This is a genomic window from Mesorhizobium sp. L48C026A00 (assembly GCF_000502375.1).
Classification (GTDB): Bacteria; Pseudomonadota; Alphaproteobacteria; order Rhizobiales; family Rhizobiaceae; genus Mesorhizobium; species Mesorhizobium muleiense.
On sequence record NZ_AYWU01000016.1, the window covers coordinates 1 to 57,403 of the forward strand.

General features: G+C 60.9%; 47 protein-coding genes, 11 pseudogenes and 1 riboswitch (1 of these 59 cut by a window edge). Of the genes and pseudogenes, 17 read left to right on the top strand and 41 right to left on the bottom strand.

The window, feature by feature from the left end:
* The first annotated feature begins 79 nt into the window (after positions 1-79).
* The 5 genes and pseudogenes from X738_RS89725 to X738_RS65630 form a co-directional block, all read left to right on the top strand.
* Positions 80-373, top strand: coding sequence for a transposase (locus X738_RS89725; protein WP_441295552.1), 294 nt, complete (start codon positions 80-82; stop codon positions 371-373).
* A gap of 94 nt (positions 374-467) precedes the next feature.
* Positions 468-824: an IS66 family insertion sequence element accessory protein TnpB gene (gene tnpB, locus X738_RS65620; protein ID WP_023800865.1), complete on the top strand. Its 357-nt coding sequence runs from the start codon at positions 468-470 to the stop codon at positions 822-824.
* A 69-nt stretch (positions 825-893) separates the two neighbouring features.
* Positions 894-1,349 (top strand): annotated as a pseudogene (locus X738_RS89730) (IS66 family transposase zinc-finger binding domain-containing protein); the annotation flags it as partial.
* A gap of 102 nt (positions 1,350-1,451) precedes the next feature.
* Positions 1,452-2,591 (top strand): annotated as a pseudogene (gene tnpC, locus X738_RS87240) (IS66 family transposase); the annotation flags it as partial.
* A pseudogene (locus X738_RS65630) lies at positions 2,515-3,030 on the top strand (IS66 family transposase); the annotation flags it as partial. The pseudogenes tnpC and X738_RS65630, both read left to right, overlap by 77 nt.
* Before the next feature lie 39 nt (positions 3,031-3,069).
* On the opposite strand, the gene X738_RS65635 reads toward X738_RS65630, so the two are convergent.
* From X738_RS65635 to glyA, 3 genes are all read right to left on the bottom strand, one after another.
* Positions 3,070-3,777 (bottom strand): adenosine kinase, encoded by a 708-nt coding sequence (locus X738_RS65635; protein ID WP_023800868.1) that lies wholly within the window; start codon positions 3,775-3,777, stop codon positions 3,070-3,072.
* Positions 3,778-3,886: 109 nt separating this feature from the next.
* On the bottom strand, positions 3,887-5,062 hold the full coding sequence (metK, locus tag X738_RS65640) for a methionine adenosyltransferase (RefSeq protein WP_023800869.1): 1,176 nt from the start codon (positions 5,060-5,062) through the stop codon (positions 3,887-3,889).
* A 54-nt stretch (positions 5,063-5,116) separates the two neighbouring features.
* Positions 5,117-6,454 (bottom strand): serine hydroxymethyltransferase, encoded by a 1,338-nt coding sequence (gene glyA / locus X738_RS65645; RefSeq protein WP_023800870.1) that lies wholly within the window; start codon positions 6,452-6,454, stop codon positions 5,117-5,119.
* Positions 6,455-6,857: 403 nt separating this feature from the next.
* On the opposite strand from glyA, the gene X738_RS84940 reads away from it, so the two are divergent.
* Together X738_RS84940 and X738_RS87245 are read left to right on the top strand one after the other, a co-directional pair.
* On the top strand, positions 6,858-7,100 hold the full coding sequence (locus X738_RS84940) for a hypothetical protein (RefSeq protein WP_156942621.1): 243 nt from the start codon (positions 6,858-6,860) through the stop codon (positions 7,098-7,100).
* 879 nt (positions 7,101-7,979) lie between these two features.
* A pseudogene (locus tag X738_RS87245) lies at positions 7,980-8,164 on the top strand (MarR family transcriptional regulator); the annotation flags it as partial.
* A gap of 15 nt (positions 8,165-8,179) precedes the next feature.
* Here X738_RS87245 and tdh read toward each other — a convergent pair.
* From tdh to X738_RS65670, 5 genes and pseudogenes are all read right to left on the bottom strand, one after another.
* Positions 8,180-9,081: pseudogene (gene tdh / locus X738_RS65650) on the bottom strand (L-threonine 3-dehydrogenase).
* Positions 9,082-9,133: 52 nt separating this feature from the next.
* A complete protein-coding gene (locus tag X738_RS65655) occupies positions 9,134-9,334 on the bottom strand; it encodes a hypothetical protein (protein WP_023800874.1) in 201 nt (66 codons plus the stop codon).
* A 167-nt stretch (positions 9,335-9,501) separates the two neighbouring features.
* Positions 9,502-9,852 carry a porin gene (locus X738_RS65660; RefSeq protein ID WP_441295553.1) on the bottom strand — a complete coding sequence of 117 codons (351 nt, stop codon included), beginning with the start codon at positions 9,850-9,852 and terminating at the stop codon, positions 9,502-9,504.
* Between the two features lie 657 nt (positions 9,853-10,509).
* A complete protein-coding gene (locus X738_RS65665; RefSeq protein ID WP_023800876.1) occupies positions 10,510-10,995 on the bottom strand; it encodes a hypothetical protein in 486 nt (161 codons plus the stop codon).
* A gap of 644 nt (positions 10,996-11,639) precedes the next feature.
* A complete protein-coding gene (locus tag X738_RS65670) occupies positions 11,640-13,013 on the bottom strand; it encodes an IS1182 family transposase (protein WP_023800878.1) in 1,374 nt (457 codons plus the stop codon).
* A gap of 277 nt (positions 13,014-13,290) precedes the next feature.
* Here X738_RS65670 and X738_RS65675 point away from each other — a divergent pair.
* Both X738_RS65675 and X738_RS65680 read left to right on the top strand, forming a co-directional pair.
* Positions 13,291-14,195: pseudogene (locus X738_RS65675) on the top strand (tyrosine-type recombinase/integrase).
* Between the two features lie 10 nt (positions 14,196-14,205).
* Positions 14,206-15,401 (top strand): annotated as a pseudogene (locus X738_RS65680) (IS91 family transposase).
* Positions 15,402-15,856: 455 nt separating this feature from the next.
* On the opposite strand, the gene X738_RS65685 reads toward X738_RS65680, so the two are convergent.
* Genes X738_RS65685 through X738_RS65695 form a run of 3 tightly spaced genes read right to left on the bottom strand, consistent with a single transcriptional unit; the run spans position 15,857 to position 19,845 of the window.
* Positions 15,857-16,576, bottom strand: a complete 720-nt coding sequence (locus X738_RS65685; protein WP_023800882.1) for a hypothetical protein — start codon at positions 16,574-16,576, stop codon at positions 15,857-15,859.
* Positions 16,573-19,584 (bottom strand): HsdM family class I SAM-dependent methyltransferase, encoded by a 3,012-nt coding sequence (locus X738_RS65690; RefSeq protein ID WP_023800883.1) that lies wholly within the window; start codon positions 19,582-19,584, stop codon positions 16,573-16,575. Before X738_RS65690 ends, X738_RS65685 begins: the two co-directional genes overlap by 4 nt.
* 21 nt (positions 19,585-19,605) lie before the next feature.
* Positions 19,606-19,845 (bottom strand): XRE family transcriptional regulator, encoded by a 240-nt coding sequence (locus X738_RS65695; RefSeq protein WP_245277733.1) that lies wholly within the window; start codon positions 19,843-19,845, stop codon positions 19,606-19,608.
* Positions 19,846-20,234: 389 nt separating this feature from the next.
* Here X738_RS65695 and X738_RS84945 point away from each other — a divergent pair, with 389 nt between their 5' ends.
* Both X738_RS84945 and X738_RS65705 read left to right on the top strand, forming a co-directional pair.
* Entirely contained in the window at positions 20,235-20,456 is a 222-nt protein-coding gene (locus X738_RS84945; protein ID WP_023800885.1) for a hypothetical protein, read from the top strand.
* A 776-nt stretch (positions 20,457-21,232) separates the two neighbouring features.
* The gene (locus X738_RS65705; RefSeq protein ID WP_023800886.1) at positions 21,233-21,769 is read left to right on the top strand and encodes a hypothetical protein; all 537 of its coding nucleotides are present in this window, start codon (positions 21,233-21,235) and stop codon (positions 21,767-21,769) included.
* Between the two features lie 219 nt (positions 21,770-21,988).
* Here X738_RS65705 and X738_RS65710 read toward each other — a convergent pair whose 3' ends face one another.
* The 6 genes from X738_RS65710 to X738_RS65730 form a co-directional block, all read right to left on the bottom strand.
* Positions 21,989-22,786: a GNAT family N-acetyltransferase gene (locus tag X738_RS65710; RefSeq protein WP_023800887.1), complete on the bottom strand. Its 798-nt coding sequence runs from the start codon at positions 22,784-22,786 to the stop codon at positions 21,989-21,991.
* Between the two features lie 623 nt (positions 22,787-23,409).
* A complete protein-coding gene (locus X738_RS0142400; RefSeq protein WP_198032850.1) occupies positions 23,410-25,542 on the bottom strand; it encodes a peroxidase family protein in 2,133 nt (710 codons plus the stop codon).
* A gap of 18 nt (positions 25,543-25,560) precedes the next feature.
* Entirely contained in the window at positions 25,561-26,976 is a 1,416-nt protein-coding gene (locus tag X738_RS88440; RefSeq protein WP_023800889.1) for a hypothetical protein, read from the bottom strand.
* Positions 26,973-27,161, bottom strand: coding sequence for a hypothetical protein (locus tag X738_RS65720; protein WP_031255585.1), 189 nt, complete (start codon positions 27,159-27,161; stop codon positions 26,973-26,975). The genes X738_RS88440 and X738_RS65720 overlap by 4 nt, the downstream gene beginning before the upstream one ends.
* Complete coding sequence (locus X738_RS65725) at positions 27,158-28,207, bottom strand: hypothetical protein (protein WP_156942622.1); 1,050 nt, start codon at positions 28,205-28,207, stop codon at positions 27,158-27,160. Before X738_RS65725 ends, X738_RS65720 begins: the two co-directional genes overlap by 4 nt.
* Positions 28,208-28,338: 131 nt before the next feature.
* The gene (locus X738_RS65730; RefSeq protein WP_156942623.1) at positions 28,339-29,322 is read right to left on the bottom strand and encodes a hypothetical protein; all 984 of its coding nucleotides are present in this window, start codon (positions 29,320-29,322) and stop codon (positions 28,339-28,341) included.
* A 764-nt stretch (positions 29,323-30,086) separates the two neighbouring features.
* Between X738_RS65730 and X738_RS65735 the strand changes: the two are divergent.
* Positions 30,087-31,123: pseudogene (locus X738_RS65735) on the top strand (IS110 family transposase).
* A gap of 319 nt (positions 31,124-31,442) precedes the next feature.
* Positions 31,443-31,760 (top strand): hypothetical protein, encoded by a 318-nt coding sequence (locus tag X738_RS65740; RefSeq protein WP_023800894.1) that lies wholly within the window; start codon positions 31,443-31,445, stop codon positions 31,758-31,760.
* 729 nt (positions 31,761-32,489) lie between these two features.
* On the opposite strand, the gene X738_RS65745 is transcribed toward X738_RS65740, so the two are convergent.
* Positions 32,490-34,034 (bottom strand): Fic family protein, encoded by a 1,545-nt coding sequence (locus tag X738_RS65745; protein WP_245277734.1) that lies wholly within the window; start codon positions 34,032-34,034, stop codon positions 32,490-32,492.
* 114 nt (positions 34,035-34,148) lie between these two features.
* Here X738_RS65745 and X738_RS84950 point away from each other — a divergent pair, with 114 nt between their 5' ends.
* On the top strand, positions 34,149-34,322 hold the full coding sequence (locus X738_RS84950; RefSeq protein ID WP_023800896.1) for a hypothetical protein: 174 nt from the start codon (positions 34,149-34,151) through the stop codon (positions 34,320-34,322).
* A gap of 85 nt (positions 34,323-34,407) precedes the next feature.
* Here X738_RS84950 and X738_RS86175 read toward each other — a convergent pair whose 3' ends face one another.
* Complete coding sequence (locus X738_RS86175; RefSeq protein WP_198032851.1) at positions 34,408-35,103, bottom strand: hypothetical protein; 696 nt, start codon at positions 35,101-35,103, stop codon at positions 34,408-34,410.
* Between the two features lie 7 nt (positions 35,104-35,110).
* Between X738_RS86175 and X738_RS86180 the strand changes: the two genes are divergently transcribed.
* Positions 35,111-35,515: a hypothetical protein gene (locus X738_RS86180; protein ID WP_023800899.1), complete on the top strand. Its 405-nt coding sequence runs from the start codon at positions 35,111-35,113 to the stop codon at positions 35,513-35,515.
* Positions 35,516-35,568: 53 nt separating this feature from the next.
* Here X738_RS86180 and X738_RS65755 read toward each other — a convergent pair whose 3' ends face one another.
* The 7 genes and pseudogenes from X738_RS65755 to X738_RS65785 form a co-directional block, all read right to left on the bottom strand.
* Complete coding sequence (locus X738_RS65755) at positions 35,569-36,330, bottom strand: hydroxymethylpyrimidine/phosphomethylpyrimidine kinase (RefSeq protein ID WP_023800900.1); 762 nt, start codon at positions 36,328-36,330, stop codon at positions 35,569-35,571.
* Entirely contained in the window at positions 36,321-36,926 is a 606-nt protein-coding gene (locus X738_RS65760) for a thiamine phosphate synthase (protein ID WP_023800901.1), read from the bottom strand. Before X738_RS65760 ends, X738_RS65755 begins: the two co-directional genes overlap by 10 nt.
* Positions 36,923-37,696, bottom strand: coding sequence for a thiazole synthase (locus X738_RS65765; protein WP_023800902.1), 774 nt, complete (start codon positions 37,694-37,696; stop codon positions 36,923-36,925). Before X738_RS65765 ends, X738_RS65760 begins: the two co-directional genes overlap by 4 nt.
* Positions 37,697-37,699: 3 nt before the next feature.
* Entirely contained in the window at positions 37,700-37,897 is a 198-nt protein-coding gene (thiS, locus tag X738_RS65770; RefSeq protein WP_023800903.1) for a sulfur carrier protein ThiS, read from the bottom strand.
* A gap of 2 nt (positions 37,898-37,899) precedes the next feature.
* Entirely contained in the window at positions 37,900-38,874 is a 975-nt protein-coding gene (gene thiO / locus X738_RS65775; protein WP_023800904.1) for a glycine oxidase ThiO, read from the bottom strand.
* A gap of 3 nt (positions 38,875-38,877) precedes the next feature.
* A pseudogene (gene thiC / locus X738_RS65780) lies at positions 38,878-40,721 on the bottom strand (phosphomethylpyrimidine synthase ThiC).
* Positions 40,722-40,900: 179 nt separating this feature from the next.
* A riboswitch (TPP riboswitch) is annotated at positions 40,901-41,017 on the bottom strand.
* A gap of 528 nt (positions 41,018-41,545) precedes the next feature.
* Positions 41,546-42,791 (bottom strand): annotated as a pseudogene (locus X738_RS65785) (porin).
* Between the two features lie 1,114 nt (positions 42,792-43,905).
* On the opposite strand from X738_RS65785, the gene hemN reads away from it, so the two are divergent.
* Positions 43,906-45,231 (top strand): oxygen-independent coproporphyrinogen III oxidase, encoded by a 1,326-nt coding sequence (gene hemN, locus X738_RS65795; RefSeq protein WP_023800911.1) that lies wholly within the window; start codon positions 43,906-43,908, stop codon positions 45,229-45,231.
* Positions 45,232-45,708: 477 nt separating this feature from the next.
* On the opposite strand, the gene X738_RS65800 is transcribed toward hemN, so the two are convergent.
* The 4 genes and pseudogenes from X738_RS65800 to X738_RS89120 all read right to left on the bottom strand — a co-directional run.
* The gene (locus X738_RS65800) at positions 45,709-46,032 is read right to left on the bottom strand and encodes a type II toxin-antitoxin system PemK/MazF family toxin (RefSeq protein WP_023800912.1); all 324 of its coding nucleotides are present in this window, start codon (positions 46,030-46,032) and stop codon (positions 45,709-45,711) included.
* Positions 46,029-46,253: an antitoxin MazE family protein gene (locus tag X738_RS65805; protein WP_023800913.1), complete on the bottom strand. Its 225-nt coding sequence runs from the start codon at positions 46,251-46,253 to the stop codon at positions 46,029-46,031. Before X738_RS65805 ends, X738_RS65800 begins: the two co-directional genes overlap by 4 nt.
* 161 nt (positions 46,254-46,414) lie before the next feature.
* Complete coding sequence (locus X738_RS86190; RefSeq protein WP_023800914.1) at positions 46,415-46,636, bottom strand: amino acid--tRNA ligase-related protein; 222 nt, start codon at positions 46,634-46,636, stop codon at positions 46,415-46,417.
* 28 nt (positions 46,637-46,664) lie between these two features.
* Positions 46,665-46,802, bottom strand: a pseudogene (locus X738_RS89120) (amino acid--tRNA ligase-related protein); the annotation flags it as partial.
* A 198-nt stretch (positions 46,803-47,000) separates the two neighbouring features.
* On the opposite strand from X738_RS89120, the gene X738_RS81000 reads away from it, so the two are divergent.
* Positions 47,001-47,192, top strand: a complete 192-nt coding sequence (locus X738_RS81000; protein WP_023800916.1) for a hypothetical protein — start codon at positions 47,001-47,003, stop codon at positions 47,190-47,192.
* A gap of 13 nt (positions 47,193-47,205) precedes the next feature.
* Here X738_RS81000 and X738_RS65815 read toward each other — a convergent pair whose 3' ends face one another.
* The 11 genes from X738_RS65815 to X738_RS65865 form a co-directional block, all read right to left on the bottom strand.
* Entirely contained in the window at positions 47,206-47,484 is a 279-nt protein-coding gene (locus X738_RS65815) for an HU family DNA-binding protein (RefSeq protein ID WP_023800917.1), read from the bottom strand.
* A gap of 110 nt (positions 47,485-47,594) precedes the next feature.
* Positions 47,595-48,038, bottom strand: a complete 444-nt coding sequence (panD, locus tag X738_RS65820) for an aspartate 1-decarboxylase (protein WP_023800918.1) — start codon at positions 48,036-48,038, stop codon at positions 47,595-47,597.
* 58 nt (positions 48,039-48,096) lie between these two features.
* Positions 48,097-49,080 (bottom strand): beta-ketoacyl-ACP synthase III, encoded by a 984-nt coding sequence (locus X738_RS65825; protein WP_023800919.1) that lies wholly within the window; start codon positions 49,078-49,080, stop codon positions 48,097-48,099.
* Positions 49,077-50,342, bottom strand: coding sequence for an adenosylmethionine--8-amino-7-oxononanoate transaminase (locus X738_RS65830; RefSeq protein ID WP_023800920.1), 1,266 nt, complete (start codon positions 50,340-50,342; stop codon positions 49,077-49,079). Before X738_RS65830 ends, X738_RS65825 begins: the two co-directional genes overlap by 4 nt.
* On the bottom strand, positions 50,342-50,977 hold the full coding sequence (bioD, locus tag X738_RS65835; RefSeq protein ID WP_031255596.1) for a dethiobiotin synthase: 636 nt from the start codon (positions 50,975-50,977) through the stop codon (positions 50,342-50,344). The genes X738_RS65830 and bioD overlap by 1 nt, the downstream gene beginning before the upstream one ends.
* Positions 50,978-50,988: 11 nt before the next feature.
* Positions 50,989-52,128 (bottom strand): 8-amino-7-oxononanoate synthase, encoded by a 1,140-nt coding sequence (locus tag X738_RS65840; RefSeq protein WP_023800922.1) that lies wholly within the window; start codon positions 52,126-52,128, stop codon positions 50,989-50,991.
* Positions 52,125-53,123 carry a biotin synthase BioB gene (gene bioB, locus X738_RS65845; protein WP_051407876.1) on the bottom strand — a complete coding sequence of 333 codons (999 nt, stop codon included), beginning with the start codon at positions 53,121-53,123 and terminating at the stop codon, positions 52,125-52,127. The genes X738_RS65840 and bioB overlap by 4 nt, the downstream gene beginning before the upstream one ends.
* A 98-nt stretch (positions 53,124-53,221) precedes the next feature.
* Positions 53,222-54,076, bottom strand: a complete 855-nt coding sequence (gene nadC, locus X738_RS65850) for a carboxylating nicotinate-nucleotide diphosphorylase (RefSeq protein ID WP_023800924.1) — start codon at positions 54,074-54,076, stop codon at positions 53,222-53,224.
* The gene (locus X738_RS65855; protein WP_023800925.1) at positions 54,076-55,617 is read right to left on the bottom strand and encodes an L-aspartate oxidase; all 1,542 of its coding nucleotides are present in this window, start codon (positions 55,615-55,617) and stop codon (positions 54,076-54,078) included. Before X738_RS65855 ends, nadC begins: the two co-directional genes overlap by 1 nt.
* Entirely contained in the window at positions 55,614-56,588 is a 975-nt protein-coding gene (nadA, locus tag X738_RS65860) for a quinolinate synthase NadA (protein WP_023800926.1), read from the bottom strand. The genes X738_RS65855 and nadA overlap by 4 nt, the downstream gene beginning before the upstream one ends.
* A gap of 66 nt (positions 56,589-56,654) precedes the next feature.
* Positions 56,655-57,403 carry the 3' portion of an NUDIX hydrolase gene (locus tag X738_RS65865; RefSeq protein WP_023800927.1) on the bottom strand. It continues 220 nt past the right edge of the window, so 749 of the gene's 969 nt are visible here — the last part of the coding sequence; its start codon lies off the right edge, out of view; it ends in the stop codon at positions 56,655-56,657.

The following is a 57,403-nucleotide window of genomic DNA, read 5'->3' on the forward strand; positions in this document are numbered from 1 at the left end:
CACGACGCTCTTCCGATCTGAGGTGTTCACGGGCTCCGGTCGGCGGCGCGAATGGCTGCCGGAGGAGAAGGCGCGGATCGTGGCGGAAAGCTACGAAGCCGGCGCGACCGTGAGCGCGGTGGCGCGGCGATACGCTTTGTCCCCGCAGCAGCTGTTCGCCTGGCGTCGGGCCGCTCGTCAGCCGTTGGCGGAAGCGCCGGCACCGGAATCGTTGTTTGTTCCGGCGGTGATTGCAGCGCCGAGGCCTGAACCGGCGGCAAGGCGGCGGCGGAAGCAGAAAGCCGCCCGAGACGGTGTGATCGAGCTGGAGATAGACGGCGTCGCTATGCGGGTCGGCCGTGGCGCCGACACCAGGACGGTGGCNACGGTGTGATCGAGCTGGAGATAGACGGCGTCGCTATGCGGGTCGGCCGTGGCGCCGACACCAGGACGGTGGCCGCTGTAATCCGAGCGCTGAAGGCGACGACGTGATCGGGCCGACGGGTGCGGTCAAGGTCATGGTGGCGACGAAGCCGGTGGACTTCCGCAAGGGTGCGGAGGGCCTCGCGGCGCTTGTGCGCGAGACGATGGGCGCCGATCCGTTCAGCGGCGCGGTCTATGTCTTCCGGGCGAAGCGGACGGATCGGATCAAGCTGATCTTCTGGGATGGCACCGGCGTCTGCCTTTACGCCAAACGTCTGGAGGACGGCGAGTTCCGCTGGCCGAAAGTGCATGACGGCATGATGCGGCTGACGGCCGCGCAGTTGTCGGCGCTGCTCGAAGGTCTCGACTGGCGGCGGGTCCACGAGGCGCGCAGGACCCGCGTTCCGGTTCAGGCGGGCTGACCCGCGACGAAGTGAATCAGCCTGGATTCCGCTGTCGCGGGATGTCGGCGAATATGGTCTGATCCGGTCATGGCGATGGCGGCTGACCAGCTTCCCGACGATCCGGACGCGCTGAAGGCGATGGTCCTGGCGCGCGACGTCGAGAACGCCCGCCTGATCCAGATCATCAAGGAATTGCAGCGTCACCGCTTCGGCCGAAGAGCTGAGACGCTTCCCGAGGATCAGTTGCTGCTGGGGCTCGAAGAGGCCGAGCAGATCGAGGCCGCCGACGAGGAAGAGAATGAACAAGCATCTCCCGCAGAGCGTCTGGAGCGCGCCAGGAAGCGCCGGACGAACCGCGGCGCGTTGCCACCCCATCTGCCGCGGGTGGAAATGGTCGTCGACATCGAGGACCATGCCTGTCCGGGCTGCCGCAATGGCTTGCATCGGATCGGTGAGGACGTGAGCGAGCGGCTCGACATCGTTCCGGCGCAGCTGCGTGTGATCGTCGTGCGCCGGCCCAAATATGCCTGCCGCGCCTGCGAGGATGTGGTCGTTCAGGCTCCGGCGCCCGCCCGGCTGATCGAGAGCGGTTTGCCAACCGAGGCGACGGTCGCTCAGGTGCTGGTGTCCAAATATGCTGACCNCGTCGTGCGCCGGCCCAAATATGCCTGCCGCGCCTGCGAGGATGTGGTCGTTCAGGCTCCGGCGCCCGCCCGGCTGATCGAGGGTGGTCTTCCGACCGAGGCAACGGTCGCCCAGGTGCTGGTCTCCAAATACGCCGATCACTTGCCGCTCTATCGTCAGGCGCAGATCTATGCCCGGCAAGGCATCAATCTTGATCGCTCCACGCTCGCCGACTGGGTCGGCCGCGCCGCCTGGCATCTGCGTCCTGTGCATGAGCGGCTGGTTGGCAAGCTGAAGGCTTCGCCGAAGCTCTTTGCTGACGAAACCACCGCGCCGGTGCTCGATCCGGGCCGCGGCAAGACGAAGACCGGCCAACTCTGGGCCTATGCCCGCGATAACCGACCATGGAATGGGAGCGACCCGCCGGGCGTCGCCTATATCTATGCGCCGGACCGAAAGGCCGAGCGTCCGATCGCTCATCTCGCAGGCTTCACCGGAATCTTGCAGGTCGACGGCTATGGCGGCTATCGCGTGCTGGCCGACAAGAGCGGCGTGACGCTCGCCTTCTGCTGGGCGCATGTGCGCCGACGCTTCTATGAACTGGCGGCAGCCGGTCCCGCGCCGATCGCCAGTGGGGCGCTGAGACGGATCGCCGAGCTCTATAAGATCGAGGACGGCATCCGCGGCCAATCGGCCGAGGAGCGCCGTGCGATGCGTCAGGAAAATAGCCGCGCTATCATCGCCGATCTCGAACCCTGGCTGCGCCAAAAGCTCGGCTTGATCAGCCAGAAAACCAAGCTCGCCGAGGCGATCCGCTACACGCTCTCGCGTTGGGAAGGCCTCTCGCGCTTCCTTGACGATGGCCGCATTGAGATCGACAGCAACGTGGTCGAGCGCTCAATCCGTCCGATTGCGCTCAACCGCAAGAACGCGCTCTTTGCAGGCTCCGACGGTGGCGCCCAGCACTGGGCCGTCATCGCGTCGCTGATCGAAACCTGCAAACTCAACGGCGTCGAGCCCCTCGGCTATCTCGCCGATGTCCTCACCAGGATCGTCAATGGCCANGGCGGCAGCCGGTCCCGCGCCGATTGCCAGCGAGGCGCTGAGACGGATCGCCGAGCTCTACAAGATCGAAGACGTCATCCGCGGCCGGTCGGCTGACGAACGCCGCGCGATGCGTCAGGAAAATAGCCGCGCTATCATTGCCGATCTCGAACCTTGGCTGCGCGAAAAGCTCGGCCTGATTAGCCAGAAGACCAAGCTCGCCGAGGCAATCCGCTACACGCTCTCGCGCTGGGAAGGCCTGACCCGCTTCCTCGACGACGGCCGCATCGAGATCGACTCCAATACAGTCGAGCGCTCCATTCGTCCGATCGCGCTCAATCGGAAGAACGCCCTCTTTGCAGGCTCCGATGGCGGCGCCGAACACTGGGCAGTCGTCGCCTCGCTGATCGAAACCTGCAAACTCAACGGCGTCGAGCCCCTCGGCTATCTCGCCGATGTCCTCACCAGGATCGTCAATGGCCACCCGAACAGCCAGATCGACGACCTGCTGCCCTGGGCCTACATCCCGGCTCCCGAACTCAGGGCCGTGGCCTGAGANCCCGAACAGCCAGATCGACGACCTGCTGCCCTGGGCCTACATCCCGGCTCCCGAACTCAGGGCCGTGGCCTGAGAACAGCGCTTACTGATCTCGTGGCCGTTGGCAAAGACGATGTCGACCATGCCCGAGCGCATCAGGTCCAAAAACTCGTCGCGGTAGCGGTCGACGCAGAACGAATCCGACAGCGTCATCGACACGTCGCGGCCGGCGGTATGCGCGAGCTTCGCCGTCTGCCGGATCGCTTCCTTGGCGCGCGGCGGGTCCCACAGATAACCCTCGAAATAGGTGACCGCCGCACCCGAAGCCTTGTCGGCCTCGACGTCCTCCGGCCCGAGCTCGACACAGGCGCCGAGATAGGTGTTCATCGAGCGCTCGCCGTCGGGTGTGACGAAGATCATCGAGCGCGCCGTCGGCGGTTCGCCGTTGAGCGGCCTGGTGTCGAAGGCGACGCCCTGGGCATGGATGTCATGCGCATAGATTTCGCCGAGTGCGTCGTTGGAGACCTTGCCGAAGAAGGCGGCGCGGCCGCCGAAGGAGGCGACGCCCGCCGCCGTGTTGCCGGCGCTGCCGCCGGAGGCTTCGATGGCCGGGCCCATGCGGCTGTAGAGCAGTTCGGCGCGCCTCGTGTCGATCAGGTTCATCGCGCCCTTGATGATGCCGTTGGTCTCCAGGAACGCCTCGTCGCACTGGGCGATGATGTCGACGATGGCATTCCCGACACAAAGCACGTCATAGTCCGGCATCAATGATGTCTCCGCCAAAAGCCCACCCGGCTTTCTGGCATGCCGGCCGCGGGCGGGTCTGGCCAGTGGGAATGGGCTTTGCGCTTGCCAATCCGTTCGGCGCCAGCCCTCATGGGGCGGCAAGTCCTGCCTCGCGACGCAATTCGTCGGCCCTGTCTGTCTTCTCCCAGGTGAAATCAGGCTCTTCACGGCCGAAATGGCCATAGGTCGCGGTGTTGCGGTATATAGGGCGTAAGAGATCAAGCATCTTGATAATGCCCTTCGGTCTGAGATCGAACAACTCAAGAATGAGGCGCTCGATCCTTCTTTCCTCAACCCTCGCTGTCCCGAACGTGTTGACCATGACAGAAACGGGACTGGCCACGCCGATTGCGTAAGCAAGCTGCACCTCGCAGACGTCCGCAAGTCCGCTAGCGACGATATTCTTTGCGACATACCGGGCCGCATAGGCAGCTGAGCGGTCAACCTTGGACGGGTCCTTGCCCGAAAAGGCGCCGCCGCCGTGACGACCCATCCCACCATAGGAATCGACGATGATCTTTCGTCCAGTGAGACCGCAGTCGCCGCGCGGCCCGCCGACTACGAACCTCCCCGTCGGGTTGACCAGAATTCTGATGCCTTCCGTCTCCAGGTGGGTCGGCAGGACAGGCTTTATGATTTCCTCAATGACGCCCTCGCGGACCGTCTCTTGCGAGACCTGCTCGTCATGTTGGGTCGATACGACGATGGTATCAAGGGCGACCGGGCGCAACCCCTCATAGCGCACTGAGACTTGGGATTTCATGTCAGGACGCAACCAGCCAAGCTGTCGTGCTTTCCGGAGATCTGCCTGTCGTTTCGTCAAGCGATGCGCGAGCTGGATCGGCAAAGGCATCAGGGTATCGGTTTCGCGGCATGCGTAGCCGAACATGAGGCCCTGATCTCCCGCTCCCTGCTGGAGGTCCTGCCCTCGTCCCTCGTCAACGCCCTGGCTAATGTCGGGCGATTGCTCGGTGAGTGCATGAACGACGGAGCAACGCCGGCCGTCAAAGCCGACGGCCTCATCGTCGTATCCAATATCGAGAATCGTATCGCGCGCAACTTGGCTATAATCCACCCGCGCATCGCTGGTAATCTCGCCAGCCAGAACGACTATCCCTGATTTTACCAACGCTTCACAGGCGACGCGCGCCTTGGGATCGGTGCCGAGGATGGCATCGAGGATGGCATCCGAGATGTTGTCGGCCAACTTATCCGGGTGTCCCGCGCCAACCGATTCGGAAGAGAACACGAACTGCCTAGCCATGAAATGCCTCGTTTCGGGTGTTGGAGTTGTATGGGGCATTTTGCTTAGCCCACCTTACCTGTTGGTGATGCCCGGGACCTCGAACGCAGCGCACAAATCGGCAACGTCTCTTCGCACGCAGGCATGGAGATCTTCGTCATCAGGCCGCCGGAGCACGCAGTCAATGAAGCCAGCAATTTGCACCATTTCCACATCGCGCATGCCCATTGACGTCACTGCTGGCGACCCCAGGCGAATTCCGCTTGTGACCGCCGGATCCCGCGGGTCGCCAGGCACCATATTAAAGTTTGTGATGATGCCTGCTTTTGCTAGCCGCTCGGCATAGGCCTTGCCCGATAGTGGTCGATCACGCAGATCAAGGATCAGCATGTGATTGTCCGTCCCCCCGGTAACCAGGTCATAACCTCGCTCGATCAGTGCCTGTGCAAGAGCCTTGGCATTCTTGACGGTCTGTTGGCCGTAGCTTCGGAAGGACGGGTTCGCGGCTTCGTGCAAGGCAACTGCTAGCGCAGCGATGGCATTCATGTGGGGCCCGCCTTGCAGGTGAGGAAAGACCGCCCGGTCTATTCGTCTGGCGAGATTGTATTTGCTCTTTGTATGATACAGGGCCTGATAGCGATCTTCGTTCCTTGACAAAATGAAACCACCGCGGGGACCGCGGATCGATTTGTGGGAGGTGCTGCTGACCACGTCGCAATGGCGCACGGGATTCGGGTGCGCTCCCGCGGCAATCAGGCCGCTGATGTGCGCAATGTCGGCTACGAGATAGGAGTTCGCTTCCAGGGCGATTTCTGCCATTGCCGCGTAATCAAAGACACGCGGGTAAGCAGTTCCGCCGACCCAAATGAGCCGCGGCCGTTCCCGCTTGGCTGTCTCGCGCAAGCGGTCATAGTCAATTTGCTGCGTCTTTTCGTGCAGCCCATAAGGGACGCGTTGATAGTCAGTTCCGGAAAAGTTGATGGCCCAACCATGAGTCAGATGGCCCCCTTCCGGAAGGGGCAAGCCCATGACCTTGTCACCGGGGCTCAAAAGCGCGCGGTAGACGGCCTGATTGGCCGGTGAGCCGGAATAAGGCTGGACGTTGGCATGCTCGCTGCCAAATAGTGTTTTCAAGCGCTCAATGGCTAGATTCTCAAGCTCATCAACGATCTCATTTCCAGCGTAGTAGCGCGCACCGGGGTACCCCTCGGCGTACTTGTTCGTGAAAATCGAACCGGTCGCTTCCAGCACGGCCGAGGAGGCAAAGTTCTCAGAGGCAATGAGTTTGAGGGTCGTCCGCTCCTGCCGCTCCTGTCTTAGAAGCAGCTCGTGAACGCGGCAATCAACCGCGGCCAAGCGAGACCGTCCGTAAGTGTCGGGCGCCGCGATGGCGCCGCCGGCGGAGTTGTCCATGGTGGTTTCGCGCTCCAATTGGATTGATCTATTTCACGGTCAAGCATGCGGTCCCCTTGGGCCGCGTGTCTCGTACCGCTTCGAGCCGCTGCAGGTCCCGTTTATGATAGCCCTCGCCTTGGGGCAGGAGATCGACCAATAATTGAACCAGCCCACCGTCGTTGCCTCCTGCTTTGAGATGGTACGAGCGCCACGGGGGTTGTTCGTTGCAGCAAAGAAAGTCGGCTCTGGCGAGCAGCCGGACGTGTCGCACCACCCGCTCGCGACGCACGCCCAGAATCTCCGCTAGCTCGCAGACAGTTAGGTCCGCATGCGCGCAAAGGCCCAGGATTCGAAGGCGATCAAAATGCGCCACCGTGCGTAGGCGACTGACCAGTGTCATCATTGGTCAGGATCAAGCCACATGGAAAACCTGGGCACTCGTCCTACTGAATTTGTCATTTCGCGTTCTCCACAGATGTTGCAGCTTTCGAACCAAATTATATGGCTGGTGCCCACCGACATGACAATCACGGTGGCCGTGAAGATACTGTTGAGCCGAAAATGCTGTGTTCGAACAACCAAGATGGGCGCTCTTCTTGCCATTGCCTTAGCCGAAATTGCTCGCAGTTCGGCGGGTCGGAGAAAAGCGGCGCCACGTTTTTGACCCCACTGATCTCAGACGTTGCAATAAGCCTACCATTCACAGCGAACTGGAGTTGCTAAGAGTCTATGAATTTGCTTGAAGGATCTGTTGCAACGTTTGCCCAACCCGCTCTTGCTCCCGGCACACATCGCCATGCCTTCGCCGTCCAAAAGACGGGCCACGAAGCGTAGCCGTTCCTCCATCAGCGACACTCTCTCCACGGCATCAACAGCTCCGGCCAAAAAGCGGCGACCGCGATGAGCTGGCTATTCAACGGTTGCCAGTTGGAGCGAACGGGTTCGGCAGTCGAATGCGCGTAGCACATTGTTCCCTTTATGAGATCGAACGCCGTGCAGCTGGGGATCTGATGCAAAGCTGAACTCGCCTGGCTACAATTTCGACCCTTACAACTGACTTCATGCGCAAAGGAAGCACGTCCGCGATTGGCTTGGTGGCGAGCAAACAAATGACGAAAAAAGAGTAGTGCAAACGTGCATTTTGGAAAATAGCCTGGATCACGGCCGATGCCAAAGGCAGCTAGTTCGATACAAAATCCGCTTTGACATTCTCCGAAACGCTTATGCCCGGCTGTCCAGCCGCAACCGAATACGCGGCATCGATAGCGAAAGTTTGCGCGCTAGCCATCAGTTCAGTATCAGGACCGACGACCGTAAACCAGCGCTGGCGGTGCGATCCCGCCGTGCGGGGCACGGAAACATTCGTCCGCAGAGTGGCAATATTTCCAGTATCCGCCTCGACGATCAATCGCTCGTGCAGTCGCCGCAGCAGCGCGTCGCGCGTTCATGCTCCGCCTGCGAACATGATAAAGACGATGGCGCATTCGCGTTTCCGGAGCAGTCGAATTTCCGAGAAGGTCGCATGCTTCTCCGTCTCGGCTGACTCACGCGAAAACCGGATGAAAAAGACCCCGCATCGAGCACCTGACGCTGACTGGAGCGGGCCTTGCCGCCTATCGCGAGATGGTGCCGCTGCCAAAGGCGTTCGAGCGGGAATTGCTGGCAAAACTCAGCGCTGGTGAGCGCACCGCGATCACAAATGGATTGAGTGCGCTCAAGGAGGCCCTGGGCAGGATTAGGCGCTTACCAGTCCATCACCACCTTGCCCGAATTGCCGCTGCGCATCGCGTCGAACCCGGTCTGGAAGTCGTCGATGCCAATGCGGCGGGTGATCAGGCCGCTGACGTCGAGCGGGCCCTGCACCAGCGCGATCATCTTGTACCAGGTCTCGAACATCTCGCGGCCGTAAATGCCCTTGAGATGCAGCATCTTGAAGATGACCTTGTTCCAGTCGATCTCGAAGCCGGTCGGCGCGATGCCCAAAATGGCGATCTTGCCGCCATTGTTCATGGNCCCGACATTTCGAGGCCGACGTCAAAACCTTCGGTCATGCCGAGCGCCGGCATGATATCGCGCAGCTTTTCCTTCGACGCGTCGACCACATGCTGGACGCCGAGCTTTTTCGCCAGCGCAAGCCGCACCGGGTTGATGTCGGTGATGACCACCTTTCGCGCGCCGACGCACTGCGCCACCAGCGCACCCATGATGCCGATCGGCCCGGCGCCGGTGACCAGCACGTCCTCGCCGACCAGATCAAAGGACAGTGCGGTGTGGACCGCATTGCCCAGGGGATCGAAGATTGCGGCGATCTCGTCGGGCACATCGTCGGGGATCGGCACGACGTTGTGCTGCGGTATCACCAGATATTCACCGAAGGCGCCTGGCCGGTTGACGCCGACGCCGAGTGTGTTGCGGCACAGATGCCCCCTGCCCGCCCGGCAGTTGCGGCAGTGGCCGCAGACGATGTGGCCTTCGCCNTGCGCCCACTGGTCCCAATTGTAGATGTGGACGTCGGTACCGCAGATCGCGGTCTTCTTGATCTTGATCAGAACGTCGTTCGGGCCGATTTCCGGCACCGGCACTTCTTCCATCCAGATGCCCGGCTCGGCCTTGGCCTTGACCAGCGCCTTCATCATGTTCGACATTCTTTTGTCCCTTGAAACTCTTGATCCGGAATCGCTTTTCGGTTCCGGCCGTTCAGGAAATCACACCGAGTTCACGCCCGACTGCGCCGAACGCCTCGACCGCACGGTCGATGTCGGCGCTGGAATGGGCGGCCGACATTTGCGTGCGGATGCGCGCCTGGCCCTTCGGTCCTCGATCAGCCTCGCTTATGCTCTGGAGCTTGTTCTCTCGCGCCCGAATTTCCGCGGGGATGGCTGAACGGAGGCGATCCATTTGCGGATTTTCGAGTGCATCGGGCCGCACCCCACAAACGCTCAACAAGTTGAACACGTCCTGACCCGACTGGGACTTCAAGTTCGGACCTGAACCTGGCCGGGTGCTTCTGGATGGCAGGGTCCGTCAAGCGGCGGAGGCCATGAGGGAAATGAAAGAGCTACAGATCAAAACACATAATCGAGCGATGAATATCGCCTGAACATTCCGAACAGCAACAGTTCGTTGGTGACATTGGTGTTGACACGAACCTTGGCGGCCACCGATTCGTAGTTGCAATCATAAGCGGCAACGCCGGTGATCGCGCCCCAGCCATGTGTGTAATTCCAGCCGCCGACTACGTCGGAGCGTAGCTGTCGATTGTGCCGACCACGCCCGAGCCTTCTTCGAGCGAAACCACGGCCGAAAAGCCGTTCCCGGCGTCGAAGTANGTCGATTGTGCCGACCACGCCCGAGCCTTCTTCGAGCGAAACCACGGCCGAAAAGCCGTTCCCGGCGTCGAAGTAGTACTGAACCACATTGGTATCGAAAGCGCCGTACGGAATCGGCGTCTGGTTGAACGGCAATCAGTGCCGCAGTTGAGCCGAGGAGGAGGCTACTAATGTTCATTGTTGATCTCCGTTCAAAGAGTAAAAGTAATGGACGCCAGTGAATGAATTCTTACTAAGGAAATAGTCGATAACGATGCGCATTGAGTCGAATTTGAGCAGTTTTGATGCGCTCGTCGTGCCAGATTATTCAAGAGAAATTGAGTATGATTTGGTATTATTGTTACAAATATGCAATCGTTATAACAAATATAATTATCGGCGAAATGACGCCACTCAACATTTCTGTGCAAATCATCACCGTCATCTCCGCTAGTTGTGGACGGGCCGTCACAAAGGCTTCTACTGCATATGACGTGCCATTCTGACGACCCAGCTGCGGCTTGAAGCTCAAGTGTGCCGGCGGACCTTGGTTCGCGCTTCCTTTTTTGCCTTGCGGATCAACCCAAGCACGAACGGCAAACGTTTCGGCTACGGTTCGTCTGTTCGCTTCGCGACAGTTTCGTTCAATGGCGACAGCTTTGTTTGCTGTGAGCCCCGACGTTGAGACATCANCGTCTGTTCGCTTCGCGACAGTTTCGTTCAATGGCGACAGCTTTGTTTGCTGTGAGCCCCGACGTTGAGACATCATGCGGCGGCACCGCTCGGTGCGACGCCGTCATTTTGGCGAGCGCGATGGTCGATAATCACGCGCTGAACGCGCAGCCTTCCCGACAGTTGCGCTCGCAGTTCCAAGTTGCTGCGCGACGCGGAGCAACCATGGTTCACCGTCGGCTTCGCGATGCCGTTTCCGCACGGAGTTCGGCGGCCGTTCGAGTCGATAATGCCAAGTTCATACGAATGACCCTGATCGCCGAGCACGCGATGCGAACGCCGGCGCTGCATTGTGAGCAGGCAGACATCCTGCACGGCCCCGAGGAAGAGATTCTCCCGCTGCTCATGAAGGTTGATACGCAGCACTTCAGCCCGAACGAGAATTTCCTGCCGCAACCCTGAAAAGTAGGGGCCTGCAACGAAGCTGGTGGGCACCACGAACACCAGCCCGCCACCCGGTTTCAGCCAGTCGAGGCTTCTCAGCAGAAATAAGGAGTACAGGTTTGTGTGCCCTCCCATGTTTGCCAGTCCGGCGTTGCGAAGCAGCGCCTATCCGCTTCGGCGCCCACCTTTCCGTAAGGCGGATTGCCGATTGCCAGATCGTACAGCTGCGGCGCGGAGGCCAAGAGCGCATCTTCGCAACGTACTGCAGCCGGCCGACCGGTGCGAACATACGGAATTCATGCGCCAGCATGTCATTCAGCAGTGCCTGCGACAGAGCCGAAAGACCTGCATCGATCTCGATGCCTCTGATGTCGCGGAGCGTCGCTTTGCAGGCCTCGCTTAACGGCACTCCTCTTTCAAGTTTTTGTCTGACCAGATGCCGGTCACCGGGGGTCAGAAATGACCCGCCGCCGCACGCAGCGTCCAGAACAGTCGGGTGCATTCTGGATTTCAGAAACCCTTCACTCGCCTCAATGGCCGCTCTGGCCAGAGCAGGCGGCGTGAAATAGGCCGACTATTCGCGGCGGCGATCATCGCCGATCAACACCGCATTGGTGCTTGAAATCAGGTAGTGCCTCTCATCTAGTGATGAAAATCTGACGCTTGGTACCCGAAAGGGAATACCGCTTTGGGTGGATAGTGTTGAAGAAGTCGGCGATGAAGCCGTGGATCCACTCGCACCGAAGCGTCTTGATTAAGGTCGACGCGACCTCCTCGCCCTAAGTGGCTCGGATGGGTGTCCCGAGGGTGCAGATCTTGGCCAATTTCCTGAGGTTCTGGGCGATGGCTGCAAGGTGGAACTCATCGCGGGCACCACAGGGGCCGCGCAATCGCAATCGATCGAGCTTCAGGATGCGCTTGAGGTGCGCGAACAGCATCTCCACCTTCTTCCGCTGATAGCGTGAGATCTGGTAGGCGTCGGTCTTGGCGATGTCGCGGGCCATGTCGCGCGCGCCCTCATAGATCGAGCGCAGCACCTTGCGCGCCGGCTCCTTCGGGCAACAGCGGGGCTTCAGGGCACAGGCGTCGCAATCCAGCTTGCTGGCGCGATAGCGCATCATGCCGTTCTCGTCGACGAGAGGGTGCGGCACCCGATAGGTCTTCTGGCGTTGCCTGAGCGTCTTGCCGCCAGGACAGATGTATGTATCGGCCTTATGGTCGTAGGTGAAGTCATCGCGCGAGAAGGTGCCATCCTTGCGCCTGGACTTGTCGAAGACCGGGATATGCGGCTCGATCCCACGCTCATGCACCAACCAGTTCAGCATTTCGGCCGAGCCGTAGCCGGTGTCGGCAATCAGCCGCTCCGGCCAGAGGCCGAGCTCGTCGTGCGCCCGCTCGATCATGGTCTTGGCGGCCGTCACCTCGGCCTGGCGCACCGCGGTCGAGGGCTCCACGTCCACGATGATGGCGTGCTCCACGTCGATCAAATAGTTCGTGCAATAGGCATAGACGGCTGGGCCACCCCAAGCGGCAGTCCAGCGCGCGGCGGGATCAACAGGGGAGACGAACTTGGGCTCCACCGGCGTGGCGGCCCCGAAGGCGGCATCATCCAAGGTGGCGAGGTATTCGGCCACGGCCCGCTTGGTCTCAGGCTTGAGCTCCTCGGCCGTCTCGACCCCGCGCTGACGCTGCGCGTCGGCGACGATCATGCTGGCATCGACCGCAAAGCCTTCGCCGCCGACGAGGCCTTCTGCCATGCAGCGTCGGACGACGGTTTCGAACAGTTCGCGCAGCAGATCGGCATCGCGGAAGCGTCCGTGGCGGGTCTTGGAGAAGGTTGAGTGGTCCGGCACATCACCCTCGAGGCCAAGCCGGCAGAACCACCGATAGGCCAGGTTCAGATGTACCTCCTCGCACAGCCGGCGCTCCGAGCGGATGCCGAAGCAATAGCCGACGATCAGCATGCGGATCAGCAGCTCAGGGTCGATCGAGGGACGGCCGATCGGGCTGTAGAAGGGCGCCAGATGCTGGCGGATGGCGGACAGATCAACGAAGCGGTCGATCGCTCTGAGCAGGTGGTCCGCCGGCACATGCCGCTGCAGGCTGAAGCCATAGAACAGCTCCTCCTGCATCACACTTTGCTCGCCCATCATCGACTCAATCTCCTCTTACAACGAAGATTGAATCAGTGCTTCAGGACCGCTGCAACCCGGACTTTTTCAACACTATCGGTGGAAACCCGACGTTCGGCACCCGCTCGGCGTATGTCCGGTTCGCGCCCAGTGAACGAACCCGCTCGCGGGAGGGGCGCGGGGTTTGAGGCGTAAGCTTCGTTGGCAGCGTCGGTGAGGCTTTAATCGATCAGGGGTGACGGACGGCCCTCGGCCTCCGAGCATGAAGTGTCAACCTTCAGCTTGAGAGGAGCATCCGATGACCGTCCCTACGCATCCATCCGGCAGCGCACTTCGCGAGCGCATGATCGAAGACATGTCCATGCGCGGCTTCACCGAGGATACGCGCCGAGACTATATCCGTTGCGTGAAGGCGTTTGCAGCCTTCATCGGGCGCTCGCCTGATACCGCGACGGCTGAGGATCTGCGGCGTTTCCAATTACACCAGACCGAGAGCGGCATGCGGCCGCCGGGGATCAACAGCTCGGTCTCGGCGCTGCGCTTCTTCTTCACCGTGACGCTCGACCGGCTCGATCTCTCGCGCCGTCTCACCGTCATCCGCCAGCCACGCAAGCTGCCGCTGGTGCTGAGCGTCGAGGAGGTGGCGCGGCTGCTCGAAGCCGCACCGGGACCGAAGTACAAGGCGGCGCTTGGCACGGGCTACGGGGCGGGGTTGCGGGTGTCGGAGATCGTGGCGCTCAAGGTGAGCGACATCGATTCGACGCGCATGCTGATCCGCGTCGAGCAGGGCAAGGGGCGCAAGGACCGCCACGCCATGCTATCGCCGCAACTGCTCGGCTTCTGCGCGCCTGGTGGCGCGAGGGCAAACGTCGCGGCGTGATGCTGCCGCGGGGCTGGCTGTTCCCGGGCCGCAACCCGATCACGCCACTTTCCACGCGGCAGATGAACCGCGCCGTTCGTGCGGCGGCGGAGGCCGCCGAGATCAAGAAGCGGGTAACGCCGCACATCCTGAGGCATTCCTTCGCCACACATCTCCTGGAGCAGGACGTCGACATTCGCGTCATCCAGGTCCTGCTAGGCCATGCCCGGCTCAATACGACCGCGCTCTATGCCCATGTCGCCACCAAGACGATCCACACCGTGATGAGTCCGCTCGACCGGATCAGCCTGCTCACAGAGGGCGAGATACGACCGGACAGATGACGCGGCGGCGGTGCGCCGCCCGTCCCTGGAGCTCGCCGACATCTTCCATCGCCATGGTGCCGCCTGGCGCGCGGCCCAGGCCGGCCACTTGAGCCTCGGCCAGCTGAAGGTGATGTCGGCGATCGAGACCTGCCGCACCGCGGCGCTTGGCGGTCACGTCGAGGCGTGCGAGGACTGCGGCCACAGTCGCATTGCGTATAACAGCTGCAGGAATAGACACTGTCCAAGGTGCCAGGGCGCGGCGGCAAGGGAATGGCTCGCCGCACGCGAGGCCGATCTCTTGCCGGTCGGCTACTTCCACGTCGTCTTCACGCTGCCGGCCGAGATCGCCGACATCGCCTATCCCAACAAGGCGGTGATCTACGACCTGTTGTTCCGCGCCGCCTCGGAAGCGATGCTCACCATCGCGGCCGATCCAAAACATCTCGGCGCCCGCATCGGCATCACCGCCGTGCTGCATAGCTGGGGCTCGGCGATGACCCATCATCCGCATGTCCACATGATCGTGCCCGGCGGCGGCATCGCGCTCGATGGTGAGCGTTGGGTGTCCTGCCGGCCCGGCTTCCTCCTGCCCGTGTGCGTGCTCTCAAAACTGTTCCGGCGGCTCTTGCTGGCCAAGCTTACTGATGCCCATGCCGCCGGCCGGCTGAGATTCTTCGGCGATAATGCCGGCCTCGGCGACAAGCGCGCCTTTGCTGCCTTCCTGGCACCGCTCAAGAAGAAGAACTGGTTCGTCTACGCCAAGCCGCCCTTCGCCGGACCCGAGGCCGTGCTGGCCTACCTGTCGCGCTATACCCACCGCGTCGCCATCTCCAACAGCCGGTTGATCGCGCTCGACGAGGCGGGCGTCACATTCCGCGTCAAGGACTACCGCCGCAATGGCAGCGAGCGCTACCGGACCATGACGCTGGAAGCGGGCGAGTTCATCCGCCGATTCCTGCTCCACGTGCTGCCCAAAGGCTTCCATCGCATCCGCCACTATGGGCTGCTCGCCAGTGCGCACGCCAAGGCCAACATCGCGCGCGCTCGCGAACTTCTCGCCGCGCCGCAGCCCAAGGCCGAATGCAACGGAACGGGCGCCGATGCCGCACGCCATCGGACTGGCGGCCGCGATGTCCATGCTGCGGCGGCAGGATGATCGTCATCGAGACCTTCGAAGGCGGCGGCGACCGCGCCCGCGCGCCGCCTTGGACGAGGGCGTCATGACCACAAACCGCTCTTCATCGCTCTGCATACCCGCCGAGGACTCTGGTCGTCGGCGGCCCGAGGCGATCGTGCGTCTCCGGCCGATCGCATGTCCCGCACCATCTGCAGCGCCGAAACCGCCCGCTCTTCAAGGGCCGCATCGCAATGCGCACAGCCATCGCCAGCCCGTCGAGCTACGCCTGCCCACCCACCAAGCCCATCGGTGCGATCACAACGGACCAAGCCGAACCGTCAAATCCCCATAGCCTCAAAACCGAGATCTCCACCCCGCGGGTTCCTTCCCTGGAGGCTTCCGAACGCCGGCCTCGAGCCACGCCATCTCAGTAGACGGCCGGCATCCGAAACCCATCACAATTCCGGCCGTTCAGGTACCACCAGTCCAATTTCGAAAGCTGCCATTCGTTCAGCTGCGGGGTGCCTCCCGCTTGCCGACATAGTGCGTCGGAGGTCGCGGTCTAGGCCGTCGGGGCGGATGCGTCGACCCAGAGGTGCCAGAGCGCAATTGAACCCGGATCGTTCGCGGGCGGAGCCATATGCGTATAGAGAAAGGAGCGGCCGTGCCTGGACCGAGCGGCATCGCAGCCACCAGTAGAAAGAACGATCGGCGCATCCTGGACCGCATAGTTCGTCGCTTGAGCAGTTTGCGCAAGATAGGGTTCAAGACGGCTCGCGATCGTGGTGCCGTCGCGGACATAGGCGATCATGAAAGCCTCGCGGCCGCCCCAGCCATATTCCCCGTCAAGGAAGCGTCTGAGGCCTTGGCTGCAATAGAGATTCTCGCCTTTCGTGGCGTCGATGATCTTGGCCTCGGCGATCAGCGGGAATCGAAGCGCACGCGCCGAAAGAAGGATGGAAAGGTCAGGGCGCTTTTCCAGATGCACGCCATTGAAACTCAAGCTCTCCTTGCCGCGCACGACGGCAGCGACGAGCTGGCGCCAGACCTGGTCCTCCTCGATCATCCGGTTGAGCCGTGCCTCGAGCAGCGCAGTAACCTCTGCTTCGCCCCCGGTCGCCACTATCGTGGGACTGGTTGCGCGGATGTCCTCGAATGCCTGAGCCACGCCATCCGCTATGATGTGCAGATAGATATCGTCGATCGCCGCCAAGGGTAGGTCGAGACCACGGGTCAATTCCGCGATCTGGTCCGGGCGAGGCAATGGCTCCGGGAAACTCATCCGCGGTTGCGCCCCTTCAGGAAATCGAGCCGGGACCAGATGATGTGCTGGGCCAGCAGGTGCGCCTGGGTTTTGCTCCAGTAACGGCTCTGGGCCAGGCGGCCGATGAGGAGCGCGCCGCTGTCATCCTCGATGATCATCTCAGTTGCCGCGGTGGCATCGGCAATGGCAAGGAGCGCCTCCCAATCCTGTTCGATGCGATTGTCGGGCGTACCGGCTCCCACCTGGAGCAGAAGACCTATCCACGGTGAGGTCGGACGGCTTGCGACTATGCGCACGGTGAGCGGCATGTTGAAGCGCTTCGCCCAAGGCGCAAGTTCGTCCTGGAGGAGCGAACAGAAATTCTCGGTGACCTTCGCTTGTGGCGGGGCCTGGGCTGCGATTTTGGTGTCGGCGAACGGCAGGTTGTAGGTGAGCGTATCCGAAATTATCTGCAGGTCGCCCGGACCCAGGCCGTATAAGTCTGCGATCCAGCGATCGACATCGTGCCAGGACGTGTTGGAAAGCTGGAGCCCATCGAAGAGCTGGAGGATTTCATCCCAGCGGTCGCGAGGCAGCTTGCGAAAGTCGGGCAGAGGAATGCGGTCGAGCGCGGCTTTCTCGATGACCTCCCGTTCAAATCCGAACTCGCCGCTGGTAATAAGTGCGAGCCACAGTGCGAACTTGCTGCCGAAAAAGAGGGTGAGGTAGCGCACCAGAACGTCGGCATGCGCGAACCCGTTCGGGCAGTATCCGTAGAAGCTCTCATTATAGACGACGGGCTGGGCAGCAACGCCGACGCGAATCCGGCCACGGTCTGCAGGCGGCGATTTGTGGACAATTGCGACTGGTGCATCGAAGAGGCGGGCATCACGTAGGCGATGAACGCGCTCGTACTGGAATTTTTGAAGATTTTGGGTATCGACCACAGCTTCGTTCAAAGACTCGACGGTAACATCGGGCAGTCCACGTAGATGCCGGGCGTCCTTACCGGGTTGTCCATCACCGTGCTTTCTGGTGCTGCTGCTCGCCCGGAGTTGCTGATAACCCTGCCCTGAGCCAACCATGCGACCGCGATCTGATACGCCGATCGCGTCCCGCCAGAACGTTTCCAAAGTGGGGAAGCCCTTCGCTCTAATGCGCTCGATCAGGCCAAGGTCGGCTTTCGTTCCACGGAACAGGATTTTGAGGATGTCGGGCGTCTCAACCATCTGCTGCGTCCCGATGATCTCGGCCGTATGTGCATCGATGCGCATGGTGCCCGAGGCATTCAGCGCTGTTTCCAGCCGCGGGCTGATCAACCGGAAACCCGCGCCCGTTTCGGGTACGCGGTTGGTTGCGATCAGGAGACAGAAGGGCGCTGCGATTTCCGGCCAAACCTTGGTCTGGCGCAACTCGACTCCGTTGATCACCGAGGTCACGTCGAGCGCTTGGAAGAGCATTCGGCGCGCGTCAACCATGCCGTCGCCCTGCTGGAAGAGCAGACGAGCATGCAGAGCGAACGCAATCTGGCCGCCGGGCTTGGCCCATTCCATCGCCCGCCAGACGAACGGGAGATCGAGTCCCTCGTTCGGCAGCGGGGGCGCGATCTTGGCACTGGACCGTTCGCTGGCGATGCGTGCGACGGTGGACAGGACCAAGGACCAGTCCGCGAGCTTGGTCCCCGTCGACCAGGGCGGGTTGCCGACAACCATGTCGTAGCGGCTCCGATGTTCCTCGCCGACCAAGGGTCCGAGGCTGCCAAGTGCCGAACCGCGCTCACCGTTCTCCGGGCCGACACGGTGTAGCACCTTGCCGCGAAGATCGTCGAAGCGGAGCTTGTCTACTGGTTGGGGCTGCGGATCGAGTTCTATAGAGATCAGATAGAGCGCCAGCGCCGCGAAGCGGAGCGCCTCCTCATTCACGTCGAAGCCAGTGATCTGATCGTAGAGGATCTCGCGCAGGCGCTGCGTATCCGGCCGCTTGCCGTCGGCTCGCCAGCGGGCGGCGACCAGTTCGCGAAATGCAGTGAGGAGGAAGATGCCGGCACCGGCCGCGGGATCGAGGATGCGCGCTGCGGCGCTGGCGCTATCGCGTTCTAAAGCGCGAAACGATGCGCGCACGAGCAGATCGGCAATCGGCCGGGGAGTATAGAACCCGCCTTCCTGCCTCTGCTTCGCCGGCGCATGACTACGCAGATAAAGCTCGTAGGCTTGGCTCAGCACGCCGACGGGTATGTGGGCGAAATCGAGCCGATCCCAGCGCTCGGCCCACCCGAGGAAGAGCTGGCCGCCCTCCGCGCGCATCATAATGTTGCCGAGTACGTGATAGGCGTCCGGCGGAAGGTCATCGAAGATGTCGTCAGTCAGGGGCAGCAGATCGCCGTTGAAGGTGTCATCGAGCCAAGCGCACGTCGCGCGCGCATTGTCAGGATTATCGAATAGAGCGGCGGCAGCCTCAGGGGCTGCCAGATTGGACGGCAGGAGGTCGCGATCGCCCAAGAAACGGGCGAAGAGCGCGCGGCCCACGAGCGAGATCGCATCGCCATGATCGAGCTTTAGACCGATCAAGCGATCGATGGCGTCGGTCAGGAGATTGAGAACCACGTTGGAGATCCAGCCCTGTCGCGTGCGCGCGGCGCGCGGACGACGGTTGGCCAGATGCGGGAACAGGTCTTTGATCGTCTCGCTCGATCCGTCGATGGCGACGCGCGCCTGCGCGGGCGTCTTGCGGTCGAGCGCAATGGTGTAGACGTCCAGGCGGCCAGGAGCAACGATCCCGAGATACGGCGCATCCCCGCGCATCGCCAACAGGCGCCGGAGCCGGTGGATTGGTGCATTCCCGTCGATCTGATCGGCGTCGACCAGGAACACGAGCGGCGCGTCCTGCCATTCATAGACGGCGCCGACGACTCCCAGGATCGAGCCGCTGTCGCGTCGCGCGTTGGTCAGCGTGGCATAGGGCAGCAGTTCGGGTCCATCTGCGTCGAGCGTATGCAGCGCCTGCCGATCAGCGCCGAAGGGTTCGAGTCGCGCCTGCCAATCAGTCACGAGCGTGTTCCCTCCGCCCGCTCACGACTGCAAATCCAGGCTGGCCTGCCGGTCGCCGCCGAAATGGCCGCGACGGGTCGCGCCGCGCGGCTTCTTGGTCGGTGCGACCTTAGCAATTGCGTTTCGATAGTCGAGCCCGCGGTCCGCCATTTCAGCCACTAGCACGGCGACGAGCGCGATGTGCTGCGGCAGTTCGCCCCGGCCGGCATAGTTGGTCACCGAATTGGGGTTCATACCAATCAACTCGGCAAAACTGCGCACACTGAGTCCAGCACGCTCAAGCTCGGCGAGGAATTCAGCGTAAGGCACCGCACCGTTTCTTCCTAACACAGTGTTTGATGTGTTATAACACACAAAACGATGTGAGCAACAAAACATGCATAATCTCCCGGCACGCGCCCCCAAGCGAGGTAGAGTAGAATGGAAGTGGCGGTTGGCCGGGTGTCCGCTTTTTCCGATCAAGATCCGAAGCCGGCCGGCAGCTAACGGCCCGGCACTAGAATGGCCGCAAGCGGCGACGCGTGGTGGAAAGCGGAAGTGCCGCTTTAGTCAAAACTGCCCCGAAAGCATCAAGGATTGGTTCGGCGGGCGAAATGTTAATATGTGATTTGCCAAGGGTCGCTCTCGGAAGATCTTTCCTCGCCGATCCAATGGAAGCTGTTGGCAGTGATCTCAGTGAAACGCCATCGAGTTTTCAGGCCATGAGAGTCATCGCCGATCTGGACATCGGCCCGCCCGATCTGGCGCGAGTAATCCTGGCTGAGCGGGTCAGCCCAGATGATGTGCCAACCACCGATCCCAGGATCGAAGATGCGAAAAGTCGTGCCATAGTGGACGGCGCGGGCCGCTTGGGCCTGATCCAGATATCCTGAATCGCGCGACCTTCGAGCACCCAGCCGAAATCGATTTCTCCAGTCGATTTCTGGATTGTGCCGTCGTCGAGATGATGGACGGTGTCCATTTCCCAGCTTCCGATTAGCCACCCATATAGGTCCATGTCTTTAGCCCGGTCGGCTGGCGGAGCTTCGGATCCGAGAGCAGCGAGAAACGGACATATCGTCATAGTCAAAAGGCCTTTCATTCTTCGGCAGCCGTGGGAAGGGAATAGCACAGTCTTCCTGACAGCCGCCCGTCAGGAGACGCTCGGTCTTCCTCGCCGTCAGGCCGGGTTCAAGAAATCTCGCCCGGCATGATCGTTGTGCCGATCTTCGAGCCGCGACATGGTGCGGCACTGTTCGATCGGAACAAACGTCCGGTATGAGGTCGGGCAGTGGAAAGTCCGCATTCTGATAAATTTGACTTCAGACCACGCCGTCATTCCGTGTGAGAGCTGCAGCGAAAAAGCTTATGAGCCTGCACATACACGGGCTCGGGAAATGGGAGCGGCGGCTCGCACTGCTCACATCAACAGACGCTCCCGAGAGTGGGTAGCGTTCCGCTTCAAGGAGCCGGACCACGCCGAAGCGATAGCGCGGGAGTTTGGTGGCGAAACCTGTGACGTCCGTGAGCGCGGTAAGGCTGAGATAGGTGGAGAAAAGATCACGCGCTTACGGCTAATTTTTCCTAATTCGAAAAATTAGCTACTAACACTGCAAATTAGAAAAAGTAAGATATCTTCCGGGCATCGAAACCGCCTGGAGGGAAGTACATGACATCCGAGAGCTACGTTGAGTTTGCAGGCCTCACCGCTGATGCCGTGAGACTGATTGAGGGGCTTCGGAAGAGCCCCGACGATACCAAGTCACAGATACTGGTGCGGGCGCTTACCCCCCTTCAGAAGCAGACAGCAAAGCCCGCTGCTCCCGCAGCTAAATTCATCGACTACAAGGAAGGGATCCACCTGCCGGTGGGCGAAAAGCTGTATTTGTTCCTGTCTCGCCCCGCGAAGTATGCCGGTAAGCCCGACGGGGAAGCCGTAATCCGTGAGGACGGCTTCTATATGGACGGCAAGCGGATCGAGCCGTCACACGGTCGGCCGTTCCAGCCCGCCATGGAAATTGTGCAGACCAAAAAGAAGCACTTCAGCAAGACGAACGGGGGAACGGTGTCGCTGAGCGCCATCCGGAAGTGGCATGTGTTCCGTGATGGAAAGTTCGTGATGCTCGATGAGCTGAAAAACCCCGAGCTGAAGCGCACCCGTGGCAAGAAGCTAAACTCCCTCACTCTGGAAGAGCTGGGGCTATAGGTGCGAATGACGGCATAGGTCAGTTCACGCCGAGGCACGAATGATGTGAAGGTCCGCTTAAGAAAATCCCAGCCTCGAAGCTATTTTGTCCGGCTCCGGCCCCCAAACTGGAACACTTATTTCGCAGCTGCACGTGCCGCGCGCTTCAGCGTCGCCTTCGTCTTCGATGTGCACGCCCTCGGAGCGCAGCGCTGGCTACCTCCACAGATATATCGAGTCCTAATCGAGCGAGGACTGCGGTGTGATGCGGTCGATGAAGTACGTATAGCCGGCATCTAGCCGGATACCGTTGGCCTTGCTCGTCTCGTACTTGACCTTGTCGAAGTGAATCGTCTCGCCGCCTAGCTCGATGCTGACGAAGTAGTCTCCGTGCTGACTGTGGGTAGGCTCGAAGCAGAATGCCCGCTCCGGCAGCTGGACGCTCCCGTCTGGCAGACGTTCGCCCATACCTGAAAACCGAGAGAAAGGCTTCGGATTTTCCCTGTACCGCTCGTGCTCCGAATAGAACTGGATGGAGAAGGAGACCCGCCCGCCGTCGGAAAGACTGTAGACCTTGTGGAGGATTCGGTAGGCGGAATTTCCGCCGCCGCTGCCTCGACGGTCGGGCACGACGGTGAAACCCATGCGCTTCCAGAAGGGCTCCGCGGTCCATGGCGCGATCTCGATTTCGAGGACCGAGCGCCCTTCGTTATGGGCGACGTCGACCATGAAGTCCGCCAGGAGGCGCCCGTAGCCTTCCCTCCGGAGGTCGGGCCTGATCTCCAAGATGTCCGTACCGTCGAGGAACCCGACGGCCTGACCGTCCACCATGAGGATATCGACACGGGCGTTGCCCTCGCTCCAAGTCCGCTTGACCGAGTCCCAATTGCAGCGGAAGCCGCGGGGCGGCTCGTCACCGACGTATCCTCCGGCTTCCCAAGCCTCGATAGCAGTCTTGTAGATAGATTCCTCTACGTCGAGCCACGCCTCGACCTCAGCCATCTTCGCTTCAGTCGCGGGCACGATTTCATATGCCATTGGGACCCCTGTAGCATCCTGTTCGTTTCGTGAGATGTTGATCCCACCTATGCCGTGTCTCTAGCACCTTGGCTTGAATCCGTATCCGATGCGCCTTCGCACCGATAGCTTCCCGAACGAGCATCCGCTTTCGGATATTTGCTGAGAAGCGGATCGACGGCTTCCGGCCAACCACTACCATCAACCAGGCGTCGTCTCATTCGTTTCCGTGTCGGCCAATGGTGGCCGAAGGAGAAGTACAATGGAATTGTCACAATATGATCCTGCCGCGCGGGCGCGGAGAGCTTGGAATGCTGGTAAGAATGTGGGGGCTAAGCGTGCTCTGAAGCCTCGACAGATCTGGGAGGTACGATTTTTCCTGGATCGGAAAGGCCGCTTACGGGATCGAGCATTGTTCGATCTTGCGGTCGATAGCAAGCTTCGCGGGTGCGACCTCGTTGCAGCATCAACGTCGAAGGCGTCTGGCGGTCGGCGCCTGTCCGTGGCAGGCTCGGCCTGCCGATCGAACGCCAGAGTTTTCGGGCGGGCCAGAGTCTTTGGGACTATGAGAGAGACGTTTTCCAGCTGGGCTGCATCACGACACGGCTCCCTAGGGCGGCACTTTAACGCACTCGTTGTAACGCTCAGGCTGGTGTGTCACCGGTGAATGCCGGGTTGGAGAAATCCGCTGAGACCGGCTCGGTTCCCAGAGTCTGATTTCGGTGGACGACATCAGCGAAACTGCCGGTGCGTTCGATTTCGCCCACGCCGTACTCTGTAAAGCAGTTGACGCCGTAGACAAACGACGCAAGGAGCGGGTTGGTTAGGGCCTGGGAGAACGCGTCGGAAGCGACCATGCGCTGAAGCAGTGGTGGCAACACTTGATTGGCACTCCGCGCCTCTGCGAGAAGGCCAACAGGCAATTCCACACGCTCGACTCCCCGGATGCCGTTCAGATCAGGATAGAGCCTCTCAAGCGCCTGGGTGAGCGCGGAGTTACCGCCGGTAAGCTCGGCTATGCTTTTATATGAGGGCAGTTGCCACCGACGCCGGTAGGCATTGAATCCGGCAAGGCGAAACTGGCGAGCGAAGGCAATGGATCGCAATTCGGGATGCTTAAGAAAGCTGGGGGTGTTGCTCAGGACGAGCCTCCCGGCCTTCTGAGTTGAGGCTGCGTGTATCACCGCCTCGGCGCCGTGCTGTTCGAGAAGCTCGTTGTTAAAGCGGAACTCCTGGTCCTTCAGCTCACGACCGCCGAGATGAAATACGTCGGGCACCATCGCATGCCAGCGGTACAGCAGATTAAATTCGAGGGTTATTCTGTTTGTCCGGTACCAACGGCACCTGTCGGCAAACCCTTGTTCAAGCTTCAGCTTAAAGGGCGAGCCAGCGAGATGGTTTATATAATCCTCGATTATGATCTTCAGGAGAAGCACCACGTTGATATTGCGGGCAGTTTGGAACAGCCAGTCGTCGCCGTCAGATGCCGCCGCGCGCTCCGGATACTCGCTGCCTAGTTCACGTGCCAAGCGGTTGTGCTCCCGCAGGAAGACCGTGTTAATGGCTGAATACATTATCGTGGAATTGGCCCGCTCGAGTCCAGCAGCGTAGTGCCAGACCCAACGTTCGTCGGTTTGCGTCCATTCGCCAATTTTCTCCAACAGCGCGCGCAGATCGCGCGCCATGCCGTGCGGAGGGTCCTTCTCGTCGAAACTCGTGGCCATTATGGGGTCGAACGCAATCCGCGCGAACTCAGGTTTGACTTCCAGCTTTTCAGGATCGACCAAAAATGGTGGGTAAACGGGTGAAAGCTTTTCCCATGGCAGCCTCTTACCCTCTCGAGACTTGAGAAGCCCGCCCGTTCCCTCGCGCAGCATGCGCGTTGACTCCTCGCCAAGTCCGTAAATCTGACACAGGTCGATTTCGTGGTTGGATGTGTTTTTGCGTGCATCCTCCGGATTGGTTCGCAAAAAACTGTCCGTAAACCACTGAGCGAAGAAGCAGAACAACGCAGTGGTCTTACCGCTCGGCTTGAAATCAGATCCGCGGAGGAACAAGGCGACTACCTCATCCACCGGAGGAAGAGCCGCGACCTCTCCTTCGGTGATGGGGGGTAAATGCCTGCCGGTGAACGCCCGGTCTATAAGGCCAGGCCACGATGTAAACGTGCCGCGTGTCGAGCTGCCGTCCTCCACGCGGGCGACCGGCCCAGAGTCGGGTGTCCAAAGGGAGAACGGCAGCGGCCTAGGCGGCGGGGCGGATGTGACGCCGTTGATGACCAATCGGTTGACCAAGCGCTGCAAGGGTCGAATCCGTTCAATGGTACGCGCAACAATCGGCCAACGATCGACAAAAGAAACGAGATGATCCGTGATCCACCCAGTCCAATTGGACTTAGGTTCTGGCGGGACACGCCGGTCCAATGGATCGGGAGGGCGGCCCCAGCGCATCTGGCCATAAAACGGAACAAAAAGCGCCGCGTAGGCGACGTGAGGGAGGACATGATGATACCAGATGTCCTGTAGGAAAAAGATGAAGACAATGCCGACCGAGAAATCAAAAAAACAGAACATCCAGAAGCCGATGCGCCGGCGTTGGTACATAAGCCAGATCGAGACAACCCCGCCGAAGAAGATTAACCCCAACAGCGTCCTGTAGGGGTTATCCTCGAACAACAGGAAATCCGTTATTCCGCGATAGAACATGATGATGCCAATCAACAGGCAGACCACGTTAAATAGCCGCGCTTCGCCTTCCGGGCTCAGCGAAAGTGACATGACCGACTCTCCCCGCATCTAGAGGCTTTTCAGGTAGGCGAGCAGCGCCGCCTTGTCCTCTTTCGACAACGCTGTCCCGTAAAGGTGGCCTTGGTTGCCGTTGCCCGTCTTGGCGCTGTCGAACAGAAAACCCTCCGTGCATGCGTAACCTACGCGCTCGACGTCAAAAGTTGCGCAGCCGCGGTAGAAGGTTCCCGGTCGGTCAGCTGGGGGGTCGAGGAGGGACGCCAGGTCAGGAACCGACCCGTTATGAAGATACGGTGCCCGTGCCCAAATCCCGTCCAGCGGCATATTCGCATACCCATGGCTCGAGCGGTAATGCTTGAACTGCCACGTGTAGCCCTTGCCCACCTGGCTAAACCGACGCACCATCTCATCATCGAAAAGCGCGGCTCGCTCCGGATCGGTACCGATGAGGTCCAAGTCGGTGACCTGACCTGTGCGACCTATACCCGGGTCATGGCAGATTTCACATTTCTCACGAGTGTAAACTTTCCGGCCTGACGTCACTAGACCAGGATCGAGCGTTCCCGGAAAGCGGGGCGGCTGCAGCTCAACTAGCCAGTCTGAGATTTCTCCGATCTTGCGTCGATCAAGCAGCCAGTCGGTGGCACCCCCGGCGAGAGCCGCCGAATAGTTGCGCTCGCTCAAGGAATTGTTGTTCCCGTCCCAATGAAACCAGCCATTGAGCCGGGCACGCTGGTTCCATACGGATGGAAAGTCCACGGTGCCGACCTTGGTATCGGTTTCCGGATGCATTCCCCACCGTTCACGCCAGGTATTGCCTGCATCGGTGCGGCCGGGCCCGTGAGGCGCCTTCACGTCCATCCACGCGAAGCTTCTGGCCAACATGTGTGCCTGCTTTTTGAGCTCTGGCATTACAAACCACTTCAATGCCTGGCGGTTGATCCACCCCAGGGGCCTGCCGTTGGAAGCCGCGCTCTCAATCACGGCGTCAGCCGTTAAGCCGGGATCCTCGCTCACCATAAGAATAAATTTGAGATAAGCTTGAAGATCCAGCTGAGCTGCCGGGGCTCCCAAAATAACCTCCGGTTTCCCAGCAACTTCGATTTGTGCGGTATGGCAGGTGGCACAATTGAAACCGACACGGTTCACTGCCGTGCGGCGCACGCTGAGGCCAATTGGCAAATCCCGGCCGGGCTCGAAAATGAAACCAAAATCGTGCCAACCGCCGGGTATTTTGTCTCTGAAGATCGTTGGGAGCTCTTGCCAAATTTCATAAGGGAAGCCGTTGGTCTCCGCTCCTATGGAGCCGTATTTGAAATCGGCGACCGCATCATGAAAATAGGTCGGCGGAAACGGCTTAATTATCAGCCTCTTACCTTCGAGCCAAAGACAAACAGCAAGCAAAACCAGTGTGATCGCAAGTCCGATCGTTCCCAACCGGCCACGCAGCAAAGGAGATGTGATCATTCAAACCACCCCGTCACCAAGAGCAAGCTGTCACGCCAGTCAAAACTCCTGCAATAGCTCAACGTCTTCTGCAGCCAAGGCGTCGTTATCCAGTTGTACTCGACGATAAATATCAGCGCGATCAGACAGGCGATGAAGGCCAGCCTTGATGGCCCCATGGGCCTTCTCGGCAAGGCGCTTTTCATGGCGTGTCACCCGCGGAACCTGGACCTTTGCGATAAGCCGGCAGGTCTTCGGTGCTCTCGACGGGCTGGACCCCGCAGCGCAAATGCCGGGCACGCGCCATTTCGCGATAGATTGGCTTTCGCGCTCGGTTGATGAAACCGATCGGCTCATGGGCTGGCAGGCAATGCCAAGGCGAGAATTGGAGGTTTTCGGCTACTGGCGCGTTCGGGTGTACCTCCTGCTGCACGAGAATCAGGCTGGCTAGCTTTATCCTCTCAGCGCCAGCTTTGGACCAGCTTTGCGTCGGGTCCTCGATAGGGTGGCGCGTGTCATCCCCGTGTAGATCGATACAGAAATCGAACGTCACAGCCCGGCTTTTCAGGGTTCGCGCGAGTGCTCGCGACAAGCCGTCCGGCCCGAATTGATCAGAGGCATCGGACACATCTTGCGACAGTGCGACATACGTTACCGCCCTTGCACCGAAGCTAAACGGCACGGTGCTGAAATAATTGGCTTCGAGCGGCGACAGCGGCCGTTTTGCAATGAAGCGGGCGATGCGGATGAGAAGACATGGGCGCAGGAGCAACAACAATCCGGCCCACAGCCGTGATACCCCCTTTCCCATGGTCGCACGGCTGACCAGTGCGTACTCAAAAGGATCACCGGTGAAAAAGGTCTCCGAATCTACAAGAACGAAGTCCTGCGCGGTCTCATGCTCGAGCCCTTCCAACAGCTTAGGCCCCAGAACGCCCAGGACCTTGATCGCCATACCGTGAGCATCGGCTTTGCGATCGTCCTGCTGGCGACCATTCGAAAACCGGACCAAGGCCCGGTAGGTACAGGCTTCATGAAAAATCCCTACACGAAGCTCTGGCGGGATAGACGGGAGGACTTGGAACAGGGCTTCCGCGCACCCATGGTGCTTTGGATGTTGCCCACGGGAAACTGGGCCAGAACCTTTAGGTATAGAGGAAAGATTAAGCTGCAGAAGCTCGCCGATCTGCAGATCAGATGGCGGCAACGGCTGCTTGCTCGAAGGCCACCTCCCTTGCAAAGAGCTTTTCATCCCCCCGCCATCCATCCTCCAAATGGCCTAATCGTTAGAGAACAAACATCTGTGCCGGGCGAATCCCGATCACAAATGTTTGTACCTCTCTGAAAAGTTTGAAAGCGGCCCCGGCCTTCCGACTTCAGTAATTATTTTGAGTTCACCGTAAAGTCTGTGCGAACGCAGTTACCCAAGCTTTTCACCCACTCATCACACATCCAAACAGTAACGGAAGGCGAAAAACTTGCAAGCGCCAACTCCATTTCTGTTTTGGAGATCACACAGTTTTCTTCCGTGCAGTCGGTCAGGATCAAACCTGGGGATCTCGCGGCGGCATCCGGAGCCAATCGTCGGAATTCGGCTACCTGTCGCAGTGCTCGCTGGAGGCCGCGTTCCCAGAGGTAAACCGGCTCGATGGCGATCACATGTGTGCCCGTTATACAGTCTATCGGTTCAGAATCCATGCGGATGCCGCGAAGCATTCCCGCGCAAAACCTGTTGCGCGGCGCGACCCTGTTGTCTTCGGCCCCGTCGAGTTCAAGGATTGATGTGGCGATGTCGCTCGTAGTGACGGCACCGGATGAGTGGTCCGTCTGCAGAATACCCGACTTATCCAGGTGGAGGGTCAAGAGCTTGCTGCCGTACTTGTCGGAAAATCGGAATTCGCACGTGCCGAGCGTGGCAGTGGAGCCGTAACCGTCTTCCGCCAAGCCGGATTCCTTTAAGACCACATTGACAAAAACCGGGCCGGTTGTCGGAACCTCGACGTCCTCAAGCAAACGCTTTTGCGAGTTGATATCGATCAGCTGGTATCTTGATGTGAAGGCACGCTGATTGTCGTCGGGCACGGAGCACATGAACTCCGGCATGACCGATGCTGTGGAGGCCCCGTCGTTCACAAACGCAGCTCTCAAGAAGGATATATTTATGTCGATCTTGTCTTTTTGGGCCGAGACAGGGGTATCGTCCTGCCCGAGGCTTATGGCATCCGGGCGAAGGGCTTCAAACCTAAGGTTCGCTCCATCCCGGCCGAGGAGTGACAAGATGTTCTCGCGCGCCGGTGCATACAAGGCAGCAATTGCGGCAATCGCGGCCGCGGGAAAGCCGATCCAGTCCTTGACGAATTTGGCCACGCTGACCGTCCGGTCCCACTTTTTCTGGCGCGATGGCTTTTCCTTGATTTCCGACCTGCACACAGGGCAGACCACAGCGAGGCGCGGGATCGGAAGACGGCATTTGGGGCATTCTTTCTTTGTGGAGTCCGCCTGTATGCTCACTTTGCTCCCCCTATAGCCCACAAGGCCTCGACGATATGAAACGTCGGAGCGAATAGAATAACAGCATGCGCGGGAGAAGAACGCACGTTCGGCTGTCCCTGCCTGTACCGGCGGAGTATAAGCCGCCTCGAACTCAGGCGTAATGTCCGCTTCTGCTGACTCACGACCGGAAGCAGCCATTCCGCACCCGGCCCCACTCCGGTCATCGTGCATACCGGGCTCAATGACTGCAAAGGGTCGATAGTGTTGAAAAAGTCCGCGACAAGCCCATTGGGACGCTCGGGTAAAATTTCGTTTCGCGAGGAGTCTGATTGCGAATCGTGATTCCGAAAGGGGCCTTGCCAAGAAATGGGATTCTGTCGCCGGCGCCTGCTTCACAACCCGTCGGACTTTTTCAACAGTATCGGTCGAACTCGGTCGTTCAGATTAATTGGATTTTGACCTTAGTGGCTGGCGTGGGCTGTCTGGGCCGGCGTGAAGATCGATGTCGAGGTCGGGTAGATGGGGTATTCGGCTTGCGCCCCTTCTTCAACGGTGATGCAAGAAGGTGCTTCGCTTCGAGCTGATGATAGAACGTGGTCTGTCCAAATAGCCACAAGCATCAGGAAGGGAAGCGCAGCATGAAGCACTTTATCGGCCTCGATGTCGCGGTGAAAGAGACCGCGGTTTGCATTATCGATGAATCCGGCAGGATCTGCCGCGAGGTGAAGGTCGTCAGCCACTCCGACGATCTCCTCGCCGTCCTGAAGGATCCTGCCTTGAACATTGAACGGGTCGGTCTCGAGGCCGGGCCCTTGTCGCAATGGCTTTTCGAGGGGCTGGCGTGCGCCGGGTTGCCGGTCATCTGCATCGAGACGCGTCATGTGAAAGCGTTCCTGAAGGCGCAGCCGAACAAGACGGATCGCAATGACGCGCGCGGCATCGCGCAGATGATGCGGGTCAACCTGTACCGCCCGGTGCATGTGAAGACGCTCACGAGCCAGAAGCGACGGGCACTCTTGACGGCCCGCAAGCTGCTGCAGGGAAAGGCGATCGCCATCGAGAACGACATCCGCGGTCTTCTGCGCAACTTCGGCCTCAAGGTCGGTGTTGTGGGAACGGTGGAGTTCGAGGAGCGGATTTGCGAGCTCGTCGAAGGCATGCCCGATCTCGAAGAGATCATGGAGCCGCTGCTGGCCGCCCGGCGGAAGCTGCGTGCCGAATTTGCTCGCCTGCACAAAAAAGTGCTCACGATCGCCAGGAATGATGCGACCTGCCGGCGCTTGATGACGGTTCCCGGTGTTGGCCCCGTGGTGGCGCTCGCCTATGCCGCGACAATCGACATTCCGCAGCGGTTCAGAAGCTCCAAGGCGGTGGGGCCTATCCTGGGACTGACGCCGAAGCTCAACGAGTCCGGTGAAAGCAAGCGCGTTGGATGCATATCCCTGTGCGGGGACGGCATGATGCGGACGTTGCTCTATGAGGCTGCCCAAACGCTGATGACTCGCGTGACGAAATGGTCGTGGCTCAAGGCCTGGGCGATGAACGTCGCAAGCGGCGCGGGATGCGCAAAGCAATTGTCGCGCTCGCACGTCGCCTGGCAGTCGTCATGCATCGCATGTGGCTGGACGGCACCGAGTTCCGCTGGACGCGGCAAACCATGGCGTCAGCCATCTGATCCAGAAGGCCGGGAAGGAGAGAGACAGAGAGTTCCGCTCGCTGGCGGACGGACGTCCTTCGCAGGACGATGGATGAGGCGAGTTCGCTGAGACACTCGTACCGATTGCAACATGCGATCAAGACGCTTGGTAGATTGTGCCGCCTCATTCTCCTGACCCCATACTGGGAGGGCGAAACGCCGATCCCGGAGAGAAGCAAGGCCCTGCGAAAGACGTCAAAACGCCGGAGACACGGAAAAGCTCAATAGCGCTTGACCTCAGCACGCCGAATAGAGAAGTGTCTCAGTTGATGTAATTCTCAATGAAGGGAATAAAACAATGAACTACATTCGCATTGCTCGCCTGTTGTTTTCTGCTTTGGCGCTCAGCGTCACCTCTCTTGTGTTGTCCAATGCAAACGCCGATTCGATCGCTTTCGACACTGGCTATCAGAAGGCAGCGTGGCTGCTGTGCCCTAATTCGGTCATTTATAATGATGCCGGCTTTTCGAAGTTCATGGACCAGGACATGAAGTACACTAATACTCGCGAGTACGAGCGCGGCTTTGCCGCTTTAAAAGCCGGCATAAAGCGTGAAACTAGCAAAGTGTGCTTCGCGGCCGCCCGTGCCGGCGGTTGGTGGACAAGGGCTCGGTGACTCTATCGACTTGGGCCCCGCGGGGCACGCGGAATGGTTGGCATGGCGCGAGGCGCACGGGAAGCCGCGTTGTCGTCGAGTTCGTCAGGTTGAGCGCAGAGGCCATTGTGATCAAATGAGTAGCTCTCAAATGGAAAAATATGTCTGGGCCTCGGTCCTATATTACACCGTGGCCGTGGTTGCATCTGTGCTTCTTGTAGCTGCCTTTATGAGCGATCTTGGTGGTCTGTGGGGCTTACTTGCAATATTCGGATATATCGCGGCGATTATATCTCTTAAAATGTGGCGACGCAGAAGACACCCTCGAAGTGTCTATCAAGTAGAATTGGCCAAACGGAGACCGGACAACTAGTCACCAACAAATTTGATCGATATAGAGCGGACTATTTGAACGAGGGTGGCAACGTCCGCAACCGGTCGGATCAGGTAATCCCCATCGGGTACCAAGTGTCAGATTTCTACCACTAGATCGAGCGTGACAAGCAAAGCCTGCGCGCTTTCCTGTATCAAAGTCTTGCATCCCTTCTCGATCAGCGACTGGCAAAAGAAAACGGATCATTGTAACGCAGGAGTATTTTTCGCTTTACATGAGCTAAGTATGATATGCCAGCCGTGTATCTATTTTTGAAAAGACGTTATTACTCATGATCAAGACGGCGTCACCGACATTGTGCCGATGGTTGCGACAGGGGACCTAATAAATCTTGCTCCATAAAATAGTCATGCCCCCTAGCCGGAGCCGAAGGTTTGCCGGTAGATCGCCTCGATCCGTTCTGCCTCGGGATCCGTCAGGGCGGCGAATTCCTTTTCGCGGGCGCGGCTCGAAAGGCGGCCGCCGTTCTGGTGAAGGAAGCGGAAGAGCAGATCGGTAAGGCGTTCGGGCATGTCGATGAAGGCATCGACCTGCTGTCGGAATTGATCATAGCGCTGCAGGAAGGCGGTCTCTTCGGGAAGGTCCCGTTCGATCGTCCTGCGGACGCAGGCGTAGAGGAATTCGGCGTGTGGCGTTGCGTCGAAGAAGCGGTAGAAATCCCCGGTGTCATTCAGAACGCGGACGTTGAATTGCGGCGTTGGCTCCCACTCGATCAGCGGCAGCAGGCGCTGCGAATAACTCTCGAGCACCCGCCGGTACTCATCGATCTGCTCCAGGATCGCAGCTGAAACGGGGAACACGACTCCGGGCGGATTGAAGCCGCGGGCGGCAAGGACGTGATGGATCAGATAGCGGTGAATGCGGCCGTTTCCATCTTCGAAGGGGTGGATGTAGACGAAGCCGAAGGCGAGGATCGCCGCGGCGATGATCGCATCGAGGCCCTGCGCGGGGCCTCGGTCGAACGCAACCATTCCGTCGATCAGCGATGCCAGGTCCTCGGGCCGGGCGCTGATGTGATTGGGCAGGGGCATGCGGTTGTCGCGGTCATGCTCGCCGACGAAGCCGCCCTCCTGCCGGAAGCCGAGCTTTACGAAGCGGGCGCCGCCGAGCACGATCCGTTGCAGGCGCAGCAGCTCATCGCGATCAAGCGGCTGACGACCGGCCTCGCCAATGGCACGGCCCCAGCGCTGGATGCGGTCCTGCGGCGGCCGCTCACCCTCGATCGCGTAGCTGGACCGCGAATCCTTGAGCAGCAGGAAGGCGGCGGTCCGTGCGAGAAGGTCGCGCGGCATCTCCGCGACGATCGCCTGCGCGCGCTGCGGCAGATCGAGGCCGATGAATTCTTCGAGCGCCTTGGAGCGAAAAACCAGTGGGCAGAAATCTGGTGTGCCGGGCAGGTTGTTCTTTACGCGGTAGCGGGAAGCGGTCTTCGCCGGCGCAGCCCACTGCTGGTCCGGATCGACAACAGGAACGTAGCGGCCGGCATCCGCGTCAGGCAGATCAAGACGCGTGCCCGTCAGCCACTCATGAAGAAACCAGATGCGGCGGGCATAGCTGCCGGTCGGGCTTTCGCGAACCAGCGCTTCGATCGGCGCGGGACCTGTCGCTTGGAACAGCCGCTTGAGAAGGGCAAGGTCGAGTCCCTCATACTTCAGCGCGAAGGTCAGGTGCCCTTCGAGGGTCGGATGCGGCGCGTGGCGCGGCGTCATGATACGCCAGCCGTCCTGTTCGATGACGCGGTGATGCTCACCGGTAGCGGAAAGCGTGCGCGGCAGCGGCACGGGGAGCTTGTAAGCGTCAATCAGCGCGCTGTACCCAGCCGGAGTCGCTGTTTCAGGAAGGCGTATTTCCTGAAAAACAGTAACAGGTCCTGAAAATTGATGCTGGTGGGTGATAACCACGAAAACCGTGCCTAGCCGTCGAATTTTGGTTAGATAGGCCAAACCCATGAAAAATGATTCTACCGCCTGAAAACCGGTTCGTCAAAGGAGTCACCTCGAAAACCGATTCCAATTTTGCTAAAAAAAACTGCTTGGCTGATCGAAACCGAGCGGAAGAGTTTTGGCGAAGCGCCGAACACCGTGCTTCGCCGCCTTCTCAATCTGAAGGCGGCACCGGAAGTTCAGCATGCCGTCAACGGCACGGCGGATCGCGGTGCCTGGACCGGTAAGGGCGTCAAGCTTCCCTAAGGAACAGAAGTTAGAATGGAATATCGTGGCAAGGAGCACCGCGGCGTAATCCAGGACTCCGACTGGGTCGTGGACGGGAAGCGGTTCAAAGCCCTTCGGCGGCCGCGGAAGGCGTAGCTCTTACAAAGGACGGCTCCAAACCCAGCCTCGACGGATGGAAGTACTGACAGATCAAGCTGCCGGGCGAGTCGGATTGGGTCGCCCTCGGCACGCTGCGCCAGCGGTTCCGAGACATGTAGATGCAGACCGCCGATGACGAAATCCGGCCCATGACCGGCTCAGCGTACTTCAGCGATCGTGAACGAGGTCCGCGCGCCCGAACTGAGAAGCGATTCCCGAGCGGATGTGGGGAGCCCTCTACACGCTTGTCCGGGCGCGAATCGACGACGGCTCCTTTGGCGCGAGCTTTCCCGAAATGTGCACCGACGGCCCCCGTCCTTGCGGGACGGATTCCGCCGCCTTTTGGCGAATTGCGCGGGCGGAGATTCCGGACCTGCCGGAATATATGCGGCATGACGAGGTCCCCGATCTTCTCGTCATCCTTGACCTTCTCGAATTCTGTGCGACGTCCATCGCGCAGCCGATCCAGAGAGACTTTCACTCTCATTTCGGGCACTACCACCTTGATTTTGATCGCCCTGCCGGACTCGCCGGGTTTGTCGCTTCCGTCGATCGCCTCTTTGCCCGCAACGGCATTGCCTTGGAACTGACCGCCGAAGGCGTCGCCCGGAGGCTTGGGGGCGCCGGCGTTGCGGGATGAGCTTCGGCGGCCGTGTTCCATACCCGCGATGCTGACACAGACAGGTTTCTTGAAGATGCGGCGTTTTCTCTCACCGCAGCTTGCCGATCGCCTGGACGCGCTTGATAAGCTCTGGGATGCGTTCGAGCGCATCAAAACGCTGGAAGCAGGGGCAAACAAGCGAGAAACGGCAGCGCAGTTGCTGGACCGCGCCGCGTCCGCGCAGACGCCGAAGTTTCGTGCATTTCTGGAGAATGAAGCCAGCGAACTGACCGCCACCGGTAACAGCCTGCGCATCCGGCACTCCGAAACGGATAAGGAGCCGGTAGAGGCACCAGAGCAGGTGGATTACCTTCACCGTCTCTTCAGTTTCCTGCCTTGGGGCCGAAGCCGCCCGCTCGGCCGAGGATTCGCAGCCCATGAACTGATTCTAGAGATCTACATCAGACCATAGTCTGATCTTGAAATCGTCGGCGATAAAATGGGGCCGCCTATCGCGCCTGATTCTCATATGGGGTGTTTCCAAATCTTTTCGAACACCAGAAGCTTGGCCTGGCGCACCGCTTCCTCAATCGATCCCCCGATCGCCAGATACGCAGCTATCGCGCTGGCCAGGGCACAGCCGGTGCCGCGCATCGTTCTTGCCAGCCGACGAGTGTCAAGGCGCACGGGTTCTTGGTTGGGTCGAACGAGAACATCCGTTGAGCGAGGTCCTGAGCCGTGGCCGCCTTTGATCAGCAGGGCCTGAACCCCGGCGGCGAGCAGTTGTTGTCCTTGTTGAAGCGCGCCGACCTCATCCACCGCTAGCTCTGAGCCGGCAAGAAGCGCCAGTTCGATAAGATTGGGTGTGACGATACGGCAAAGTGGCATCAGATGCTGCTTCATGATGGGGATGGCGCTTGCTTCAAGAAGCGCTCGGCCTGACGTGGAAGCCAGCACCGGATCGAGGACTGCCGGTATGCGCGGATTTTCGCGCAGCACAGCGGCAACCGCAGCGACGATCTCAGCCGTTGCGAGCATGCCGATCTTGACGGCCGCCACTTGGTTCGCCTGCAACAACGCTACACGCATCTGATCGGCCACCAGACCGGGTTGCAGATGAAGGATGTCCGTGACGATGTCGTGTGTTTGCACCGTCACCGCAGTGACGGCAAGGCAGCTGCGCACGCCCATGGAGGAGAGCGTCTCGATATCGCGCGCGATTCCGGCACCCCCACTGGAGTCCGATCCGCCGACGACAAGTACATGCGATTCCTGCCTCAGCGCCATCGGGCGGTCTCTTTTATCCACTCTCTGGTGCGCGCTTCAGGGTCAGGATTCAGCGTGACGTCGGTGACCACCGCGGCACTGTCTGCCCCGGCCTCGAATACGCCGTCGAGCCGGTCGGGGTTGAGGCCACCGATGGCGACCAGCGGGATCGGCGCGACCCGTCGTTTCCACTCGCTGAGCCGTTCAAGCCCTTGCGGCCGCCATTTCATCTGCTTGAAGCTCGTCGGATAAATAGGACCCAGCGCCACATAGTCCGGCTCGGCCGCCAGCGCTGTTTCCAGTTCGGTGTGATCGTGGGTCGAAAGTCCGAGCTTCAATCCGCCGTACTTAATCGCCAGCAGGGCGGCGGCAGCCAAATCCTCCTGGCCGAGATGGACGAAGTCGCAGCCTTCCTCGATTGCCGTGCGCCAATAGTCGTTGACGATGAGTTGGCAACCATGGACCGCGCAGACGCCGTTCGCGCGGCGGATTTCCGCGCGCAACTCGTCCTCGTCCATGTTCTTGATGCGGAGCTGGACCAGCCTAACGCCGAGCGGCACCAGCCGTTCGATCCAGGCGGCACTGTCGACGATCAGGTAGAAGGGATCGAGCTTCATGAAAAAACCGCCCTGCCGATTGTCGGCGTCGATGGCACGGCGACGTCGCGCGGCTCGAGCAGTCCCGAACCATAGGCTTCGCGACCGGCGTCGACCGCCTTGCTGAAAGCGCGCGCCATGCCGACCGGATCGGCCGCCCTGGCGACCGCCGTGTTCAGGAGCACAGCGTCGAAGCCGAGTTCCATTACGGTTGCTGCGTGCGATGGCCGTCCGAGCCCCGCATCCACGATCAACGGAATGTCGGGGAAATATCCGCGCATCGAGCGCAGCGCCATGATGTTGACCGGTCCGACCGCCGAGCCGATCGGCGCACACCACGGCATGAGCACCTTGCAGCCCGCCTCCAGCAACCGCTCGGCGATAACGAGATCGTCGGTGGTATAGGGGAACACCAAAAAGCCGTCGTCGCAAAGGACGCGCGCGGCTTCGACCAGGCCGAACACGTCCGGCTGCAGCGTGTCGTGGTTGCCGATCACTTCGAGCTTGATCCAGGACGTGCCGAAGACCTCGCGCGCCATCTTCGCGGTCGTCACGGCTTCCTTGACGGAGTGGCAGCCGGCGGTATTGGGCAGGACGCTCACGCCGAGCGAGCGGATCAGCGACCAGAATTTCTCGCCGGCCCTGCCGCCGGCCATTTCACGGCGCAGCGATACCGTCACCACCGAAGTGCCAGACGCCTTCACTGCATCGGCAAGGATGGCCGGCGAAGGATACTGGGCGGTTCCGAGAAGCAGGCGTGAGGCAAGCTTTGCCCCGAGAAGATCGAACATCGGCTAGCCTCCCTGCATGGGTGACAGGATTTCGATCCGGTCGCCCTCGCTCAACCGGAATTCCGCCCGTTCGGCCGCGGGCACTACGTCGCCGTTGAGCGCTGTGGCGAGCCAGCCGCCCTCATAGTCAAGCTCCTTCAAAAGAGCGTCGAGCGTGGTTGCCTTGGCTTCAAGCGCTTCGCCGTTGACGATCAGCTTCATTTTCAGGTTCCCTGGTCGGCAGATGAGTTGAAGACAAGGCTGGCAGTCTGCTCGGCCATGGCCGGTGAAAGCAGGAAACCGTGCCGGTAAAGGCCGTTAATCGTGATCGTGACGTCCTTCCAGCGCTTCACCCGCGGCAGATTGTCGGGAAAGGCAGGGCGCACGCCCACTCCCGTCTGGAGGATTTCGGCCTCACCGAACGCCGGATGGAGTGCATAGGCCGCATTGAGGAGCTCCATCAGCGAACGGGCGGTGATCGGTCCGTCATGGTCACTTTCGATCATGGTTGCGCCGACCATGAAGTGATGATCGGCTCGCGGCACGATATAGCTCGGATGACGCGGATGCAGGAGACGCACTGGCCGCGCGAGCGAGACATCACGCCTATGGAGGATCAGCATTTCACCGCGCATGCCGCGTAAATCGTCGTCGGCCCGCGCGATGCCCGTGCAGTCGATCACCTGATCAAAGCCGGAAAGGCCAACCTCGCCCGTCTCGAAAAGGAAGACGACGCCCATCGCACGCAGTTTGCCGGCGAGGGCTTCGAGAGCCCGACGGGGATCGAGATGAGCTTCGCCGCCAAAGAACAGGCCCTGATGAAAGCGGCCGGCAAGATCGGGCTCGAGGGCGGCAACCGCCTTTTCGTCGACGGACTCATAGTTGCGCGTAAGAGCTGCAAAACGGGCAAGCTCCAATGCATCGCGCCGATGGGCGACGACGAGACTGCCGGCCCTCGTCACCAGCCCGGGCAGCGCCCTTTCCCACCAGTCGGCTGCAACGTTGCCGAAAGTGACGACCGCCTCCTCGGCGCTTTCGCGTTCGCACCAAGGCGCGAGCATGCCGCCGGCGAGCCAGGAGGCATTGCCGCCGATCTGGCTGCGAATTTCAGCAACCGTGACGGATGCACCCCGCGCGGCCAATTCATGGGCGACGGTGAGGCCTGCCACACCGGCGCCTTTGACAAGAATGCGGCACATGGCTCAACGCGCCCCCTGATCTTCCTGCACTGAGGCCTGTTTTTCTACCTCGGGCGTCTCCACCGGCATATAAAGATCGCCGCCTGCGCGATATTTCTCGGCCATCGCCGCCATGCCTTCCTTCTGCGCCTCGGCGCGGATGTCGTGGGAGATGCGCATGGAGCAGAACTTCGGCCCGCACATCGAGCAGAAATGCGCCAGCTTGTGCGCCTCCTTGGGCAAGGTCTGGTCGTGAAAGGACCGTGCGGTTTCGGGGTCGAGCGACAGGTTGAACTGATCTTCCCAGCGGAACTCGAAGCGCGCGCGGGAAAGGGCATCATCCCTGAGTTTCGCCGCCGGATGACCCTTTGCTAGATCGGCGGCATGGGCGGCGATCTTGTAAGTGATCACGCCAATCTTGACACCGTTGCGATCGGGAAGGCCGAGATGCTCCTTCGGCGTGACGTAGCAGAGCATGGCGGTGCCGAACCAGCCGATCATTGCGGCGCCGATGCCGGAGGTGATGTGGTCGTAGCCCGGCGCGATATCGGTCGTCAGCGGTCCCAGCGTATAGAACGGCGCCTCGCCGCAGACAGCGAGCTGCTTGTCCATGTTCTCCTTGATCTTGTGCATCGGCACGTGGCCGGGCCCCTCGATCATTACCTGGCAATCCTTCGCCCAAGCGATCTTCGTCAGTTCGCCGAGCGTCTCCAACTCGGCGAATTGCGCCGCGTCGTTGGCGTCGGCGATCGAGCCGGGACGAAGGCCGTCGCCCAGCGAAAAGGACACGTCATAGGCGCGGCAGATGTCGCAGATTTCGGCGAAATGCTCGTAAAGGAAGCTTTCCCGGTGATGATGCAGGCACCATTTTGCCATGATCGAGCCGCCGCGCGAGACGATACCCGTGACCCGGTCGACCGTCAGCGGGATATAGTGCAGCCGCACGCCGGCATGGATGGTGAAATAGTCGATGCCCTGTTCGGCCTGTTCGATCAGCGTGTCGCGGTACACTTCCCAGGTCAGGTCCTCGGCAATGCCGCCGACCTTTTCGAGCGCCTGGTAGAGCGGCACAGTGCCGATCGGCACCGGCGCATTGCGCACGATCCATTCGCGGATGTTGTGGATGTTGCGCCCGGTCGACAAATCCATCACCGTATCGGCGCCCCAGCGGATCGCCCAGACCATCTTTTCGACCTCTTCGGCCATCGACGAGGTGACGGCTGAATTGCCGATATTAGCATTGATCTTGACCAGGAAATTGCGGCCGATGATCATCGGCTCGCTTTCCGGGTGGTTGATGTTGGCGGGAATGATTGCCCGTCCGCGCGCCACCTCTTCGCGCACGAATTCCGGCGTGACGAAGTCCGGGATTACGGCGCCGAAGGCTTCGCCGTCGCGCGGCACGCTGCCGCCCAAGATCTCGCGGCCGAGGTTTTCGCGGATGGCGACGAATTCCATTTCGGGCGTGATGATGCCGGCGCGCGCATAGGCAAGCTGCGTCACCGCTTTGCCCGTTTTTGCCTTTAGCGGCCGGTTGCGCGCGGGAAATTCCGGCGTCAGGCGCTCGCCCGCCACGAATCCATTGTGTTCCGGCCGGACATGGCGGCCTTCATAGGCCTCGATATCGCCGCGCGCCGCAATCCATTCGTGGCGAAGTCGGGCGAGGCCTTGTCGATGCTGGTTTCGACAGTCGGGTCGGTATAGGGGCCGGACGGATCGTAGACGGTGACGGGCGGTTCGCCCGCCGTCGGGTGAACAGAGATTTCGCGCATCGGCACTTTGATGTGCGGGTGGATGGTGCCGGGCTTGTGGATCTTCCGGGAGGCGGGCGGCGATCCCGTCGACACGGCGGGGGTGAGGGCATTCATCTTGAGGCTCCTTTGCTCATGCATTGGAGACCCAGTTCTGTGCCGGAAGGATGAAAAGACACTTCTGTCGACCTGCCGAAACAGGACCTCGGCGTAAACTCCCGCAAAGCGCTTGCACCGTCCCTACGCCAGTATGAACTGGATCAGGTTCAACGGGTCACTGCGCCGCGAANGACTCCCGCAAAGCGCTTGCACCGTCCCTACGCCAGTATGAACTGGATCAGGTTCAACGGGTCACTGCGCCGCGAAAGCCAGCAGTATCTCAGCCCCTTGCCGGGACTCCCCTGGTGAATGCTTCAGGTTGAACGGGCCGCCGCGTACTTGTCAAGCGCATTCGGCCCGCGGCGATGATCGTCGGCCGATCGTCTCGGCCAGGCGCAAGATCGGATGGAGCGTCGCCTGAGAATCGTCTGTTCCTCGATCAGCCTGGAGCTTGTTCTCTCGCGTCCGAATTTCCGCGGGGATGGCTGAACGGAGGCGATCCATTTGCGATTTTCAAGTGCGTCGGGCCGCACCCCACAATCGCTCAACAAGTTGAACACGTCCTCACCCGACTGGGCCTTCGAGTTCGGAAAACCTGGCCGGGTACTGCTGGATGGCGGGGTCCGTCAAGCGGGCGGAAGGGATGAGGAAATGAAAGAGCTGCAGATCAAAACACATAATCGAGCGATGAATATCGCCTGAGCGATCATCCGGACCAGATCTGATATGAAACATCGTCCGGCCCCGAGATCGAGGCTCCAATCTCGTATAGCTTCATGCGACGTTCTCTTGGAGTGTTGCGGGATTGGTCCGCTCAACCGGAGCTCAACCCTTTCATCGCGTCAGAATGAGCGTTCGAAACTCAGGATTCCGCCGACACTGCTCTTCTTGTTGGCGTTGGTCCAGTTCACGTTGGAAGCGTCCACCTTGCCGACGGCGAAGTTGCCGTAGCGGCCATAGTCGAGTTCGGCCGTAACTGTGAAATCTGGAAGAAACGCATAGGCGACGTTTGCAGCGACACCATGGTTCTTGAGCTGATCACCGGAGAGCTGAAGCTTGAACGAAGTTGTCTCGTTGAGCTCGTAAGCGGCGCCAGCCCAGAAAGCCCAGTTCCCGCCCCAAATCTTATAGAAGCCTCGACCATGAGCGTCGATCGCGTTCGTGGAGTCGTCGTTGAGCTTGCCATTGGAACCGTAGCCGAACATTCCGAACAGCAACAGTTCGTTGGTGACATTGATGTCGACACGGACCTTGGCGGCCACCGATTCGTAGTTGCTATCATAAGCGGCAACGCCGGTGATCGCGCCCCAGCCATGTGTGTATTTCAAGCCGCCGACTACGTGCGGAGCGTAGCTGTCGATTGTGCCGACCACGCCCGAGCCTTCTTCGAGCGAAACCACGGCCGAAAAGCCGTTCCCGGCGTCGAAGTNTCGGAGCGTAGCTGTCGATTGTGCCGACCACGCCCGAGCCTTCTTCGAGCGAAACCACGGCCGAAAAGCCGTTCCCGGCGTCGAAGTGGTACTGAACCACATTGGTATCGAAAGCGCCGGACGGAACCGGCGTCTGGTTGAGTACGTCACCCGCGCCGCCGATAAACATGTCGAAGGCCGACCAGTCCTTACCAACTCGGAGGCCACCAAGCTGAATCCAGGCGAAAGTCAAGGTGCTGTTTCCGTTGAAGGCATAGGACCGAGAACTGTCCGAAACCGAAGTGTGGCGGTTACCGAAGTTCATGCGGGTTTCGGTGTAGGTCTTCAACGTGCCGAGTTCGGTCTCCTGGCCGGTCCAAGTTTTCAATGTGAAGCGCGTGTTTTTTTGCCATGTGCCCTGATCCTCACCAGTCCTCACATCCGAGGTTCTTGCGTGGTCAAACAATCCGACATGGCCCAAGCCGACGCCGTAACGGACATAGCCGCCGATGCGCACGCAGGTCTCAGTGCCTGAAATGTAGACGTAGCCCGAGCCGTAGACGTCGCAGATTTTAACGTACTCAGTCGGGTCAGGCTCGGCAACGGCGGTCACGGCGCGAGCGTCGGAAACGGCAATCAGTGCCGCAGTTGAGCCGAGGAGGAGGCTCCTAATGTTCATTGTTGATCTCCGTTCAAAGAGTAAAAGGAATGGACGTCAGTGAATGAATTCTTGCTAAGGAAACAGTCGATAACGATGCGCATTGAGTTGAATTTGAGCAGTTTTGATGCGCTCGTTATGTCAGATATTCATCAGAAATTGAGAATATGATTGGGTCTTATTGTTACAAATATGCGATTGTTATTACAAATATAATTATCGCCGAAATGACGCCATTCAACATTTCTGTACAAATCATCGCCGTCATCTCCGCTAGTTGTGGGCGGGCCGTCACAAAGGCTTCTACTGCAAATGACGTGCCATCCTGACGACCCAGCTGCGGCTTGAAGCTCAAGTGTGCCGGCGCACCTTGGTTCGCTCTTCCTTCCTTTTTGCCTTGCGGATCAACCCAAGCACGAACGGCAAACGTTTCGGCTACGGTCCGTCTGTTCGCTTCGCGACAGTTTCGTTCAATGGCGACAGCTTTGTTTGCTGTGAGCCCCGACGTTGAGACATCANCGTCTGTTCGCTTCGCGACAGTTTCGTTCAATGGCGACAGCTTTGTTTGCTGTGAGCCCCGACGTTGAGACATCATGCGGCGGCACCGCTCGGTACGACGCCGTCATTTTGGCGAGCGCGATGATCGGTAATCACGCGCTGAACGCGCAGCCTTGCCTCGAGTCAGTAGGCGCGCCAGCCTTTGGCATTGCGGCTGACCTGACGGTCGCGTCGAGCAGCCTCTCGTCCTGATAGACGGCGCGCCACAGCTAATGCTTCTTGCCAGCAATTCACACAACGAGCTCATCGAGATGCCAGAGATCACTATGGGACGCTAGCTGGCGAGCAAAGTCGGGTCCCAACGCCGTGTTATCTCGTTGGATGCGGCAGCCGCGCTCAGCAGAATCTACTCGACCAGGCGCAGGCTGAAGGGAAGGGATGGTGGAACCAAACGGTGCGCGTGAGGGTCTCGGCGGGAACAGCCATGGCCAGTCGCTGACCGTCCAGCCAAGACTGAACGGCGGCTATTGCTGCGAAATACAAGTTTCGAACCCAAAGCGGAACGGACTGACATAGCGCAAAGACACAGGCGAGCGCAGCGGTAAGGTTGTTAGTTATCAGCATGGGACGGTAACTGTTGCAGACCACAAAATATCGCGAGGCCGGCCTGCCTTGGTACACTATCTATCCGACTGTGTCGGAGTTCTCTGGGGCGGTCGGCGCCGAGGCTTATGAGGAATGGCTCAGGAACCTGCCGGCTGACGATCCGGTGTCGCTCTATTTCCACGTTCCGTTCTGCCGATCAGCTTGCTGGTATTGTGGCTTCCCCACCACCATCACCCGCCATGATGCGCCGATCCTCAACTATCTGGCGGCGCTGCGTGACGAGATCCGTTTGGTCTCGGAGCGAGCGCCGCAGACGCTGCCCGTGAGCGACATGCATTTCGGCGGCGGAACGCCGTCTCTCATAGGACCAGCCGAGTTCCTCGCTCTGATGGAGTTCCTGCGACGCCGCTTCGCTCTCACGAAAACAGCTACCGTCGCCGTCGAGATCGATCCACGCACGTTCACGGCCGAGATGGCCGAGGCTTTAGGAGCAGCCGGCGTGAACCGTGTGAGTCTCGGCGTGCAGAGCTTCGATCCCATCGTTCAAAAAGCGATCAACCGGGTTCAGAGTGAGGCGCAGACGGCGGCTGCCGTCGAGATCCTGCGTCGGCACGGCGTGAGACGCGTCAACTTCGATCTCATCTTCGGTCTCCCGCATCAAACGGTGCAGTCCTGCGTCGAAACCGCGAGGGCGGCGGTCGCCATGCGCCCCGACCGGCTTGCGGTGTTCGGCTATGCGCACATCCCGTCGCTTATAAAGAATCAGTGCCTCATCGAGGAGGCAGTTCTTCCGGGCAGCGCTGCCCGCGCCGAACAGGGTGCGGCCGTGGCCGTGACGCTGACTGCCGCCGGCTACCGAGAGATCGGGCTCGACCATTTCGCCTTGCCGGACGACGAGCTCGCGCTCGCACAGAAAACCGGTCGCCTGCGGCGTAACTCGCTGGGCTACTCGGCCGACACCTGCAGAACCCTGATCGGTTTCGGCGCGTCGGCTATCGGTCGCGTCGGCGAGGGATACGTCCAAAACGAAGTTACACGGGATTCCTACATCCAGCACATCGCAGCTGGCCGTCTGGCGACGTCAAAGGGCTATCGCCTTACCGACGACGACCGCGTGCGCGCCGCAATTATCGAGCGACTAATGTGCGATCTCGAGGCCGATGTGCCGGCAATCTGTGCCGCCCACGGATCTGATCCGATCCGTCTTCTCGATTCAGCCGAAGGCTTGGCGATGCTGGCCGAGGACGGGATAGTGGACATCGAAAAGGGTTTTATCCGCGTAAGGCGGGAGCATCGCTTTGTTATTCGCGCTGTCGCTGCCGCATTCGATGCTTTTCTCGACCGGGTTGCCCCGTAAACACAGCCCACACCAGTGTGAGGGCATGGCGACGCCAAAGCGAAATTCGACGCCATGGCCGAAAACCTGTCATGAAGCGCCGCCATTGCGTGGCGCGGGTCGAGATGGGCCGCGCCGCGGAAAGGCAGGCCGCGGCGGAATTTGCCGGCGAGGTCAGACTCCAGGAGCGCAGTTTCGTCTTGTTTGACTCGCCCCGAGATGCGGCTGGCGAACCGGTTGGGCTCGCTCGCACCGCGCGGCGCGGCCACGACCAGCGTTCGCCCGCGTCATCTGCCCGGGGCATTGCCGCCTTCCATCAGTCGACGGTGTCGCGTCCAGCATCGACTGTTCGGCACGTTCACGCTTGCACCATGGCGCCAGCACGCCGCCGCCGAACCACGACGCATTGCCGCCAAGGGCTGTGCCTTGTCTCCCCAACGTCACGGCCGTGCCGGGCATGGTGAGCTCGGGATGAGGCCGGCGACGCCGGCGCCTGCCTCAGGCGAGCCTGAGAAAAACGGCCAGTGATCGAGTGACGGAAAGCATGGTTTCGTCATCGAGGTGGCCGAAGGGTTGTCGGAGCTTGTCGCGTTTCACCGACATGGCTTTGTCGATCATCACTTGCGACGGCTTGCGCAGCCCGTTCTCGGGCATCGGGCGCACCGTGGGCCGGATCAAAGGGGCATCCACCAGTGTTCCCGACAGCAGCAATACCGTCACCGTGCCGGTGTCCTCGAACTGATCGGCCTGTATGATGAGAGCAGGGCGGGGCTTCCCGAAGTCCCCCGGCATGGCGACGGTGACGAGATCACCCCGCCTCACGCATCGGCCTCGTCGTCCAGATCGGCAAGCGCCGCATCCATGAACGCTCCTAGATCGTGGTCAGCCTCGTCGGCCGCTGCGACCACGAGGGATTGACGGCGACATTCCTCCGCGAAGCCCGGTCTGCGCGTGTCCGGAACCCAGATTTGCACCGGGCGCAGTCCCGCCGCCCGCAGGGCATCCCTGCGCTTTTGAACCCTCTCGTTGATAGGGGTGGGCATGACGGCATCTCCACCGAAATTTGTTACATGTAACAGATAGGCAGAGAACCGCCATCCGTCAAGCAGTGTCGCAAAAGTCAGCCACGAAAGTGTGCGTTTCGCGACAGAGTTTTGCGACAGAAATTTCGTGAAAATTCGATATCGGCTCAGGATTCGCAAACTTAGCAATTTTTCGACAGAAGCTCAGGGTCGCAGGCGCGTGGGGGGCGGCTCAGTAGCATGACGGAGCGGATGCTTGCCGCGCCCAGTGATCGCATCAGCAACCGGCCAAGGCCGATGCCCATGCCGCCATGCGGCGGGCAGCCATGGCGGAAGAAGGCAAGATTGTCGCCGAGCCCCTCGAGCCCAGCTGCGTTCGCGGGCCTGTTCCACGAGGCGGTCATGGCGATGCCATCGCTGAGCTCCTATAGTAACCTCAAGGCCGCGCCAGAGGAGATCGAAGCCCCGCTTCAGGCCGGGACGATCGGGCCGGCGCATCTGGTAGAAGACCCGGGCGACGGCCGGATAGTCTGTGACAAACAGGAACTCGTGCCTGGTCTTTGCCATCATATGTTCGGCAAGCTGACGCTCGCCCTCGCTGTCGAGATCGCCCGGTTTGGTCACTGCGTGCCCGAGGCTCTGGAGCAGATCGCAGGCCTACTCGAAAGTAATCTAATCTTCGGAAAGGGGATCGTGGGCACCGCGACCTTCCCGCCGAAGAGCTGCCGGATCAGCTTCGCCATGTCTCACCGCGACAACTGACAGGGCATGCGACAGCCAGCGCTCCCCAAGCGCCATCAGCTCGTGATGGTCCTCGATCCAGGCGACTTCCATGTCGATCGAGGTGAACTCGGTGCGGCCGCCACCACCAGATCCAGGCCGAGCTGGAACGCGCTGGCCGAGCGCGAAGCGATACTGCCGGAAGCGGACGGCTGCTTCTGCAGCGAGCCGCCTGTTTAGGAGGCTCGACCGGTCAACCGTTGAGCGCGTCCTTCACGGCCTTGGCCGGAGTGAACGTGAGCTTCTTCGATGCGGCGATCTTGATTGTCGCGCCCGTCGCGGGATTGCGGCCCTCCCGTGCCGGGGTGTCTTTCACCTTGAACTTGCCGAATCCCGGCACGTTCGTCTCCGCGCCGCTCTTCGCCGCGTCAGCGATCTGCTCGAACACGCGCTCGACAATGGTCTTCACCTGCACCTTCGTTAGTCCCTGTTCGCCGGCGATCTTGTCTGCGATCTCGGTTGCTGTCGTCATGGCATAGCCTCTGTTTCGTGGGGATCTTTTTCCGGTATGACAATAAAGATTGCGGTGGGAAAGGGGCGACGGCGCTATCTTCCCCAGCAAAGTTACATGTCAGGTCTGCGTCAGATCAGGGCCGGAATGACCAAGGCCGTATTCGCCTCGTCAAGGATGGAGAAACTGTACCGGCCATGTGGGTCGAGATCGACCGAGTAGCTCAGGCGGTCACGTATGTGGTTGTCCTGGTCGAAAGTGACGATCCGCGGCTTCAGCGAGGTGATTTTCGTTTCGTCCAGGTAGATGGAGTTGCAGACAATGATCTGATCGCCGGGCTGGCAGGTGCGGGCGGCAGCACCATTGAGAACGCAGCATCGTGAGCCGCGCTCGCCGAGAATGACATAGGTTGAGATCCGCGCTCCGGAATTCTTGTTCCATATCTCCACGAATTCCAGCGGCAGGATTCCAGCCGCTTCGCAGTGCTCAGGGTCGAGCGTTATCGAACCATGGTAGTTGAGGTTCGCTTCGGTGACGTGGATGCCGTGCAGCTTGCCGGCGACTATTTTTCGCATTGGTCTGTTGTCCCCATCCATCATTCATCACGCGTCCTGCGCGCGGCCGGTTGCTCGGTTAAATTCCGACGACGAGCGCGCCGCCGCTGAGACCTGCACCTGCCGCCGCAAGGAGGATTTTCTCGCCAGGCCGAAACGGCTCCGTCTGATGGGCCAGCGACAGGGAGAGCGGGATGGTTGCGGCGGAAGAATTGCCGAAGTCGGCGATCGTCTTGACGATTGCATGATCTGCTATGCCGAGGTTTCGTCCGACGGCATCGAAAATGCGGGCATTGGCCTGATGCGGCACGAACCGATCGAGATCTTGCGGCTGCATTCTGGCTGCGGCGAGCGCGTCCTGAGAGCAGGCAGTCATCATATCCACGGCCCTGCTGAACACTTCACGGCCGTCGGTGATCGTCATCCGGATCTGTCCGAGGTCAAGGTCGCCATGGAACGGTGTGTTGCTTCCTCCCGCGGGGATCTGGATCAGCCCGTAGCGTGAGCCGTCGGAATCCACCGATGCACCGAGAATGCCTCGACCCGGGTCGTCGCACGGTCCAATCACCACAGCGCCGGCGGCATCGGCAAACAGGACGGCGCTGGCGCGCTCGGCCGGATTGATACGGCGGCTAAGGATGTTGGCGGCAATGACAAGGGCCGCTTTGCCATGCAGGCGGGTGAATCCGTCCGCGAACATTAGCGCATAGACGAAGCCGGCGCAGGCGCCGGTCAGGTCGACCGCTCCGGCTCGGCCGAGTCCGAGCCGATGTGCGATCAAGGGCGCGCTTGGCGGCAGAAGGTGATCGGGCGTCGAGGTGGCAAGCAACAGAAGACCGATGTCGCTCCGGTCGATGCCGGCGTTCGCCAGCGCCATGGCGCCGGCCTGCGCAGCAAGACCAGACAGCGTGTCATCGTCCGTTGCCCAGAAGCGCGACCGGATTCCAGTACGCCGCTCGATCCAGCCAGGTTCGAGCCCAAGATCGCTCTCGATCTCGGCATTCGCCACCTTTCGCCCAGGCGCATGATGGCCAAACCCGAGAACGCGCGACGACCCGCTCATGGCCTTGAACCGAAGCGTTCGCCGGCCTCCTCTATGGCGTCATGGAGCCGATCGAGCTCGTCGCCGGTGATGCAATAGGGCGGCAGGATATAAAGGACATTGCCGAGCGGGCGCACAAGCAGGTCGAGCTCGAGGAAAAATGCCCGCAGCTTAGGTCCGATCTCGGCCAGATAGCCGGCAGAGCCGGCGCGCAGGTCGAGAGCCAGGATCGTGCCGATCGCCCGGCTGTCGGTGAAGTTGGCATTGTCGCGAAAGCGCCGAAGCCCGGCGGCCTGCCTCGCGCCCAAGTTCGCAATGCGCTCGGCCACCGGCTCGTCGCGCCAGATCTCGACATTGGCGAGTGCGGCAGCGCAGGCAATCGGGTTGGCAGTGTAGGAACTCGAGTGGAAAAATGTCTTCTTCCGGTCCTCGGAATAATGAGCCTGGAAGATCGCATCGGTGGCAAGCGTTGCGGCCAGCGGGATGGTGCCGCCGGTCAAGCCTTTCGAGGTGCACAGGATATCTGGAGAAATCGATGCCTGCTCGCACGCGAACATAGTTCCGGTACGTCCCCAGCCTGTCATCACCTCGTCGGCGATCAGCAGCGTGCCGGAGGCCTCAGCGAGCTTCTTCAATTCGGTAAGAACCCAGGCCGGATACATCAGCATGCCGCCGGCGCCAAGCACCAGCGGCTCGACGATCAGCGCGGCGGCGCGCTGGTCGCGGCTGACGGCCTCGAAACGATCCAGTGTTTCCTGTTCGCGCCCGGCGGCAGGGAAGGGAATGGTGTCGACCTCGAACAGCAAAGGTTCGTAGGCGGCGTTGAACACACCGCGGGCACCGACGCTCATAGTGCCGATGGTGTCGCCATGATAGCTGTGCTCCATGACCACGATGCGCGAGCGCGGCGCGCCGATGTTGCGGAAATAACCGAGCGCCATCTTCAGCGCGACTTCGACGGAAGTCGAGCCGCTGTCGGAATAGAACACCCAGTCGAGACCGGCGGGAGTGAGGCCGACAAGCGCCCTGGCCAGGCGTTCGGCCGGCTCGTGCGTGAAGCCCGCGAAGATGATCTGGTCCAGGCTCGCCGCGGTCGTCTCGATAGCCTTCATGATGCGGGGATGGCGGTGGCCGTGGGTGACGACCCACCAGGAGGAAATGGCGTCCAGGATGCGCGCGCCGTCGGCCTTGTGGAGGTAGGCACCTTCCGTCCGGACGATTTCAGGGATCGCTGGCTCTAGTGCGTGCTGGGTGAAGGGATGCCACACACGGGAATGCGACATCATTCGCCTCCAGCTATCAGGCTGAGGTTGAACCCGGCAATCATCGCGTCCCTCAGCGTTTCGTTCGTCAGCGGATCGAGCAGTGGCAGCCTGCCGAGTTGCGGCACGTCGCCGAATTCCACGATCGTCCGTTGCGTATCGGTCATTTCATCGCCGATGAAGGCGATGCCAGCCAGCGGGATAGCGCGCGCCCGCAGGGCCTCGATCGACAGCAGGGTGTGATTGATTGTTCCGAGCGCGGTGCGGGCGCACAGAATGACCGGCAACTGCCATTGCTCGAATATGTCGATGAACCTTGTCCGGCGGTTCAGCGGCACCATCAGCCCGCCTGCGCCCTCGATAACGAGCGGCATCGGCAGGACCGGAAATGAAAGATCGGCAGCCTCGATCGAGACGCCGTCGATTTCGGCCGACCGATGCGGCGACAACGGGCTCTTCAAGCGGTAGGCTTCTGGCAGCACGCGCCCAGACGGCAGGCCGGCGAGCCGCGTAACGACCTCGCTGTCGGTCTCGCCGTCGAGGCCCGATTGCACCGGCTTCCAGTAGAAGCCGTCGAGCAGGCCGGAGAGCCCGGCCGAAAATACTGTCTTGCCAATTCCGGTGTCTGTTCCGGTGATGACGATGCGCTTGGTCATGTCGCCTAAGGTCATGTCTGGGCCAACACCTCGACGAGCGCCTCGACCATGGCGGAAATGGCGGCTTCGTCGACGTTGAGCGTCAGCGAAATGCGCAAGCGCGATGTGCCCTCGCGCACGGTCGGCGGACGAATGCCGCGTATGTCGAAGCCGCGGGCCTGCAGTGCCGCCGCCACCGCCATTGCGCGGCTGACGTCGCCGATGATGAATGGTTGGATCTGGGAGCCGCTGGGGGTCACGCCGCAACACTCGGCCAATTGGCGGCTCGCAAAGGCAATACGCTCATGCAGCTGAACACGGCGCATGGGCTCGTCGGAGAGTATGGCGAGTGCTTCGCGCGCCGCGACTGCCATCAGCGGCGATGGCGCAGTAGCGTAGATGAATGGCCGGCAACGGTTGACGAGATAGTCGCATAGTGTTCCCGGCCCGGTCACGAGCGCGCCGGAAGCGCCGAGCGCCTTGCCGCATGTATGGAGCGCTATGATGTTGTCCCGGCCCTCGAAAGCGGCGGCCAGCCCCCGGCCATCCTGTCCCCAGACACCGGTGGCATGCGCCTCGTCGACGACGAGGAACGCCTGGTGCCGATCGGCAAGCGCGACTAGGCTCTCGATCGGCGCGCAGTCGCCATCCATGCTGTAGAGGCTTTCGATCGCGATCCAGGCGCGCCCCATGCCGCCTTCGGCGCGCCAGCTTGTGATGGCATCCTCGACAGCGTTGGCGTCGTTGTGCGCGGCCAGCTTGAACTCGGCACGTCCGGCCCGCGCCCCCTCATGCATGCTGGCATGAGCGAGTTCATCGAGGACCAGCAGGTCGCCCTTCTGCGGCAGTGCGGTCAAGAGAGCGAAGTTGGCGATGTAGCCGCTGCCGAAGAACAGCGCGCGTTCGGCGCCGAAGAACGCCGCCGCGTCCGCCTCCAGCGCCTCGTGTTCCGGCGCATTGCCGCGCAACAGCCGCGACCCGGTGGCGCCAACCGGCGTGCCTCGCGCAATCGCCGCCGCAACCGCTTCGCCAAGTCTCCTGGAGGCGGCAAGCCCGAGATAGTCGTTCGACGAGAAGTCGAGCCCGGCGCGCGGTTTCAGCGTCCGCAGCCGGTCTTTGCGCGCCAGTCCCTGCAAGGTCGCCTCATAGCGGGCAAGCAGTGCCCCGTTCATTGCGCCTCGAGTTCCATCGGCTCGATGCCGAGACGCCGGAACAGCAGACTATCCTTGTCCTCGCCGGGATTGTCGGCGGTCAGCAGCGTGTCGCCGACGAAGATTGAGTTGGCGCCGGCAAAAAAGCACAGCGCCTGCATCTCGTCGGTCATGGCCGTGCGGCCGGCGGACAGACGGATATCCGATTTCGGCATCATGATGCGCGCCAGCGCGATCACGCGCACGAATTCGATCGGCTCGATCGGCCTGGCTTCGGCAAGCGGGGTGCCGGCGATCGCCATCAGCATGTTGATCGGAACGCTTTCGGGATGGTTCGGCAGATTGGCCAGCGTCACCAGCATATCGATCCGGTCGATTGCCTCTTCGCCCATGCCGACAATGCCGCCGCAGCAGACCTTGATGCCGGATTGGCGGACATGTTCGAGCGTATCGAGCCGGTCGGCAAAGCTGCGCGTGCTGATGATCTCGCTGTAGTAGCGTTCTGACGTATCGATATTGTGGTTGTAGTAGTCGAGACCAGCCTGCTTCAGACGAGCGGCTTGCTCCAGATCGAGCATGCCGAGCGTCATGCAGGTCTCCATGCCCAACGCCTTGACGCCCTCGACCATCGCCACCACCGCGTCCATGTCGCGCGCCTTGGGATTTCGCCAGGCCGCGCCCATGCAGTAGCGGGTAGCGCCGGCATCTCGCGCCTTGGTCGCCTCGGCGATGACGCGCCGGACCTCCATCAGCTTCGACGCCTTCAGGCCGGTTTCGTGATGTGCCGACTGGCTGCAATAGCCGCAATCCTCCGGGCACCCGCCCGTCTTTATGCTCAGAAGCCGGCTGAGCTGGACCTTGTTGGGATCGAAATTCTGGCGGTGCACGGTTTGCGCGAGGAAGAGGAGATTGTTGAAGGGGGCATCGTGAAGTGCCTGAGCCTTCTCCAGGGTCCACGCTCCAGGGTCAGGGGATTGAGGCTGTGGCGATATCTGCGTTGAACTGGCTGTTTGCATGTCCATGCTGTTCCTCCGGTTCTGCCTTGCGGGGTCTTTGCTGTCTGACTGACGATCGGAAAGGACAGTTGACCCGATCCTGTTCGTTCCTCAGACAATCATGAGCCCCGATAGTCGAGGCCGATATCCAGGATCGGCGCGCTGTGGGTCAGTCGGCCGACCGAAATCAGATCAACGCCGGTCGCGGCAATCGCTCGCGCTGTGTCGGATGTGATCCCGCCAGAAGCCTCGGTGATAGCACGGCCGCCAACGATTGCGACGGCGCGGCGAAGATCGGCGAGGGACATGTTGTCGAGCAGAACCGCATCGGGAGCGAAGCCAAGTACCTCCTCCAACTGGCCCAGAGTATCGACCTCGACTTCGATCTTGACGAAATGACCGGCCCCTCTTCGTGCTCGCTCGAGCGCCGGGCGAACGCCGCCTGCGATGGCGATGTGGTTGTCCTTGATCAGAATTGCGTCGTCGAGGCCGAAGCGGTGATTGGATCCGCCACCTGCCCGCACGGCATACTTTTCGACTGCCCGCAATCCGGGCGTCGTCTTGCGGGTGCAGACGATCTTCGCGCCATGTCCACGAACCGCAGCGACGATCGATGCCGTTGCTGTAGCGATGCCGCTCAGATGGCACAAAAAATTGAGTGCCGTCCGTTCGGCTGTGAGAATGGCCCGGGCAGGGCCAACCACTGATGCAATGACCTCTCCATCCATGACATTGCAGCCGTCTGCCCGCTCCACCGAGATTTCGACATCAGGATCAATCAAGCGGAAAGCGAGCATCGCCAGATCGAGGCCGGCGACAACTCCGGACTGGCGCGCCGCCAGCACGGTTCCCGTTTGGTGTTCCTTCGGGACGATGGCCTCCGTGGTCAAGTCGCCGGCTCTGCCAAGGTCTTCAAGAAGAGCTGCCCTTACAAGCGGCTCAAGCATGACCGTGGGAAGCGGTGAGAGCTTCATCACTTTGCCCCTTCGAGGCTTGGGGAGTGTCCGAGTTCCCGCGCAGCGGCCAAGGCGGCTTCGAGGGTGATTTCGGACCGTCGGGCGACAGTCGCATGATGAGGAAAGTCTGTCCGGTAATGAGCGCCGCGGCTTTCTTCGCGCAACAGGGCGGCAACCGCGATCATCAGCCCGACAGCCGCCGGATCCGAGGCCGCCTCCTTGCTTTCGGCGAGCGGCAACAAGGCACGTGCGGCTGCTTTCAAACCTTCACCATCCCGGACGATGCCGAGTGCGCGCGACAGGAAAACACGCACGGGTATCGGACCGGGCGATGGGTAAACGTCCGCAAACGCAGGCTTTGTTCTTCGAGCAGGCGTTCCGGCGACACTTTCAGCGACCCAGCGCGCGCACACGACGGCCTCGGTCAAGGAATTGCTGGCGAGCCTGTTGGCGCCATGCAGTCCTGTCGAAGCGACTTCGCCGCAGGCCCACAGCCCCTTGACGGAGGTCCTACCGGAGCCGTCCACGGCGACGCCACCCATGTGGTAGTGTTGGGCCGGACGAATGGGGATGAGATCGCGCGCGGGATTGATGCCCGCTCCACGACAGGCTGATGCGATTGTCGGGAAGCGTCGAGCAAATTCCGGGCCAGGCCGTTGCCGCGCGTCGAGAAAAACACGGTGGCCGTTCGCAAGATGGTTCCAGACGGCGCGCGCCAAGACATCGCGAGGCGCAAGTTCCGCCCCTGGCACGCTCTGGAGAAAAGCCTGGCCGGTTTCATCGATCAGGGCAGCACCTTCGCCGCGGACAGCCTCGCTGACCAGCGCCATAGGGCGTTCCGGGCCGTCAAGCGCGGTCGGGTGGAACTGGATGAACTCGAGGTCGGCAAGGACAGCTCCAGCGCGGGCCGCAAGCGCCAGGCCCTGTCCGCAACTGCCCCAAGGATTGGTGGTGTCGAGAAACAGTCCCCCGATCCCACCGGTGGCGAGGACGACCCGCCGTGAGCCGAAGAAGAAAGGTCCGATCGAACAGCTCGCCCAGACGCCTCGGATCGCATTCTCTCGCACCGCCAGCCGGCGCGCTTCCACGCCCTCCACTACAACAATCGACGGAGTGGAACGCACAGCCGCGATCAGGGCACGCATGATCTCACGTCCGGTGCCGTCACCATGCGCATGAACGATGCGACGTCGGCTGTGTGCGGCCTCCAATCCGAGGCACAGTGATCCTTTCGGCGTGCGGTCGAAGGGAACCCCAAGGCCCGCAAGCCCCTCGATGGCCGTGGGCGCGGCTCGGAGGATGCGGGTCGCCACGTCTGTGTCGCAAAGACCATCCCCGGCGGCAAGCGTATCGGCCAGGTGCAGTGCCGGATCGTCGTCTTCGCCGAAACTTGCAGCCAGACCACCCTGTGCCCAGGTGCTCGAAGTGTCAGCTCCCAGCAGCGTCCTGGACAGAAGAAGCACCGGCTCCGGCGCCAGTTGAAGCGCGGTCATCAGTCCGGCGATGCCGCCGCCGACGATGATGGGCCGCCCGAAGAAGCTGCGGACATCGGCGCTCAAATTGCCAGCATCCGTTCGACCGCAAGCCGCGCGCGCTTGGCGATCCCGGGTTCGATGGTTACGACATGGTGGTTCTGCTCGAGCGCAGTGCGGATGTTGGCAAGCGTGATCCGCTTCATGTGCGGGCACAAATTGCAGGGCCGGATGAACTCGACCTCTGGATGCGCTAACGCGACGTTGTCGCTCATCGAGCATTCCGTCATCAGCACGACACGTGGCGGCTTTTGCCTTTCGACATAGTCGGACATGGCAGCGGTCGAGCCGGAAAAATCTGCTTCAGCCACGACGTCGGGCGGGCATTCGGGATGCGCGAGCACGACCACGCCGGGATGGCTTTCGCGCAACTCGCGGATGTCGGCCGGTGTAAATCGCTCATGCACCTCGCAATGCCCTTTCCAGGCGATGATCTGCACATCGGTCTGGGCGGCGATATTCTGGGCCAGATATTCGTCCGGCAACATGATCACCTGGGGAACGCCAAGGGATTGGACGACCGCCTTGGCGTTGCCGGATGTACAGCAGATATCCGACTCGGCTTTCACTTCGGCCGACGTATTGACATAAGTGATGATCGGCACGCCGGGATAGCGCTGGCGCATCAAGCGCACGTCTTCTGCCGTGATCGATTCCGCCAACGAACAGCCTGCCCGCAGGTCGGGAATGAGCACCGTCTTTTGCGGATTGAGCAGCTTGGCCGTTTCGGCCATGAAATGGACGCCCGCCAGCACGATGACTTGCGCCTCGATCGTCGCAGCCGTGCGGGCCAGTGCCAAGCTGTCGCCGACGATGTCGGCCACGCAATGGAAGATCTCGGGCGTCTGATAGTTATGCGCCAGGATGATGGCGTTGCGCTCGCGCTTCAGTGCAAGGATCGCCTCGATATCCTCGACGAAAGCCGGCCATTCGATCGGCGGGATCACTCGTCGGACGCGCTCATAGAGAAACGCGGCCGTCGGCAGCATGGCGCTCATCGACCCCTCCAGCTTATACTCTAGTTGAAAATAACCAGCATATACTTGCTGTGAGTATAAGGGATGTCAACCCCGCGCCAGCGGCAATTTTGTCCCGGCGATGACCCTCTCGTCGAGAACGGCGTGGCGGAACCGGTAAAGCTTCGCTGGCCGGCCGCCGGTCTCCGTGGTGGCGTCTCCGGTCTCCTCGACCAGCTCCTGCTGCTCGATCAGGCGGCGAAAGTTCGGCTTGTGGATGAGCCTGCCGGCAAGCGCCTCCACGGTTCGCTGCAGCTGCAAAAGTGTGAAGACCGACGGCATCAGCTCAAAGACGACCGGTCGGTATTTGATCTTGGAGCGCAGCCGCGCAATGCCGGTCGCCACGATGCGGCGATGATCGGCGACCATGGACTTGCTGGGCACCAGCGGAGGCGGCGTCGCGTCCCGTCCGCTTTCGGCCTCTTGGACCAGGCCTGCTTCGTAGACTAACTCATAGCGTTGAAGCGTGAGTTCCTCGTTCCAGTGGCGGTCATCGAAGCCGAAGGCTATCGCCGCGCGCTGCCGGCGTTCGTGTCGCGTGGCCGCGTCGCTGACGCCGTCTGCCCATTCAATCAGGCGCGGTCGCAGAATGTCTAGGACGACCGGCGGCGTGCCGGCGCGGTGGTCCTCCCATGGAAAATATTCATACCAACTTTGCCAGCCGCACTTGGGCGAGCCCGCTGCCTGTTCCTTGCGGGTCAATGCGAGATAGCTGATGGAGATGACGCGCTGCTGGCGCTCGGCGCCGATGCGGTCCCGATCCGCGAAGGTGTAGAGTTGCTCAATGTACCCCAGCG

Bases quoted from the DNA above. Each gene is read 5' to 3' on its own strand.
- X738_RS86190 (WP_023800914.1), bottom strand. From the start codon at position 46,636: ATGACCGCCTCGTGGAACAGGCCCGCGAACGCAGCTGGGCTCGAGGGG.
- X738_RS65670 (WP_023800878.1), bottom strand. From the start codon at position 13,013: ATGATGGGCGAGCAAAGTGTGATGCAGGAGGAGCTGTTCTATGGCTTC.
- X738_RS65760 (WP_023800901.1), bottom strand. From the start codon at position 36,926: ATGAAGCTCGATCCCTTCTACCTGATCGTCGACAGTGCCGCCTGGATC.
- X738_RS65740 (WP_023800894.1), top strand. From the start codon at position 31,443: ATGAACTACATTCGCATTGCTCGCCTGTTGTTTTCTGCTTTGGCGCTC.
- X738_RS0142400 (WP_198032850.1), bottom strand. From the start codon at position 25,542: ATGTCACTTTCGCTGAGCCCGGAAGGCGAAGCGCGGCTATTTAACGTG.
- X738_RS65710 (WP_023800887.1), bottom strand. From the start codon at position 22,786: ATGGCATATGAAATCGTGCCCGCGACTGAAGCGAAGATGGCTGAGGTC.
- X738_RS65840 (WP_023800922.1), bottom strand. From the start codon at position 52,128: ATGAACGGGGCACTGCTTGCCCGCTATGAGGCGACCTTGCAGGGACTG.
- X738_RS65685 (WP_023800882.1), bottom strand. From the start codon at position 16,576: ATGAGTTTCCCGGAGCCATTGCCTCGCCCGGACCAGATCGCGGAATTG.
- X738_RS81000 (WP_023800916.1), top strand. From the start codon at position 47,001: ATGCGACAGCCAGCGCTCCCCAAGCGCCATCAGCTCGTGATGGTCCTC.
- X738_RS65755 (WP_023800900.1), bottom strand. From the start codon at position 36,330: ATGGCGCTGAGGCAGGAATCGCATGTACTTGTCGTCGGCGGATCGGAC.
- X738_RS65635 (WP_023800868.1), bottom strand. From the start codon at position 3,777: ATGCCGGACTATGACGTGCTTTGTGTCGGGAATGCCATCGTCGACATC.
- thiO (WP_023800904.1), bottom strand. From the start codon at position 38,874: ATGTGCCGCATTCTTGTCAAAGGCGCCGGTGTGGCAGGCCTCACCGTC.
- metK (WP_023800869.1), bottom strand. From the start codon at position 5,062: ATGGCTAGGCAGTTCGTGTTCTCTTCCGAATCGGTTGGCGCGGGACAC.
- bioD (WP_031255596.1), bottom strand. From the start codon at position 50,977: ATGACCAAGCGCATCGTCATCACCGGAACAGACACCGGAATTGGCAAG.
- nadA (WP_023800926.1), bottom strand. From the start codon at position 56,588: ATGAGCGCCATGCTGCCGACGGCCGCGTTTCTCTATGAGCGCGTCCGA.
- X738_RS65665 (WP_023800876.1), bottom strand. From the start codon at position 10,995: ATGGGAGGGCACACAAACCTGTACTCCTTATTTCTGCTGAGAAGCCTC.
- X738_RS65705 (WP_023800886.1), top strand. From the start codon at position 21,233: ATGACATCCGAGAGCTACGTTGAGTTTGCAGGCCTCACCGCTGATGCC.
- bioB (WP_051407876.1), bottom strand. From the start codon at position 53,123: ATGCAAACAGCCAGTTCAACGCAGATATCGCCACAGCCTCAATCCCCT.
- X738_RS84945 (WP_023800885.1), top strand. From the start codon at position 20,235: ATGGAAGCTGTTGGCAGTGATCTCAGTGAAACGCCATCGAGTTTTCAG.
- panD (WP_023800918.1), bottom strand. From the start codon at position 48,038: ATGCGAAAAATAGTCGCCGGCAAGCTGCACGGCATCCACGTCACCGAA.
- glyA (WP_023800870.1), bottom strand. From the start codon at position 6,454: ATGGACAACTCCGCCGGCGGCGCCATCGCGGCGCCCGACACTTACGGA.
- X738_RS65805 (WP_023800913.1), bottom strand. From the start codon at position 46,253: ATGCCCACCCCTATCAACGAGAGGGTTCAAAAGCGCAGGGATGCCCTG.
- X738_RS65830 (WP_023800920.1), bottom strand. From the start codon at position 50,342: ATGTCGCATTCCCGTGTGTGGCATCCCTTCACCCAGCACGCACTAGAG.
- X738_RS65725 (WP_156942622.1), bottom strand. From the start codon at position 28,207: ATGAAAAGCTCTTTGCAAGGGAGGTGGCCTTCGAGCAAGCAGCCGTTG.
- X738_RS65765 (WP_023800902.1), bottom strand. From the start codon at position 37,696: ATGTTCGATCTTCTCGGGGCAAAGCTTGCCTCACGCCTGCTTCTCGGA.
- X738_RS65825 (WP_023800919.1), bottom strand. From the start codon at position 49,080: ATGAGCGGGTCGTCGCGCGTTCTCGGGTTTGGCCATCATGCGCCTGGG.
- X738_RS86180 (WP_023800899.1), top strand. From the start codon at position 35,111: ATGCTGACACAGACAGGTTTCTTGAAGATGCGGCGTTTTCTCTCACCG.
- X738_RS65655 (WP_023800874.1), bottom strand. From the start codon at position 9,334: ATGGATCGCCTCCGTTCAGCCATCCCCGCGGAAATTCGGGCGCGAGAG.
- nadC (WP_023800924.1), bottom strand. From the start codon at position 54,076: ATGAAGCTCTCACCGCTTCCCACGGTCATGCTTGAGCCGCTTGTAAGG.
- X738_RS86175 (WP_198032851.1), bottom strand. From the start codon at position 35,103: ATGGAACACGGCCGCCGAAGCTCATCCCGCAACGCCGGCGCCCCCAAG.
- X738_RS65720 (WP_031255585.1), bottom strand. From the start codon at position 27,161: ATGAAAAGCGCCTTGCCGAGAAGGCCCATGGGGCCATCAAGGCTGGCC.
- X738_RS88440 (WP_023800889.1), bottom strand. From the start codon at position 26,976: ATGATCACATCTCCTTTGCTGCGTGGCCGGTTGGGAACGATCGGACTT.
- X738_RS65815 (WP_023800917.1), bottom strand. From the start codon at position 47,484: ATGACGACAGCAACCGAGATCGCAGACAAGATCGCCGGCGAACAGGGA.
- X738_RS84940 (WP_156942621.1), top strand. From the start codon at position 6,858: ATGGAAAACCTGGGCACTCGTCCTACTGAATTTGTCATTTCGCGTTCT.
- thiS (WP_023800903.1), bottom strand. From the start codon at position 37,897: ATGAAGCTGATCGTCAACGGCGAAGCGCTTGAAGCCAAGGCAACCACG.